The sequence below is a fragment of the Xanthomonas sp. NCPPB 3174 genome, from assembly GCF_056725205.1.
Genome location: NZ_CM161517.1, coordinates 3,223,103 through 3,280,773 on the forward strand (window position 1 = coordinate 3,223,103; position 57,671 = coordinate 3,280,773).

43 protein-coding genes (2 of these 43 running past the window's edge) are annotated in these 57,671 nt (G+C 68.4%); 23 read left to right on the top strand and 20 right to left on the bottom strand.

Annotation, left to right across the window (positions count from 1 at the left end; genetic code table 11):
• The 5 genes from AC1PK7_RS14075 to AC1PK7_RS14095 all read right to left on the bottom strand — a co-directional run.
• A protein-coding gene (locus tag AC1PK7_RS14075) for a non-ribosomal peptide synthetase (protein ID WP_481098537.1) crosses the window boundary here: on the bottom strand, positions 1-12,446 show its 5' portion. It extends 6,601 nt beyond the left edge of the window; 12,446 of the gene's 19,047 nt are visible here — the first part of the coding sequence; it begins with the start codon at positions 12,444-12,446; its stop codon lies beyond the left edge, outside the window.
• Between the two features lie 15 nt (positions 12,447-12,461).
• Complete coding sequence (locus AC1PK7_RS14080; protein ID WP_481098538.1) at positions 12,462-14,168, bottom strand: cyclic peptide export ABC transporter; 1,707 nt, start codon at positions 14,166-14,168, stop codon at positions 12,462-12,464.
• A complete protein-coding gene (locus AC1PK7_RS14085) occupies positions 14,165-16,618 on the bottom strand; it encodes a penicillin acylase family protein (RefSeq protein ID WP_481098539.1) in 2,454 nt (817 codons plus the stop codon). The genes AC1PK7_RS14080 and AC1PK7_RS14085 overlap by 4 nt, the downstream gene beginning before the upstream one ends.
• Positions 16,619-17,185: 567 nt before the next feature.
• Positions 17,186-18,934, bottom strand: coding sequence for a S9 family peptidase (locus AC1PK7_RS14090; protein ID WP_420007378.1), 1,749 nt, complete (start codon positions 18,932-18,934; stop codon positions 17,186-17,188).
• 317 nt (positions 18,935-19,251) lie between these two features.
• Positions 19,252-20,259 (bottom strand): LacI family DNA-binding transcriptional regulator, encoded by a 1,008-nt coding sequence (locus AC1PK7_RS14095; protein WP_481098540.1) that lies wholly within the window; start codon positions 20,257-20,259, stop codon positions 19,252-19,254.
• Positions 20,260-20,358: 99 nt separating this feature from the next.
• On the opposite strand from AC1PK7_RS14095, the gene AC1PK7_RS14100 reads away from it, so the two are divergent.
• From AC1PK7_RS14100 to AC1PK7_RS14120, 5 genes are read left to right on the top strand one after another with little or no spacing between them, the layout of a single operon-like run.
• The gene (locus AC1PK7_RS14100; protein ID WP_481098541.1) at positions 20,359-21,411 is read left to right on the top strand and encodes a sugar phosphate isomerase/epimerase family protein; all 1,053 of its coding nucleotides are present in this window, start codon (positions 20,359-20,361) and stop codon (positions 21,409-21,411) included.
• A 27-nt stretch (positions 21,412-21,438) separates the two neighbouring features.
• A complete protein-coding gene (locus AC1PK7_RS14105) occupies positions 21,439-22,656 on the top strand; it encodes a nucleoside permease (protein ID WP_481098542.1) in 1,218 nt (405 codons plus the stop codon).
• An 11-nt stretch (positions 22,657-22,667) separates the two neighbouring features.
• Positions 22,668-23,792 carry a Gfo/Idh/MocA family protein gene (locus tag AC1PK7_RS14110; RefSeq protein WP_481098543.1) on the top strand — a complete coding sequence of 375 codons (1,125 nt, stop codon included), beginning with the start codon at positions 22,668-22,670 and terminating at the stop codon, positions 23,790-23,792.
• Between the two features lie 19 nt (positions 23,793-23,811).
• Positions 23,812-24,666 carry a sugar phosphate isomerase/epimerase family protein gene (locus AC1PK7_RS14115; protein WP_481098544.1) on the top strand — a complete coding sequence of 285 codons (855 nt, stop codon included), beginning with the start codon at positions 23,812-23,814 and terminating at the stop codon, positions 24,664-24,666.
• An 18-nt stretch (positions 24,667-24,684) separates the two neighbouring features.
• Positions 24,685-24,981 (top strand): c-type cytochrome, encoded by a 297-nt coding sequence (locus AC1PK7_RS14120; RefSeq protein ID WP_481098545.1) that lies wholly within the window; start codon positions 24,685-24,687, stop codon positions 24,979-24,981.
• 27 nt (positions 24,982-25,008) lie between these two features.
• On the opposite strand, the gene AC1PK7_RS14125 is transcribed toward AC1PK7_RS14120, so the two are convergent.
• The 5 genes from AC1PK7_RS14125 to AC1PK7_RS14145 form a co-directional block, all read right to left on the bottom strand.
• Positions 25,009-25,752: a 3-keto-disaccharide hydrolase gene (locus tag AC1PK7_RS14125; RefSeq protein WP_371184647.1), complete on the bottom strand. Its 744-nt coding sequence runs from the start codon at positions 25,750-25,752 to the stop codon at positions 25,009-25,011.
• A 43-nt stretch (positions 25,753-25,795) separates the two neighbouring features.
• A complete protein-coding gene (locus tag AC1PK7_RS14130) occupies positions 25,796-26,368 on the bottom strand; it encodes a gluconate 2-dehydrogenase subunit 3 family protein (protein ID WP_481098546.1) in 573 nt (190 codons plus the stop codon).
• A complete protein-coding gene (locus tag AC1PK7_RS14135; protein WP_481098547.1) occupies positions 26,368-28,053 on the bottom strand; it encodes a GMC oxidoreductase in 1,686 nt (561 codons plus the stop codon). The genes AC1PK7_RS14130 and AC1PK7_RS14135 overlap by 1 nt, the downstream gene beginning before the upstream one ends.
• Positions 28,054-28,083: 30 nt before the next feature.
• Positions 28,084-28,980: a hydroxypyruvate isomerase family protein gene (locus tag AC1PK7_RS14140; RefSeq protein WP_481098548.1), complete on the bottom strand. Its 897-nt coding sequence runs from the start codon at positions 28,978-28,980 to the stop codon at positions 28,084-28,086.
• Positions 28,981-29,786: 806 nt separating this feature from the next.
• Positions 29,787-30,311: a single-stranded DNA-binding protein gene (locus tag AC1PK7_RS14145; protein WP_010341990.1), complete on the bottom strand. Its 525-nt coding sequence runs from the start codon at positions 30,309-30,311 to the stop codon at positions 29,787-29,789.
• Between the two features lie 281 nt (positions 30,312-30,592).
• Here AC1PK7_RS14145 and AC1PK7_RS14150 point away from each other — a divergent pair, with 281 nt between their 5' ends.
• Entirely contained in the window at positions 30,593-31,591 is a 999-nt protein-coding gene (locus AC1PK7_RS14150) for a polyprenyl synthetase family protein (protein ID WP_481098549.1), read from the top strand.
• 269 nt (positions 31,592-31,860) lie between these two features.
• On the opposite strand, the gene AC1PK7_RS14155 is transcribed toward AC1PK7_RS14150, so the two are convergent.
• From AC1PK7_RS14155 to AC1PK7_RS14175, 5 genes are all read right to left on the bottom strand, one after another.
• A complete protein-coding gene (locus tag AC1PK7_RS14155) occupies positions 31,861-32,664 on the bottom strand; it encodes a dienelactone hydrolase family protein (RefSeq protein ID WP_481098550.1) in 804 nt (267 codons plus the stop codon).
• A 79-nt stretch (positions 32,665-32,743) separates the two neighbouring features.
• Positions 32,744-34,159: a UDP-N-acetylmuramoyl-L-alanine--D-glutamate ligase gene (murD, locus tag AC1PK7_RS14160; RefSeq protein ID WP_481098551.1), complete on the bottom strand. Its 1,416-nt coding sequence runs from the start codon at positions 34,157-34,159 to the stop codon at positions 32,744-32,746.
• On the bottom strand, positions 34,140-35,495 hold the full coding sequence (gene murL, locus AC1PK7_RS14165) for a UDP-N-acetyl-alpha-D-muramoyl-L-alanyl-L-glutamate epimerase (protein WP_010341995.1): 1,356 nt from the start codon (positions 35,493-35,495) through the stop codon (positions 34,140-34,142). The genes murD and murL overlap by 20 nt, the downstream gene beginning before the upstream one ends.
• Complete coding sequence (locus AC1PK7_RS14170) at positions 35,492-35,944, bottom strand: hypothetical protein (RefSeq protein ID WP_420007389.1); 453 nt, start codon at positions 35,942-35,944, stop codon at positions 35,492-35,494. Before AC1PK7_RS14170 ends, murL begins: the two co-directional genes overlap by 4 nt.
• A complete protein-coding gene (locus tag AC1PK7_RS14175) occupies positions 35,928-38,537 on the bottom strand; it encodes a bifunctional aspartate kinase/diaminopimelate decarboxylase (protein WP_481098552.1) in 2,610 nt (869 codons plus the stop codon). Before AC1PK7_RS14175 ends, AC1PK7_RS14170 begins: the two co-directional genes overlap by 17 nt.
• A gap of 37 nt (positions 38,538-38,574) precedes the next feature.
• On the opposite strand from AC1PK7_RS14175, the gene AC1PK7_RS14180 reads away from it, so the two are divergent.
• Together AC1PK7_RS14180 and AC1PK7_RS14185 are read left to right on the top strand one after the other, a co-directional pair.
• A complete protein-coding gene (locus AC1PK7_RS14180; protein ID WP_481098553.1) occupies positions 38,575-38,910 on the top strand; it encodes a PhzF family phenazine biosynthesis protein in 336 nt (111 codons plus the stop codon).
• Between the two features lie 210 nt (positions 38,911-39,120).
• Positions 39,121-39,999, top strand: a complete 879-nt coding sequence (locus AC1PK7_RS14185) for a PhzF family phenazine biosynthesis protein (protein WP_481098554.1) — start codon at positions 39,121-39,123, stop codon at positions 39,997-39,999.
• A 97-nt stretch (positions 40,000-40,096) separates the two neighbouring features.
• Here the strand turns inward: AC1PK7_RS14185 and AC1PK7_RS14190 are convergent, their stop codons facing one another.
• Both AC1PK7_RS14190 and AC1PK7_RS14195 read right to left on the bottom strand, forming a co-directional pair.
• Entirely contained in the window at positions 40,097-40,702 is a 606-nt protein-coding gene (locus tag AC1PK7_RS14190) for a glycine zipper 2TM domain-containing protein (RefSeq protein WP_010342001.1), read from the bottom strand.
• A gap of 226 nt (positions 40,703-40,928) precedes the next feature.
• On the bottom strand, positions 40,929-41,360 hold the full coding sequence (locus AC1PK7_RS14195; protein ID WP_481098555.1) for an OsmC family protein: 432 nt from the start codon (positions 41,358-41,360) through the stop codon (positions 40,929-40,931).
• Between the two features lie 288 nt (positions 41,361-41,648).
• Here AC1PK7_RS14195 and AC1PK7_RS14200 point away from each other — a divergent pair, with 288 nt between their 5' ends.
• The 5 genes from AC1PK7_RS14200 (at position 41,649) to AC1PK7_RS14220 (ending at position 44,539) form a co-directional block, all read left to right on the top strand.
• Positions 41,649-42,047 carry an HU family DNA-binding protein gene (locus tag AC1PK7_RS14200; protein ID WP_026143706.1) on the top strand — a complete coding sequence of 133 codons (399 nt, stop codon included), beginning with the start codon at positions 41,649-41,651 and terminating at the stop codon, positions 42,045-42,047.
• A 144-nt stretch (positions 42,048-42,191) separates the two neighbouring features.
• The gene (locus AC1PK7_RS14205) at positions 42,192-42,887 is read left to right on the top strand and encodes a tellurite resistance TerB family protein (protein WP_481098556.1); all 696 of its coding nucleotides are present in this window, start codon (positions 42,192-42,194) and stop codon (positions 42,885-42,887) included.
• Between the two features lie 4 nt (positions 42,888-42,891).
• The gene (locus AC1PK7_RS14210; RefSeq protein ID WP_481098557.1) at positions 42,892-43,458 is read left to right on the top strand and encodes a M23 family metallopeptidase; all 567 of its coding nucleotides are present in this window, start codon (positions 42,892-42,894) and stop codon (positions 43,456-43,458) included.
• Between the two features lie 94 nt (positions 43,459-43,552).
• Positions 43,553-43,852 (top strand): DUF3861 family protein, encoded by a 300-nt coding sequence (locus tag AC1PK7_RS14215; protein ID WP_481098558.1) that lies wholly within the window; start codon positions 43,553-43,555, stop codon positions 43,850-43,852.
• Between the two features lie 90 nt (positions 43,853-43,942).
• Positions 43,943-44,539, top strand: a complete 597-nt coding sequence (locus AC1PK7_RS14220; protein WP_481098559.1) for a DUF1439 domain-containing protein — start codon at positions 43,943-43,945, stop codon at positions 44,537-44,539.
• A 126-nt stretch (positions 44,540-44,665) separates the two neighbouring features.
• On the opposite strand, the gene AC1PK7_RS14225 is transcribed toward AC1PK7_RS14220, so the two are convergent.
• Entirely contained in the window at positions 44,666-45,211 is a 546-nt protein-coding gene (locus AC1PK7_RS14225) for a type 1 glutamine amidotransferase domain-containing protein (protein ID WP_010342010.1), read from the bottom strand.
• Between the two features lie 97 nt (positions 45,212-45,308).
• Complete coding sequence (locus AC1PK7_RS14230; RefSeq protein WP_481098560.1) at positions 45,309-45,776, bottom strand: SET domain-containing protein; 468 nt, start codon at positions 45,774-45,776, stop codon at positions 45,309-45,311.
• Between the two features lie 195 nt (positions 45,777-45,971).
• Here AC1PK7_RS14230 and AC1PK7_RS14235 point away from each other — a divergent pair, with 195 nt between their 5' ends.
• From AC1PK7_RS14235 to upp, 9 genes are all read left to right on the top strand, one after another.
• On the top strand, positions 45,972-46,430 hold the full coding sequence (locus tag AC1PK7_RS14235) for an SUF system Fe-S cluster assembly regulator (RefSeq protein ID WP_017913833.1): 459 nt from the start codon (positions 45,972-45,974) through the stop codon (positions 46,428-46,430).
• Between the two features lie 15 nt (positions 46,431-46,445).
• Complete coding sequence (sufB, locus tag AC1PK7_RS14240; protein ID WP_420007399.1) at positions 46,446-47,888, top strand: Fe-S cluster assembly protein SufB; 1,443 nt, start codon at positions 46,446-46,448, stop codon at positions 47,886-47,888.
• Between the two features lie 166 nt (positions 47,889-48,054).
• Positions 48,055-48,822 (top strand): Fe-S cluster assembly ATPase SufC, encoded by a 768-nt coding sequence (gene sufC / locus AC1PK7_RS14245; protein WP_209031706.1) that lies wholly within the window; start codon positions 48,055-48,057, stop codon positions 48,820-48,822.
• On the top strand, positions 48,819-50,081 hold the full coding sequence (gene sufD, locus AC1PK7_RS14250) for a Fe-S cluster assembly protein SufD (RefSeq protein WP_481098561.1): 1,263 nt from the start codon (positions 48,819-48,821) through the stop codon (positions 50,079-50,081). The genes sufC and sufD overlap by 4 nt, the downstream gene beginning before the upstream one ends.
• Positions 50,078-51,328 carry a cysteine desulfurase gene (locus AC1PK7_RS14255; RefSeq protein ID WP_481098562.1) on the top strand — a complete coding sequence of 417 codons (1,251 nt, stop codon included), beginning with the start codon at positions 50,078-50,080 and terminating at the stop codon, positions 51,326-51,328. Before sufD ends, AC1PK7_RS14255 begins: the two co-directional genes overlap by 4 nt.
• Positions 51,329-51,429: 101 nt before the next feature.
• A complete protein-coding gene (locus tag AC1PK7_RS14260) occupies positions 51,430-51,966 on the top strand; it encodes a GNAT family N-acetyltransferase (protein ID WP_017915886.1) in 537 nt (178 codons plus the stop codon).
• Positions 51,963-52,295 carry a non-heme iron oxygenase ferredoxin subunit gene (locus AC1PK7_RS14265; protein ID WP_017915885.1) on the top strand — a complete coding sequence of 111 codons (333 nt, stop codon included), beginning with the start codon at positions 51,963-51,965 and terminating at the stop codon, positions 52,293-52,295. Before AC1PK7_RS14260 ends, AC1PK7_RS14265 begins: the two co-directional genes overlap by 4 nt.
• A 280-nt stretch (positions 52,296-52,575) precedes the next feature.
• The gene (locus AC1PK7_RS14270) at positions 52,576-54,738 is read left to right on the top strand and encodes a methyl-accepting chemotaxis protein (protein ID WP_481100900.1); all 2,163 of its coding nucleotides are present in this window, start codon (positions 52,576-52,578) and stop codon (positions 54,736-54,738) included.
• Between the two features lie 124 nt (positions 54,739-54,862).
• A complete protein-coding gene (gene upp, locus AC1PK7_RS14275; protein WP_010342021.1) occupies positions 54,863-55,495 on the top strand; it encodes a uracil phosphoribosyltransferase in 633 nt (210 codons plus the stop codon).
• Between the two features lie 27 nt (positions 55,496-55,522).
• Here the strand turns inward: upp and AC1PK7_RS14280 are convergent, their stop codons facing one another.
• On the bottom strand, positions 55,523-57,253 hold the full coding sequence (locus AC1PK7_RS14280) for a glycoside hydrolase family 9 protein (RefSeq protein ID WP_481098563.1): 1,731 nt from the start codon (positions 57,251-57,253) through the stop codon (positions 55,523-55,525).
• 188 nt (positions 57,254-57,441) lie between these two features.
• Between AC1PK7_RS14280 and AC1PK7_RS14285 the strand changes: the two genes are divergently transcribed.
• Positions 57,442-57,671 carry the 5' portion of an efflux transporter outer membrane subunit gene (locus AC1PK7_RS14285; protein ID WP_481098564.1) on the top strand. It continues 1,270 nt past the right edge of the window, so only the first 230 of its 1,500 coding nucleotides appear in the window; it begins with the start codon at positions 57,442-57,444; the stop codon falls past the right edge of the window.

Consider the following 57,671-nt stretch of genomic DNA (forward strand, 5'->3'; position numbering starts at 1 on the left):
TGCGCCAGCGCCTGTTCGGTCGGCGTGCGCGGGGCGCTGTAGGCCGCTTCGCGTACCTGCGCCTGCGGCAGCGCCGCACGGTCCAGCTTGCCGTTGGCCGTCAGCGGCAGCGCCGCCAGCACCACGTACGCCGTCGGCTGCATGTAGCCCGGCAGCACCTGGCTCAGCGCCTGCTGCAGGGACTGCGTCCAATCAGCCTCTGCCGCCTCTAACGCCTCTAACGCTTCCGCTGCGTCAACCTGGTCCGCGTGCAGCGGCATCGCCGGCACCACGTAGGCCACCAGCCGTGCCTGCGCCCCCTCCCCGCTCACCACCACCGCCGCCTCGCGCACCGTCGCCTGCGCCCGCAGCTGGCTCTCGATCTCCCCCAGCTCGATCCGGTACCCGCGCAGCTTCACCTGCGCATCCAGGCGCCCCAGGTACTCCAGCGTCCCGTCGTTGCGCCAGCGCACCCGGTCGCCGCTGCGGTACACCCGCTCGCCCTGCACCCACGGGCTGGGCAGGAACCGCTGCGCCGTCAGGTCCGGCTGGTTCACGTAGCCCTGGCCCACGCCGGCGCCGCCGATGTAGAGCTCGCCGGCCACGCCCTGCGGTACCAGTTGCCCCTGCGCGTCCACCACGTACAGCCCCGTGTTGGGCATCGGCACCCCGATCGGGATCGTGTGCGTCAACGTCTCCAGGTGCGCGCTCACGTCGTACCACGCACACCCCACCACCGTCTCCGTCGGGCCGTAGTGGTTGTAGAGCTGCGCCTGCGGGTACTTGGCCTGCAACGCCCGCGCCAGCTCCACCGCGAACGCCTCGCCACCGATCACGAACACGTGCCGCGACGAGCGCGGCGCCGCATCCACCAGCCCCAGCAGCCCCTGCACGTGCGAGGGCGTCAGCCGCAGCAGCCATGCCGGCGCCGCTGCATCCTCCAGCGCCTGGGCAAGCCCCTGCAACGGATCGGACGGCGGCAGCAGCGTCACGCAGCCGCCGCTGAGCAGCGGCACGTACAGGCTCGGCACGCTCAGGTCGAACGCCACCGAGGTCGCCACCAGCGATCCGCTCAGGTGACCGGCGTAGTACCCCTCGCGCGCGAACGCGCAGTAGTCCAGCAGGCTGCCGTGGGCGATCTCCACGCCCTTGGGCGTGCCGGTGGAGCCGGAGGTGTACAGCACGTAGGCGCTGCGCTGCGCATCCTCGGCCAGCGCCGGTGCCGTGGACGGGTACGCCGACAGCCAGTCCGCGCGGTGCGCCTCGTCCATGAACAGCGTGTCCGCTCCCGCCAGCGGGAACGCACTGGCGCTGTCCAGCAGCACCAGCTGCACCTGCGCATCGTCCAGGATCTGCCGCAGCCGCGCCGGGCCCTGCTGCAGGTCCAGCGGCACGTAGGCCGCGCCGGCCTTGAGCGTGCCCAGCAGCGCCACCAGCAACGCCACCGAGCGCTCCAGCGCCACTCCTACCCGTGCGCCCGGACCGATCCCCTGCTCCTGCAACGCCTGCGCCAGCCGGTTGGACGCACGCTCCAGACCCGCGTAGTGCAGCCACTGCGTCCCGCAGCGCACCGCCACCGCCTCCGGCGTCGCCGCTGCCTGCGCCTGCACCTGCGCCACCAGCGAGCGCTCGCGATATTGCGTCGACACCGGACCGCGACCCAGCGCCAGCAGCGCCTGCGTGGCGGCGCTGGCTTGCAGCGGGAGACGCTCGAACGGCAGCGCGGGGGATGCCAGTGCGGCCTGCAACAGGCAAACATAGGCCTGCGCCATGCGCTGCACGGTGACCGCGTCGAACAGTGCGGTCTGGAAGCTCCAGTACATGCGCAGCCGCTCCTCGACCTCGATCGCGGTGACATCGAAATCGAAGCGAATGCTGTCGACGCCGAGCTCGATCTGCTCCACGTCCAGCCCAGGCAAGGACAGATCGCCAGTCTCCTGGGTCTGCAGTACGAACTTGATCTGGCATACCGGGTTGTAGGCCAGCGTGCGTTCCGGTCTGAGATCGTCGACGACCAGGTCGAAGGGCAGGTCCTGGTGCGCGAACGCGGACAGGGCGCGTTCGCGCACCTGCGCGAGCAATTCAGCGAATCCAGTGCCGGCAGAAAGCTCTGTCCGCAGGGCGACCGTATTGACGAAAAACCCGATCAGCGGCTCGACTTCCCGCTGCGTGCGTCCAGAGACCGGCGTACCGACCACGATGTCGCGCTCGCCGCTCCACCGCGACAGCAGCGCCGCGAGCGCCGCCTGCAACACCATGAAGACGGTGGCGTCATGGGCAGCGGCGAATGCCTTGCATGCCTGCAACAACGGCGATGGCAGCCAGCACTCGACCGCCTCGGCCACGAAGTCCTGCTGCAGCGGTCGCGGCCGATCCAGCGGCAACGCATGCACCGGCGGCACACCCTGCAGACGTTCGCGCCAATGCGCTCGCAAGCCCGCAGCGGCATCGGTGCCCAACCAGTTCTGCTGCCAGACCGCGTAATCGGCATATTGCACGGGCAATGGCGGCAAGGGATCGGCAGCACCACTGCGGAACGCGCGATACAACGCACCGAACTCCCGCACCACTACGCCCATCGATTCGCCGTCGCTGGCGATGTGGTGCAGCGTCAACAGCAACAGATGTTCTTCCGCCGCAAGGTCGACCAGCGCGCCACGCAGCATGATGTCGGCGGAGAGGTCGAACGCGGCGGACGCCTCGTCTCGCAGGAGTTGGGCGACGTGCATGTCCAGTTCGGAACGCGCGATCGCGGCCAGATCGAGTCTGGCCAACGGCACGGGTGACGGCGGCAACACCCGCTGCACCGGTTCGCCGTGTTCGACGGCGTACACCGTGCGCAACACCGCATGCCTTGCCACCAACGCATCCAACGTCGCCTGCAGCGCAGCGAGGTCCAGGACCCCACGCAGGCGCAATGCGCAGGGCACGTTGTATTGGGTGCTGCCACCTTCCAACTGGTCGGCGAACCAGATACGCCGCTGCGCGAACGACAGCGGTGCGCAGACGCGGCCAGGCTCGGCAGCGATGGGCTGCATCGGCTCCACGACCGCAGTGTCCAGATGCTGCGCCAGGCGGCGCACGCTGGGGTGCTCGAACAGTGCCTTCACCGGCACCCGCCGCCCCAACGCCTGGCCGATCTGGCCAGCGAGACGCATCGCCAGCAGCGAATGCCCACCGAGCGCAAAGAAGTCCTGCTCCACATCGATGGACGATCGACGCAGCGCCTGTTGCCAGATGCCGGCCACCAGCCGCTCGGTCGCGGAGGCCGGTTCGGCCAGGCCAGCCGCGGCCTCCGGCTCCGGCAGCCGGCGCCGATCGATCTTGCCGTTGGCAGTGAGCGGCAACGCATCCAGTTGCACGAAGGCTGCTGGAATCATGTAGTCCGGCAGATGCTCGGCCATGTGGGTGCGCAGTTCGGCGGGGGACGCCGCCGCATCGTCGGCTGCCACCCAGTAGGCCAGCAGGCGCTTGTCCTCCGCGCCACCGGACGCGATGACGACCGATGCGCGTACCGACGGATGTGCCGCCAGACAGGATTGCACACCCGCCAGCTCGATGCGGAATCCGCGCAGCTTGACCTGGCCATCCCTGCGCCCGACGAATTCGAGCATCCCGTCTGCACGCCAGCGCGTCAGATCGCCGCTGCGGTACATACGTCCGCCGTCGGCGGCGAACGGATCGGGCAGAAAGCGTTCGGCGGTCAGGTCCGGCAGATTGACGTAGCCTGCGGCGACACCGTCGCCACCGATGTACAACTCGCCGACCGCCCCGACGGGGACGGGCTGCTGCGCCGCATCCAGCACATAAAGACGGGTATTGCGGATCGGGCGTCCGATCGGGATCGACTGCCCCGGCACGGCCGACGGTATCGCATAGGTCGCGGCAAAGGTGGTCGTCTCGGTCGGGCCGTAGCCATTCAACAACTGCGCGGGCCGGTGCCGCTGCAGGAAGCGCGCGACGATGGCCGCATCGAGCACGTCGCCGCCGATCAGCAGGCAGCGCAGCGCGCCCAAGACCTGTCCGATCGCATCGGCATACTGGTTGAACAAGCCGACGCTGAGCCACAGCACCGTGACCGTTTCGCGCTGCAGGAACGCGCCGAAACGCGCAGGCTCCAGCACCGTGTCCCGGTCCGCGATCGCCACGCGACCGCCGTTGAGCAAGGCTGCCCACACTTCCATGGTGCTGGCATCGAACGCCGGATTGGCGGCGAAGGCGATGCAGTCACCAGGGCCGAACTCGGTGTAGTCGCCGTCCACCACCAGGCGTCGAATGCCGCGATGGGTGATGGCCACGCCTTTCGGCTGCCCGCTGGACCCGGAGGTGTACATCACGTAGGCGACCGCATCGAGTCCCGCTGCGGACGAAGCCCAGGTCGGAACCGGTGCGGCCGCACCCGGCAGCACGTCGATGGCCACGCCCTGCACCGGCGTGTCCTGGTCCGCCGACCGCAGCAGCAGACAGGCCGCACTGTCCTTGAGCATGAACGCACGCCGCCGCGGCGGCGCATCCAGATCCAGCGGCACATAGGCGCCGCCGCATCGCAGCGTCGCCAGTTGCGCGGCCAACAGCCACGCCGATCGCGGCAGCGCGAGCGCGACCCGACCGCCCTCGCGCAATCCCTGGCCCTGCAGCCGCTGCGCCAATGTGGCAGCGTGTGCGTCGAGTTGGGCGTAGGTCCAACGAAGCTCGCCATCGACCACGGCGATCGCGTCGGGCGCGCGTGCGACCTGCTGCGCGAAACGCTGCTCCAGGCGCAGGGCATCGGCGTAGGCGCGCGGACGCCCCGCCCAGTCCTGGAGCAGACGCTGCCGCTGCGCCTGCGGCATCAGCGGCAGGGTCTGCACTGCGGCGTGATCGTCCCGCAGCATTGCATCCAGCAGGCACCGCCACGCGGTCAGCCAGCCCTCCACCGTCTGCCGCTCGTACAGGGCCTCGGCGTACTCGATCAGGCCGAAAAGGCCGTCGGCGGATTCGCCGACGACCAGGCTGACATCGAATTTCGCGTCGCCGGCAGCCGCAACAGGCAGCGCCGTGGCCCGGACGCCGGCTAGCTCCAGATCGGCCACGTCGCCGTCCTGCCAGGCCACGAACACCTGGAACAACGGACTGTGGGCGAGGCTGCGCACTGGCGCCGCCACCTCCACGACGCGTTCGAGCGGCAGCCGTTGCCGCTGCTGCGCGTCCAGCAGCTGTGCACGCACCTGGGCGAGCCATCCGGCGACGTCCAGGTCGCGACGCATGTCCAGGCGCAGCGGCAGCGAATTGACGAACAGCCCGATCAGGCCGGCAACCGCGTCGGCATCGCGATTGGCCGTGGCCGTGCCCAGCACGATCTCCTGCTGTCCGCTCATCCGCGCCAGAACTGCCGCCCAACTGGCGAGGACCGTGGTGAACAGGGTGACCCCGTGGCGACGGCTGAAGGCCTGCAGCGCCTGTGTTTGCGCGGCGTCGAATGCGACCGGCAACGTGCCTGCGGTCCCGCCGGCCTGGGCCGGCCGCGGACGATCCGCTGGAAACGTGGACAACAACGGCGCACCGTCCAGCCTCTCGGCCCATGCCCGTTCCTGGAACGTCGCCTCAGGACTGCTCAGCCAGTCCCGCTCCCAGACGGCATAGTCCACGTAGCGCAAGGCGAGCGCCGGCAGCGATGCGTCCCGGCCGTCCCGGTGCGCGGCATACAGCACACCCAGTTCGTCCATCAGCACACGCATCGACCAGCCATCGAACACGATGTGGTGCACGGCGATACGCAGCAGATGGGTGCCATGATCCTCCCGCAACAGCGCGATCCGCAGCAGCGGCCCGTGTTGCAGGTCGAAGCTCCGCTCCAGCACGCGCTCGGCCTCGGTGCGCTGGTGCGCGGTCGCGCCATCGTGGACATGCCATTCGAAGGCGCTGTCCGCCGCTGCATCCGTCACCTGACGCGGCCGACCATCCTTTTCCGGGAACCGGCTACGCAGCACCGAATGCCGCGCCACGACCGCAACGAAGGCGGACCGCAGGGCGGCGATATCGAGCGTCCCCTGCAGTTGCAGGGCGGCATACATGTGATAGGCACGGGACGCCGGTTCCAGCTGCGCCAGGAACCACAGCCGCTCCTGCGCCGGCGACAGCGGCGCATCGTCGTCGACGGCTGCCCGCGCAATGGCGGGCACCACGGCGGCAGCGGACGAGGAACGCTCGAGATGCGCAGCCAGGCGCCGCACGCTGGGATGTTCGAAAACCGCGCGCGCCGGGACGGGATGGCCCAGGGCCCGGCTCGCCTCCGCCGCCAGGCGCGCGGCCAGCAACGAATGACCGCCCAATGCGAAGAAATCGTCTTCGACGCCCACCCGGTCCAGCCCGAGCAGGCGCTGCCAGAGCGCCAGCAGGGTCCGCTCGATGGCCGTCTGCGGTGCTACCGGCGACGCCACTTCCGACACCAGCGCGGGCGGCAATGCACGCAGGTCGATCTTGCCGTTGGCGGTCAACGGAAACCGCGCCATCGGCACGATGATCGGGATCATGTAGTGCGGCAACTGCTGCGCCAGTGCATCGCGCACGCGCTCCACGACTGCTGCAGGCGCGAGGTTGACGTCTGCCGCGACCAGATAGGCCGCCAAGCGCGTCCCGGCAGGATGCTCCACCGCCAGTACCACCGACTCGCGCACCCAGGCGAGCGCGTCCAGCCGCGCCCGGACCTCGCCCAACTCGATGCGATAGCCGCGAATCTTGACCTGCTCGTCGGCACGGCCAAGGAACTGCAGTTGCCCGTCCTGTGCCCAGCGCACCCGATCGCCGGTGCGGTACCAGCGCCCCGGCTCGGCGGCGAGCGAGACGAAGCGCTGCGCCGTCAACGCCTCGTCGCCGGCGTAGCCAAGCGCCAGCGCGGCGCCGCCCAGGTACAGTTCGCCGGAAACGCCGCGCGGCACGCGCTGACCGTTGCCATCCAACACCAGGCAGCGCACATGCGGCAACGGCCGGCCGATGGGCGCCACCGGCGCGATCGCAGCAGACGCCGACAACTCGGCCACCGTCGCCGTGACCGTGGCCTCGGTCGGCCCATAGCCATTGAGCAGGCGCAAGGTCGCAGGCATCGCCTCGCACCAGCGCAGGATGCTGGCGGGGCGCACCGCTTCGCCACCCACCACGCACAGGCGGACATGGCGGCCGGCGATTGCCACCGCGTCCTCTGTCAACGTATCGGCCAACAGATGCCAGAACGCGGTCGGCAGATTGAGCACGCTCAGCGCATGCAGGTCCACGAAGCGCCAGAACGCATCGGCCGATTCGGCACTGGCGTCGTCGCGGATCACCAGGCAGGCGCCATGGCAAAGCGCCATCAGGCATTCTTCGACGAAGACATCGAAGTTGAACGCAGAGAACTGCAGTAGCCGGTCCTCGTGCGCGATCGCATAGACCTGCTGCAACCCGGCCAGATAGGCCGACAACGCGCCATGCCCGACCTCCACCCCTTTCGGGACACCGGTGGACCCGGAGGTGAAGATCAGATAGGCAGGATCGTCGGCCCGGACGTGCACCGCCGGAGCCTCGGCGTCCTGCGCCGCCAGAGCCGCCAGGCCCGCCGTATCGTCCACCACCAGCACGTGGGTGCCGGCCAGCGCAGGCTGGTCACGCAGATGATCCAGGGTCACCACCGCGTGCAGGGCGGAGGCCTGCACGATCTGCTGCAGGCGGGCCGCCGGCAGCCCCGGGTCCAACGGTACATACGCCGCCCCGGTCTTGAGCGTCGCCAGAACCGCCCACGGCAGCCGCCAGCTGCGTGGCAGGTACAGGCCGATCCGCTTCCCCTGCCCGGCACCCGCACTGCGCAGCCAATGCGCCAATCGGTTGGATTCGCGCTCCAGTTCCTGGTAGCACACGGTCCGCGCGTCGTCGACGATCGCCACGGCGGCGGGGTGCGCGCGTGCGACGTCCTCCACCCGCACGAAGACCGGGGCAGCATCGGCCACGTGGACGCCTTGCCCTTCCAGTTCGCGCAGGGCACCGCGTTCGCTGTCGGCCAGCACCTCCAGTCCGTGCACGGGCGCTTGCGGTTGCGCCAGGGCGGCGGCAAGCAACTGGTGGAACGACTCGGCGAAGCGTGCGACGGTAGCCGCGTCGAACAGTTCCGGCCGGTAGTGCCAGCGCACCCGCAGCGCGTCATCGCGCCGCTCCGCGGCGATATCGAGGTCGAAGTTGAGCGGCAATGGCTGCCGTTCGTCTTCGATCGCAGTCACGTCGAGGTCCGGCAGAACGAACGCCGGCAACGGTGCGTTATCCAGCGAGAACAGGATCTGGCACAGGGGCATCGCCCCGGGCGTGCGCTCCGGTGCCGCTGCCTGCACCACATCGTCGAAGGGCACATTGCGATGCGCCAGCGCCGCGAGCGTCGCGATCCTGCAGCGATTCAGCAGCTGTTCGAAGGTCGGCATGCCGGACAGGTCGGTACGCAGCGGCAGCGTGTTGACGAACAGGCCGATCATCGCCTCGGTGGCCGGATGCTCCCGGCAATCCACCGGCGTCGCCACCAGTACATCCTGCTCGTCGCTCCAGCGACCGATGGTCAATGCCAGGAGCGCATGCAACGCCATGAACAAGGTCGTCTCGCAGCGAGCGGCAAAGGCCTCCAACCGTTGCAGGGTCGTCGCGTCGATCAGCGTATGGAAGTGCGCGCCCAGGGCGGCGTAGCGCAGCGGCCGTGGCCGATCCAGCGGCAGGCGATGCAGCGATGGCGCCTGCTGCAACGCCTCACGCCAGAACGCCAGCGACTGCGCGCGTTCGGCAACCGCCACGTCCTGCCGCTCCCAGGCCGCGTAGTCCGCATACTGCAACGGCAACGCAGGCAATGCCGTCGGGCATCCGCGCACCGCATCGCGATAGGCAGCGTTCAGATCGGCAACCAGCGTGCGCATCGATCCGCCATCGGCGGCGATATGGTGCAGGGTCAGCAACAGCACATGGTCGTCGGGCGCGACTGCGAGCAGGCTGGCGCGCAGTTTCAGCGGCTCGGCGAGATCGAACGGGACCGCCGCCTCCGCACGCCAATACGCAAAGATCAGATCCGCCTGGCCGGGGCCACCGGCATCGATCACGGGCAGCGTTGGCAGCAGCGCCGGGACAGCGTGCTGGACCACGTGACCGTGCCGCTCGCGGATACCGGATCGCAGCACATCGTGGCGGTCGACCACCGCCTGCAACGCCGCCTGCAGCGCCGGCAGGTGCAAGGCGCCACGCAGACGCAGGCCGACCGGGATGTTGTACTGCGCATTCGCGCCTTCGACGCGGTCGTCCAGCCACAAGCGCTGTTGCAGGAGCGACAGCGGCAGCAGATCGCGGGCCTGTGCGCGGACCATGGCGCGCTGCGGTTCCGCCAGTGGCGCCACATGCTGCGCCTGGGCGCGAATCGAGCGGTGTTCGAACACGAACCGCAGGGTGACATCCCGGGCAAAGCAGGCCGACAGCTCGGCCGCCAGCCGCGATGCCAACAACGAATGCCCTCCCGCCGCGAAGAAGTCGGTGTCCATGCCGACCTGATCCGCCCCCAGCACTGCGCACCAGATGCGCAGCACCTGGCGTTCGGCATCGGTCTGCGGCTGCGCGTCCGCGTTGCCTTCCCGATCTGGCGACGGCAGTGCGCGCCGGTCGATCTTGCCGTTGGCGTTGAGCGGCATCCGCTGCATCAGCACCCATTGCGCCGGCACCATGTAGTCGGGCAACCGTCGCTGCAATCGCTGGCGCAGTTCGGCAAACAGGGCGTGCCGCGCATCTGCACCGGTAGGAGGAGCGACGACGCACACGTACGCGATCACCCGGCGCTGCATGCCCTCGCCCGCTGCGCCCACCGCGGCGGACAGCACTTCCGGCATGGCATTCAGGGCGGCCTCGATCTCGCCCGGCTCGATACGGAACCCGCGCACCTTGAGCTGGTCGTCCAGACGCCCGAGAAACTCCAGCTGACCGTCCGCCCGCCAGCGCGCGCGGTCGCCAGTGCGGTACCAACGCCGCCCGGCCAGGACGCCCTGCCCAACGACGAAGCGCTGTGCGGTGGCGTCGGGCTGACCGACATAGCCGCGCGCCAGGCCGACGCCGGAGATCCAAAGCTCACCGGCCGCACCGATCGGCGCGACGCCACCATGGCGGTCCACGATCCGCAGTTCGGTGTTGGGCAAGGGCGAGCCGATACTGACCTGATCGGACGGACCCAGGAGGGCCTGGCTGACCGCGACCGTGGCCTCGGTCGGGCCATAGGCGTTGAACAGGCGGCACTTCGCCGCCCACGTGCTTGCCAGCGTCGGATCGCAGGCTTCGCCGCCGACGATCAGCGAGCGCAACCGGTAGTGCCGCGACGCATCCACATGCGCCAGCGCCGCCGGCGGAATCAATGCATGGCTGATGGCATGCTGCTGCAGGTAGTCGGAAAGCTGCTCGCCGGAGCCGCGCACCGTTTCCGGGCAGAGATAGAGCGTCGCCCCGGCAACCAAGGTCCTGGCCCAGTCCCAGGTCGCCGCGTCGAACCCGATCGAAGAGAACTGCAGCACCCGATCGTTCGCGTCCAGCGCATATGTGTCCTGCAGGGTCAGCGCCAGATTGGCCAGTCCCGCATGCGTGAGCATCACGCCCTTGGGCGTTCCGCTGGAGCCCGAGGTATAGATGATGTAGGCCAGGTGCCCGGCCTCCAGCCCCAGGATGCGCGGATCGGTGTCGGCCGCGGCGTCCGATGCCGACGGCGTCTGCATCGCCTCTTCCAGGACCAGGACAGCTTCCATGCCCACCAGTCCGGCCAGGCGCCCCTCGGTCGATGCCGACACCAGGACCAGCAACGGCTCCGCATCGGAGAGCATCGCCGCGATCCGTGCATCGGGCTGCACCGGATCGATGGGCAGGTAGGCACTGCCCGCCTTCAGCACGGCCAGTATGCCGACCAGCAATTCCCGCCGCCGCTCCGCGCACACCGCGACGGGCCGATCCGGCGCCGCGCCGCGCGCGATCAACCGGTGCGCCAATCGGTTTGCCTGCCGATTCAGCTCGGCATAGGAGAGGCTTCCCTGCTCGTCAACGACGGCGATCGCATCCGGTTGGTTCCGCGCATGCGCTTCGAACACACGATGCACCAGGACCTCGGCGACCTCCTTGCGAGGGCCACAGGCAAGCCCGGCCGCCGCCTGCGCTTCCTGCGGCGGCAACGCCGACAGATCGCCCAGACGCAGCTCCGGCGCCTGCAGCAGGCGGCTCAGCGCATGCTGGAAGCGGGCTGCGAGCCGCTGCGACTCGGCCGGCTCCAGATAGGCCAGGTTGTAATCGAAATGAAACTCGACCGGCTGCGTCTGTCCGTACTCCCAGACGGTCAACGCCAGCGGCGTCTGACTGAAACCATGGCTCAGGTAGTGGATCGAGGCGGCGTGGCCGCCGATCTCGAAACGGCTATCGAGCTTGAGATAGTTGAAGCTGACATCGAAGACCGTGGCATCGCTTCCGGAAATGCCGAGATCCCGGCACAGATGTCCGACCGGATAGCGCTGATGCCGGTAGTCGGCGCGTTGCCGTTCCGACAGCGCGCGTACCAGCTCGCCGAATGCCATGTGCGGTGCCAGCTCGACGGCCAACGGCATCATGCCGGTATAGACGCCGATGGCCTGCTTCTGGACCTTGCCCCTTCGATTGTGGACCGGCAATCCGATCAGGAAACGGTCGCGATCGCCCTGTGCCCCGGCGCAAAGCGCAAACACGCCCAGCAACACCTGCGGCACACCCACGCGGTAACGCTCGGCCAGGGCCTGCACCGCGGCATACTCGGATGCCGGCATGGACACCGTTTCGCGTCCACTGGGAATCGCCGTCCCGGACCGATAGCGCGGGCGATGATAGGCCTGCAGCAGAGGCTCGGGCGCCGTTGCCACGCGTGACTTCCAGTGGCGAGCGTCGTCCTGGTAGCGCGGGCTTTCCACATAGCCGACGTCGTCGGCCGCCACCGAATGCAAGCCGGGCGGTCGCTCCGTGGCGTCTCCTCGGCAATGGCATCCCAGCTTTCTGGCCAGGTTGGCGAAGCCCCAGCCATCGATGATCAGGTGGTGCGCGATCACGCAGTACCAGGTTTCCTCGGCGGACAAGCGCAGGATCCAGGCCCTGTACAATTCCTGCTCGTGCAGCACGAACGCTTCGCGAAAGCGATCGTCGAGCCATGCCAACGCGGCTGCAGCAGGGTCCAGCGCGTCGGAGAAATCCTTTTCCTCCAGCCGAGTCGTCCGCACCGACGCGACGTACTGCACGATGCCCGCGCGGGTGGCACGGATGCGCAAGCCGAAGGCGTCGTCGCCTTCCACCAGACGCGCATGCGCCTGACGCAGCACCTGCGCGTCCATCGCGCCCATCCGGATATAGCCGCCGATGTTGTAGATCGGATCGTCCGGGTAGCGCTGCTGATCGAAGTAGATGTCCGACTGCGCCAGCGTCAGCGGAAATTCAAGGGTCGCTGCGTCCATTCCGCTCTCCGTACCCTATTGCGCCAGCGCTTCGGGAAGCGCCCGTTCGTCCAGCGGCGCGGCATGCGCCTCGGTCACGACCAGGCCATCGCGCATCACGATCAGCCGATCGGCCTGGCCGAAATAGCGATCGTCGTGGGAAATGGCCAGCACCGTCTTGCCCCGCGCCTTCAGCTCGGGAAGGATCCGTTTGTAGAAGACCTCCTTGAATTCCGGATCCTGGTCCGCCGCCCATTCGTCGAACACGTACATTTCCGCGTCCTCCAGCATCGCCACCACCAAGGCGAGTCGGCGCTTCTGTCCATCGGACAGGGCCAGGGTCGAAAAGCGCCCCTGCGCGAACGACACCTTGCGGTCCAGGGCGAACTCGCGCAGATAGTCCTCGACCATCGGCGCCACGACCTGCGGATCGACGCCAAGCGGACGATCGAACAGGTAATAGTCGGAATAGATCGCGGCGATCCCCCGGCGGTAACCGGAAATGTTGGCGGCATCGACGGGCTCGGCATCGAAGCTGATCTGCCCTTCTGCCGGCAGGTAATGCAGCGTCGCCAGCTTGCTGAGCGTGGATTTCCCGGATCCATTGCCGCCCACGATGAAGGTGATCTCCCCGCGCCTGAGCTCGAAGCTGAGTGGCCCGACATGGAAGCCGCGCTCGTCGGCCCGGTCGGGATAGCGGTACACCACCCGGTCGAAACGCAGCGTCGACCAGTCGCGCTTCACCGGCGCGGTGTGGTCGACCTGCTCTTCAGGAATGCGTTCGAACAGGTCGTTGAACTTCTTCAGTGCGATCTTCGCCGTGGTGAACTGCGGCACGAAGTTCAGGAGCGCACCGATCGGCCCGGCGACGTAGAGAAGGGCCATGATCACGCCACTCAGTTCCTGACTGGTGATCGCATGATGGTTGACGAAGACGAAACTGACCGAGCCGATCACGAAGAACACGATGAGGCCGCCGTAGTTGATGGCGACGCTCATGATCGAATGCCCGGTCTTTGCGGTCTCGCGCACGAGCGTTTCGTTGGCGGCCAGGACATGCGCGAAGTAATCCTCGCGCTTGTCGCGGTGCAGCTTGAGCTCCTTGGCGCCATGCACCAGGCCACGAATCGATTCGTGCAGGCCATCCAGGTGACGCCGGGCACGGACCAGGTAGCGCCGACCGATCACCATCGGCAGCTGATAGGTGAGCATGCCGAAAAAGATGCAACCCAGCACGAACCAGAACACGCTGGAATTGAGATAGAGCAGGAACCCCAGCATCCCGACCAAGGTCACGACATTGGTCAGGACTTCCGGCAACAGCCTGGCGCCGGCGATGATCACGGGAACATCGGAGGTGATCGAGGCGATGAGCCTCGGCATGCCGATGCGTTCGAGAGCGGCGATGGGCGCATTGGCGATGCGCCGGTACATCCGGGTGCGCAGATCCGTGGTCACATCCATCGAGATCCGGGTCAGGATCACCTGCGAGCCTGTCCGCGCCACCAGGATGACCGCGCACAGCGCGACGAAGGCCAGCGCGTGCCGGTAGTTGGAGATCTGCCAGGAAAACAGGACGCCGATGTCGGGATTGACCTTCGCCAGTTTCTCCTTGGCCGGATCGATCGCATCCAGCACCAGCGGAATGATCAGCGAATAGCAGATCCCGGCGATGGCGCCAAGCACGATCGACAGGAATACCCTGTTCGGTGCACGCCGTGCGAATGCGCCGAGCAGATTCATCGCGACACCACTCCCGCCGTAGCGTTTGCCGGAACCAGCTGCAACTGGGTGGTCATCTGTCCGGACTGCGGCCAGCGCGACAGCTGCCCGTCACGGAAGCGTTCGACCATGTCGTCGTAGTGCGTGCTGGCCACATTCCCCGACTGACCGGTGGAATTCATGTACAAGTGGACATCCGGCGCCTTGCCCATGCCGATCACCTGGCGGAAGCCAGGCCCGAAGTCCTGGATGAACCGTCCGGACTTGTCGTAGCTGTAGGACGCGACATTGACCGTGTCGGGCGAACCGCCGTTGCCGATCCTGCGCTCGAACACGCTGCGGACCACGTTGATGCCGCTGAACGGAGTATGCCGGTACACCGTGGCGTGCAGATCGCCCCACTTCCACCCATGCATGTCGGTATCGCCCGCCATCTTGCGTAGATCCCACAGTGCGTCGTTGAGCGATGCATCGATCACGTCGTCGCAACGCTGGGCCGGCATGTCGGTATCTCCGCACCAGCTGTGCGGACCGTCCACCAGCAGCCGACCGAGCGCGTCCAGGTCCAGGTTGTCGGCGATGCTCTTGACGTAGCGCCCCTCGGTCTCCTGGTTGAAGTCCGTCCGCAGTTCGTCTGCCATCAGTTCGCGGCGGAGCGTGCGCACCCAGGCATTGAAGATCGAGGCGGCCTGGCTCGATCGCGCCATGTCGCCGTTCCAGCCGCGCAGAAAGACGAAGGCGTCGCGTTGCTGCTGATTGCTGGGCTGGTGACGCAGCAGCCGCGCGAGCAGGCGCCGCGCGGGCTCGCTGACGGTGTCGTTCTGGATGCTGCCCATCGCCTCGGCGGTGACCGGCGTCCCGTGCGCGATCAATGCCTTGAGCCGCTGCTCGATCCGCCGAGCGCGATCCGGCTGCGCCCAGTCATCGCCGATGTAATAGGGATAATCGTCGCCGAAGAACCTCTCGTTGGCCGACACCAGATAGCCGTCGGTCGGGTTGTAGCGGCTTGGCAATTGCTCGGGCGACAGATAGCCGATCCACTCCCGGGTGGTGTTCCATCCAGGCGCCGGCAGATCGCCGCGACCACTGCGCCGCACCGGGACACGTCCCGCCGCGACGTGCCCGATGTTTCCATCGCGGTCGATGTAGAGCAGGTTCAGCGCCGGCGCGACGAGCGCGCCCGCCGCGTCGCGAAACGATGCCCAATCGTGCGCATAGTTGAGCTTGTAGAAGCTTTCGTAGGACGTGTCGTCCTTGTCCAAGGCAGTCCAGCGCAAGGCCACCGGCTGGTCGAATACCTTGAACAGGTCGCTCACGACCGGCCCATGCCGCGTGCGACGCACATGAATGCGCAGCGGACGCAACGGCGATCGCAGGAACGCCGGAAAATCCTGGCGCACCTGGATCGATTCCACCGAGGTGTCGAATCGCTCCCAGCCGTGCTCGGTGAGGTAGCGCCCCGTGTCGTCGGGATCCACCTGTTCCAGATACAGATCCTGCGCATCCGCCATGAAGTTGGTGCCACCCCAGGCGATGTGCTGGTTACGCCCGAAGATCACCAGCGGCAGCCCGACCAGGGTCGCGCCGCGCGCATCGATCCTGTCGCCCTTGATCTGCGCCATGTACCAAAGCGATGGCATCTGCAGGCCCAGATGCGGGTCATTGGCCAGCATTGGATTGCCGTCGGCGGTCAGACGCCCGGACACGACCCACGCATTGCTGCCGACATATCGCCCACCCAGGCCCAATCGGCGCTGCAGATCGTCCTGGAACCTGAGAAAGTGCAATAGGGGTGCCGGCGCCGCGACCTTGCCGAGATCTTCGCCTGCTGCCGTGCCGGCGGGATACAAGGCCGCATACTTGTGCGGCTCCAGGATCTGCCGCGCCAGCATCCGCTCGATTTCCTGGCGATAGTTGCCGCCGAGGTTGAGCGCAAAGACCTTGATCCAGGACAACGAGTCGTAGACCGTCCACGGTTGCGGCTTGATCTGCAACAAGGCAAATTCCGGCGGCAGCGACGGATCGCGCTGCAGCCATGCATTGATGCCATCGGCATACGCTTGCAGCGAATCCTGCGCCTCCGGACTCAGGGCATTCCAGGCGTCGTGTGCGGAACGTTCCAGGCCCAGGGTACGGAACCAGATGTCCTGTTCCACGCTTTGCTTGCCGAAGACCTCACTCAAACGGCCATACGCGATGCGGCGCTGCAGCTCCAGTTGCCACATGCGGTCTTGTGCGTGGGCATAGCCGAGCGCGAAGAATGCGTCGTGATCCGTGCGCGCCACGATGATCGGAACGCCATCCTTGTCGCGTCGCACGTCCGCCGGCGCTCGCAGATCCACGACATCGACGCGTCCCTGCAGCGTGGGCAGGCTGCTTCGGACCTGCCGCACTCCCCACCATCCCGCGACAGCCAGCGGCAGAAGCAGAAACACCAAGAACCGCGAAGACAACGGAAACCGTTTGAACATCGTTGCACGCTTCCCTGCACGAGCCATCTACATTCGCCGCAGGAGGACACGGGTGGCGACCTCGGGATGGACACTCTCGCCAGCGACGGATGGCGGCAACACGAAGCCGCGCGAATGCCGAGCCGCCAGCAGCTCTATCAGTCCCGAAATGCGTTATCCGGTTTTCCCCAGCTACATCCCCGGCGCCCGCCCCCCATGGCTGGCCGGTGTCGCTTCAAACATCGTCTTGCAGAATCTTTCCTGGCGCGGATGCCAAGCACTTAACCAAGCATGAACCTGCTCAACCGATGGTGGCAGATTCAATGAGGCAAGAAAAGCCGGGATCTGTAGACAAAACGACGCGACGTTCACGTGGCATCGTTGTGACAACACGCGATGTAGGCGGCACGACCGTCGACTTCTGCAACGACAAAGACGCACAGACTGCTGAGAACGCAACGGTGTCGCCGAACGGGTGCGGTGAATCGTCGTCCCGGGCAATGCAGGGACGACTGTGAAATGCACTCTTGGGAATGCACCGCAGCAACCGCCCGGCGTTCGGGCGGCGCCGCGGCAATGGTCACGGTGCTACGGCTTGGCCTGCGCACCGCCCAGCGACTTGCTCAGGAACGCCAGCAGCCGGGTGTAGAACTCGCGGCGGTGTTCTTCGGTATAGAAACCGTGCCCCTCGGTCGGGACATACAGCGTCTCCACCGGTACCCCGGCCTTCTTCAGGGCGGCTTCCATCTTCTTGGAGTGCTGGATGGGCGCAGTCTGATCCTCGCCACCGGCAGCCAGGAATACAGGCACCTTGATCTTGTCGGCGAGATTCACAGGTGAAATCGCCGCCAATTCGTTGCCCGTGCCCATCCAGTCACGCAGAAAGTTCTGGCTGGAATCGCGCAGCTGGGCATCACCCCTGACATATATCATCGGCAGGTCGTAGACACCGACATAGCCTGCCGCGCAGCGGTAAAGCGTCGGCTCCTTGGCCACGCCCATCAACGACGCATAGGCGCCATAGCTGGCACCGTACATGCAGATGCGCTGCGGGTCGGCGATGCCTTGATCGATCGCCCAGCGCGTGGCGTCGGTGAGGTCGTCCTGCATCTTGCCACCCCACTGATCGGCGCCCGCCAGCTGGAACGCCCGCCCGTAGTTGCTGGAGCCACGGTAGTTGACCTGCAACACCGCGTAACCTGCACTGGCTAAAATCTGCGCATCTTCGTCGAACATGCCCTTGTCGGACTCGCCGAACGGACCACCATGCGGCATCAGCACCATCGGCACCTTGCCGGACTTGGCCGCCGCTGGCAGCGTCACAAACCCATGCAGCGGCAGGCCATCTCGCGCCTGCAACGCAATCGGCCGCACCTCCGCCAGCTTCGACACCTGCAATGCGGCACGGCGCGCGAACACGAAGTCGGCCTTCTTGGCGACGGTATCGAACAGGTAGAACTCTCCCGGATTGCGACCGGACTGCACGTTGACCAGGTTGAGCCGGCCGTCGCGGGTGCTCGAGGTGACGTAGACCGCCTGTCCCGGGAAGGCCGCTTCCAGCGAACGCTGGGTCTTGGCTTCGGGCGAATTCGTATCGAAGAACACGCTGCGTGGCGTGTCGCCAAGTACCTCGATCCCGACGGGGACGCGGGTGCCATGGCGATACATGATCGCGAAAGGATCGGCTAGGGCATCGCGCGCCACTACCTTCCGCTCGCCAGTGTCCACATTCCAGGACTCGATCGCATCGCTACCTTTAGACTGCTCGACTTGAAGGAAGGCGACACGCCCATCCTCGGAAAATCCGATCGGCGTCTCTACGTGATGACTGACGCTTTCGTCATTGATCAGCTTCCAGTCGCTACCCTTCGCATCGCGGTAGAACAGTTTACTGGCGTTGTCCGCATCGGCGCCCCAGGCAAAACGCACTTTGCCTTGGCTATCGGAAAAGAATTTCGCCCTGCGGACGCTCGGCGAACCGACCAATGCGCGTCTGCGGCCGCTGTACACATCCATGACCTCGGTGCGGCTGTAAGGATCCTTGCTCACACTGAAGGGGCGCACACGAATGATGACATTACGATCATCGCCGGGCAGCGGCCCAACCATGTCGGCAATGACATCTTCCACCTTCTTGGTCTGGATCAGCGTGCCCGGCCCGTTGCCGGTCACGCGCTGGCCCACCAGCAACTCCGCCGCACCGCCGTCGGCGTTGATCGCGAACAGTTCTCCGGTCCCCCAGGGCTGGTCCCGCTGCCCGATCTTCTGGACCATGTTGAACAGCACACGCGTGTCGTTGACCCACACGAAATCGGAGACGTGCGTGTTCTTCTCCATCGAGAAGCTGCCGACGATCTTGTTGTCGGAGCGCCGCATGATCGCCAGCGCGGTCCGATCCTCCAGCGGCACCGTCGCCGCGTAATACTCGCCGGTCGGCGACAGCTTCAGTGTCTCGACCTGCTCCTTGACCAGATACGGCGCCAGATCCACCTGCGCCCATGCATTCCCCGCTCCCAGCAGACACAACAACGCGACTGCGCGCAGTCCCCTCTTCATTCCCTGTTCCCCTGTTCCTGTTGGCGTGACGTCCGCGTGAAGTCTAATCCAGACGCTTGTCCGATGGCGTACCGAAAGCTGGCATGGCCCCTGGCGACCTACCCCCTCGGCGCGCCGGTCGACCCGCGCACCATCAAGCTGAAATCCAGCGTCTGCTGCAGCGGCACGTCCCCCCGCTCGATGATGGCGAGCAGCAGGTTGACCGCGCGAACCCCGATCTCGCGCATCGGCTGCCTGATCGTCGTCAATGGGGGGGTGAGGTAACTGGATGACGCCAGGTCGTCGAAGCCGACGATGGACAGGTCGTCCGGCACGCGGATGCCCCGGTCCCGGCAGGCCGCCAGAGCCCCCAGCGCCATCTGGTCGCTGAAGCAGAAGATCGCGGTCGGTGCAGACGCACGGCCCAGCAGCGCCAGCGCAGCCGCATGGCCGGATTCGACGGAGAAATCGCCCGGCACGACGGTCAGGCTGCGCAGGCCGCGGCGCGCCTTGGCGCAGGCCCGGACCCCTTCCAGTCGCTGCTGATGCAGGGGATTGTCGGGCGGACCGCCCACGACGGCGATCCGAGCGTGCCCCAGCCCATACAGGTGGTCCATCACGGCGCCCGCGGCGGCCGCGTTGTCGATGTGCACGCTGGGAATGCCCAGCGCCGGGTCGAACTCGCAGCCGTTGACCACCGGCGCGGCGGCGCCCTGCTGCTTGACGATGGCACGCGCCGTGGGCGGCAGGCGGTGGCCGAGCACGATCAGGCCGTCGGCCTCGTTGCGCCGAAGCATCTGCGCGTAGCGCTCCTCGCGATCGGGCTGGTGCTGGGTATCGCCCAGCAGCACGGCGTAGCCGACCGCCTGCGCGGCGTCCTCCGCGCCCTGCAGGATCTGCGCAAAGAAGGGATTGGCGATATCCGGGACGGTGACCAGGAGCTTGCCGCTGCGCTGGGTCTTGAGGGTCCTGGCCACCGTGTTGGGCACATAGCCCAGCGCGGCGGCGGCCTGCTCGATGCGCGCGCGCGTGGCGGGCAGGACCTTTTCCGGCCGGGACAGCGCCCGCGACACCGTGCCCGCAGTGACGCCGACGTGCTTTGCGATGTCGTAGATGGTTGTGGCCATGAATCCGAGCTCTTCTTCTTTCTGCTGTGCAGTGCACAACGGGTCTTGCGGGGGGCCCATGCTAGGATCATTCAATCGATTGCACGAGGGCGAATCACGTTGAAGACGCTCAAGGGTCCGGCGCTGTTCCTGGCACAGTTCATCGCCGACACACCTCCCTTCAATCGCCTGGACACGCTGGCCGAATGGGCCGCGGGCCTGGGCTATTCTGGCCTACAAGTCCCGACCAGCGCGCCCCACCTGTTCGATCTGGCCCAGGCCGCGCACAGCCAGGCGTACTGCGACGACCTCGCCGGCATGCTGGCCGGGCACGGCCTGCAGATCACCGAGCTGTCCACCCACCTGCAGGGACAACTGGTCGCGGTGCACCCCGCCTACGACGGCCTGTTCGACGGATTCGCACCGCCGGACAAGCGCGGCAACCCCGCCGCCCGCCAGGCCTGGGCCGTGGAGCAACTGCAGCTGGCCGCCAAGGCCAGCCAGCGCCTGGGGCTGACGGCGCATGCCACGTTTTCCGGCGCGCTGGCCTGGCCTTATTTCTATCCCTGGCCGCAACGCCCGCCCGGGCTGGTGGAAGAAGCCTTCGTCGAACTCGGCCGGCGCTGGCGCCCCATCCTGGATGCCTTCGACGCCTGCGGCGTGGACCTATGCTTCGAGATCCACCCGGGCGAGGACCTGCACGACGGCGCCACCTTCGAGCGCTTCCTCGACGTGGTCGACCACCACCCACGCGCCAAGATCCTGTACGACCCCAGCCACCTGCTGCTGCAGCAGATGGACTACCTGGGTTTCATCGATCGCTACCACGCGCGCATCGGCATCTTCCACGTCAAGGACGCGGAGTACCGGGCCAGCGCGCGCAGCGGCGTCTACGGCGGTTACCAGGACTGGATCGATCGTCCGGGGCGGTTCCGCTCGCTCGGCGATGGCCAGGTCGATTTCAAGGCGATCTTCTCCAAGTTCGCGCAATACGATTTCCCGGGCTGGGCCGTGCTGGAGTGGGAGTGCTGCCTGAAGCATCCTGAAGACGGGGCGCGGGAGGGCGCCGCGTTCATTCGCGACCACATCATCCGCGTGACCGAACGCGCCTTCGACGACTTCGCCGGCAGCGGCGCCGATCCGGCAGCGCTGCGCCGCATGTTGGGGACCTGAGCCATTGCCGCCCTGGGAGGGGACGCCATGACGCACACCATGTCGCGCTTGGGCGCGATGATGTTTCTGCAGTTCTTCATCTGGGGCGCCTGGTTCGTGACCCTGGGGACGTACCTGGTGCAGGGGCCGCTGCACGCCAGCGCGAGCCAGGTGGCGACGGCGTTCCTCAGCCAGTCCATCGGCGCCATCGTCGCGCCGTTCCTGGTCGGCCTGATCGCCGATCGCTACTTCGCGGCGCAGCGCATCCTGGGGGTGCTGCATCTCGCCGGTGCGGTGCTCATGTGGCTGGCATCCACGGCGACCGACTTCAGCGTGTTCTTCGCCTGCGTCATGGGCTACATGCTGCTGTTCATGCCGACGCTGGCACTGGCCAACAGCGTGGCGATGCGGCACATGCAGTCGCCTGAGAAGCAGTTTCCGCCGGTGCGGGTCGCCGGCAGCGTCGGCTGGATCGTGGCCGGCGTGCTGATCGGCTGGCTGGGCTGGGAGCAGGCGCATCGGCTCGAGCTGACCTTCCGGATGGCGGCGATGGCCTCGCTGGCGCTGGGCCTGTATGCCTTCACCCTGCCGCACACGCCGCCGCTGGCGAGACAGCGCGACGCCGGGCTGGGGCAGATCCTGGGGCTGGATTCGCTGCGGCTGCTCAAGTCGCGCTCCTATCTGGTGTTCTTCCTGGCCTCCATCGCCATCTGCATCCCGCTGGCGTTCTACTACAACTTCACCAATCCCTACCTCAACGATCTGGGCGTGCGCGGCGCGGCCGGCCTGCAGTCGCTGGGCCAGGTCTCCGAAGTGCTGCTGATGCTGGCCATGCCGTTCCTGTTCGTGCGGCTGGGGGTCAAGACGATGCTGGCGGTGGGCATGGCGGCGTGGGTGCTGCGCTATGCGATGTTCGCTTTCGGCGATGCGGGCGGCGGCTTCTCGCTGCTGGTGATCGGCATCGTGCTGCACGGCATCTGCTACGACTTCTTTTTCGTCACCGGCCAGATCTACACCGATGCGCATGCCGGCCCCGCCGCGCGCAGCAGCGCACAGGGCTTCATCACCCTGGCCACGTACGGCGTGGGCATGCTGATCGGCACCTTCCTGTCCGGCGCCGTGGTGGAGCACTACACCACCGCGGCGGGCCCGGACTGGCGGCAGATCTGGCTGTTCCCGGCCGGCGTGGCGCTGGTGGTGCTGGTCGCCTTCCTGCTGCTGTTCCGCGACCGGCCTGCCGTCGCGGCCGCGCCCTCCGCGTCTTGAGGATCCCACCGATGCCCAAGCTTGGAATCGCCATCGTCGGCACCGGGATGATCGGCGCCGTGCACCGCCGCGCGGCACTGCTGGCCGGCGGCTCGGTCCGCGGCGTCGCCGCCTCGTCCCCGCAGCGCGCACGCGAGGTGGCGCAATCGTGGGATGTCCCGCATGCCTATCGCGATATCGAGGAGGTGGTCGCCGACCCGCAGGTGCAGGTCGTGCACGTCTGCACACCCAACCATCTGCATCGCGCCATGGCGCAGGCGGCGCTGGACGCCGGCAAGCACGTGATCTGCGAGAAGCCGCTGGCCACCACGCTGGAGGATGCCCGGGCGCTGGCAGCCTTGGCCCGCTCGACCGGGCTGGTCGCCACGGTACCCTTCGTCTACCGCTACCACCCGGTGGTCCGCGAGGCACGCGCCCGCATCGCCCAGGGCGAACTGGGGCCGCTGCGCCTGATCCACGGCAGCTACCTGCAGGACTGGCTGCTGGACCCGGCCAGCAACAACTGGCGCGTGGACCCCTCCCTGGGCGGCACCTCGCGCGTGTTCGCCGACATCGGCTCGCACTGGTGCGACCTGGTGGAATGGGTGAGCGGCGAGCGCTTCGCCGAGGTCAGTGCGGCATTCGCGACGGTGATCGCCGAGCGCGGCACCAACACCGGGCAGAGCTTCACCACGCCGGCCGCGGGCGGCGCGATGCAGGCGGTCGCGAGCGAAGACGTGGCCATGGCGATGCTCAGAACCGGCGCAGGCACGCTGGCCTCGTTGACGGTCAGCCAGGTCTCGGCGGGGCGCCGCAATCGCCTCTGGTTCGAGATCGATGGCGCCCAAGCCAGCGTGGCGTTCGACCAGGAGGACGCAGAGCGTCTTTGGATCGGCCGGCCGGACCAGCGCGAGGAGATCTTCGTGCGCGGGCCGGGTGCCGGCAGTACCGAACAACGCCGGCTGGCGACACTGCCGGCCGGGCACGCGCAGGGCTACGGCGATTGCTTCGAGGCGTTCGTCGCCGACACCTACCGCGCCATCGCGGGCGAGCGGCCGGACGGCCTGCCCACCTTCGAGGACGGGCTGCGCTCGGCGCTGATCGTCGATCGCGTCATCGCATCGGCCAGGACACGCGGCTGGACATCCATCGACTGACTCCCGGGAGGACTTCCTGATGAACACACCGACACGCAGAACCGCAACCCTCGCACTGCTGCTCCTCGTGGCCCTGCCCGCCTTCGCACACGACGTCGCCGGTCCGCAGGCCCCCATCGCGGTGCAGATGTACACGCTGCGCAACGCCGGCTCGCTCGACCAGCAGTTGAAGATCGTCCACGACGCGGGTGTGGGCGCGGTGGAAACGGTCGGCACGCAGAACGTGAGCGCGGTGGAACTCAAGCAGTTGCTGGACAAGTATGCGATCAAGGCGATCTCCTCGCACGTCCAGCTGGCCGACCTGCGCAAGGACCTGGACGGCGCGGTGGCCTTCAACCGCTCGATCGGCAACACGACGCTGGTGGTGCCTTACCTGGACCAGAAGGAGCGCCCCACCGATGCCGCAGGCTGGACCGCACTGGGCAAGGAACTGGGCCAGCTCGCGAAACAGGTGCGCGCCAAGGGCATGCGCCTGGCGTATCACAACCACGATTTCGAACTGGTCGACTTCAATGGCAAGACCGGCCTGGAACTGCTATTCGCCGCGGCCGGCCCCGACCTCCAGAGCGAGCTGGACCTGGCCTGGGTCGCGCGTGCGGGCTACGACCCAGCGGCGATGCTGGGCAAGTTCAAGGGCCGCATGTTCGCGGTCCACGCCAAGGACAACGCACCGAAAGGCCAGGCCGCAGACGAAGGCGGCTTCGCCGCGGTCGGCAAGGGCGTGCTGAACTGGAGCGCGATCCTGCCCGCCGCGGCGGGGAGCGGCGTGCAGTGGTACATCATCGAGCACGACCAGCCGCGCGACCCGGCCACCGTCGTCAAGACCGGGGCGGAGTACCTGCGCGAACACCTGCCCGCCGCCACGCCGCGTTAGTCAGCAGAGGAATCCCGCTTGAACACGATCCTGACGACGGCCGTGGTGCTGCTGGGGGCGACGCTGGCGAGCACGGCCTGGGCCAAGGGCGACCCGACGGCCGGCGCGCAGCTCTACGCGAACCACTGCACGGCCTGCCACGGCGCGAATCGCGCCGGCGTCCCGCCCACCTTCCCCGCGCTGACCGACGTGGGCAAGCGACTGCAGCCCGCGCAGATCAAGGAGAAGATCCGCAACGGCGGCGGATTGATGCCGCCGTTCTCGCAACTGTCGCAGCAGGAAGTGGACGACCTTGCCAGCTTCCTGGCGCATTAGGCGACCCGTGCCGACCGGGCGCGGCCCCTACAGTTCGCGCACCCAGATATTGCGGTAGCTGACCTTGGAGTCGTGCTCCTGCAGCAGGATCGGCGCGCAGGCATGCGGCGCATACGACGGCGCGCCGATGTACTCGGTCTTGCCCGACAGCACGGTGTCGTTCTGCACCAGCACGCCGTTGTGCAGGACGGTGATGCGGGCGGGCGACGTGAGTCCGCCGCCCTGCGAGAAGCGCGGCGCCTTCCAGATGATGTCGTACGCCTGCCACTGGCCCGGCGCACGCGAGGCGTTCACCAGCGGAATGGCCTGCTTGTAGATGGCACCGGCCTGGCCGTTGGCATAGGTGGGGTTGTCGTAGCTGTCGAGCACCTGCAACTCGTAGCGTTCCTGCAGGAAGATGCCGCTGTTCCCGCGCTGCTGGCCGTCGAATCCGCGCGTTGCGGTGGGCGTGCGCCATTCCACGTGCAACTGGATGTCGCAGAAGCGTTGCTTGGTGCGGATGCCCTTGCTGCCCGGCACCACGGTCATTGCGCCGTCGGCGACGCTCCAGGGCACGCGTCCGCCCTGCTCCGACTCCCAGGCCGACAGATCCTTGCCATCGAACAGCACGATCGCATCGGAAGGCGCGCGGCCCGCAGGCGTGGCCACCATCGCGGGCACCGGCTTCCACACTTCGGTCTTGGTCGGATCGCGCGCGGGGTCGGCGTCGGCCTGCGCCAACGCAGGCGCGGTGGCCAGCAGGCAGGCCGCCATCAGCAGGGATCTGGTCATCGTGTTTCCAGGCAAGGAAGGGATGGCGAAGCGTGACGGTGCATCAACTGGTTGCCCAGGCAGGCGTGCCGGGGACATAGGTGATGTCCTCGTAGCGGCCCGGCACGGCAACGTAGCGCAGCACCTCGGTCGCACCGATCTCGGAAGTGAAGAACCCGAAGATGGTCAGCTGCTTGATCATCGTGAAGGGATGCGGCATCGCGTCCGATGATTCAGCGGTACCGGTATCGGTCACGTCGACGGCATGTGTCCTGGCCTCCGCATCCAGGGTGCGCAGCAACTCGGTGCGCGCCTGCGGCGAGAGCGAGACGAAGCGACCGCCGGCACGTTTGTCGATGTCGGCCAGGCCGGCGCGGAAGACCGCCTGCTGCCGGGCGGTGTAGCAGTCGGTGACGAATTTCGCCATGAACGCGCCCGCAGCGGCGTCCTTCGCCCCCGGCGTCTTGGTCCGCGGCAGGATGGTCTCGGCGATCTCGTCCAGGATGCCGATATCGGCGGCGGAGAACAGCGCCTTCGCCCCCGCGGCCGGCGCCTGGCCATGCACGAGCGCGGGCAGGCCGACCATGGCCGCGCCCGTAGCGGCGAAGATCATCTTCAGCAGTTCGCGACGTTCCATCACAGGTTCCCCGCTTTCAGTTCGCGCACCGCATGATCGGCGGCCCGTGCGGTCAGCGCCATGTAGGTCAGCGAAGGATTCACGCAGGCGCTGGAGGTCATGCAGGCGCCGTCGGTCACGTAGACGTTCGGCGCGTCCCACACCTGGTTGTACTGGTTCAGCACGGAGTTCTTGCGATCCCGGCCCATGCGCGCGGTGCCCATCTCGTGGATGCCCTTGCCAGGCGCGTAGTCGGAATCGTGCATCTTCACGTCCTTGACGCCGGCCGCCTCCAGCATCTCGGCGGCGTCGGCAGCCATGTCCTTGCGCATGGCCTTTTCGTTCTCGCGCATGGCCACGTCCATCGCCAGCACCGGCAGCCCCCACTTGTCCTTGCGCTGCGGATCCAGGCGGATCGCGTTGTCGTGGTGAGGCAGCATTTCGCCGAAGCCGGTCATGCCGATGCGCCAGTCGCCCGGCAGGGTCAGCGCCTCCTTCAGGTCGGCGCCGATGTTCAACTCCGCGATCTCGCGCGACCAGCCGGTGCGGCTGGCGCCACCCTGGTAGCCGAAGCCGCGCAGGTAGCCGCGCTTGTCCGCGGCGATGTTGCGGAACCGCGGAATGTAGAAGCCGCAGGGACGACGGCCGAAGTAGTACTTGTCCTCGTAGCCCTCGACCCGGCCGGAGGCACCGGCGCCGAAATGATGGTCCATCACGTTGTGCCCGAGCTCGCCGGACGACGACCCCAGGCCGCCGTCCCACACGTCGGTGGCGGAATTCATCAGCAGCCAGGTCGAGTTGAACGAGGACGCGTTGAGGAAGACGACCTTGGCCGTGTACTGGTAGGTCTGCCCGCTCTCGGCGTCGATGATCTCCACGCCACGCGCGCGCTTGCGGTCCTTGTCGTAGAGCACCTCCTTGACGATCGAGAACGGCCGCAAGGTCAGGTTGCCCGTCTTCATGGCCGCCGGCAGCGTGGCCGCCTGGGTCGAGAAGTAAGCGCCGAAAGGACAGCCCAGAATGCACTTGTTGCGATACTGGCAGTTGACGCGGCCCTGCTCGACCTTGGGCTGGGTGATGTTCGCGGTGCGCGAGTGGATCAGGTGCCTGGTGCCCCCAAAGGCCTTCTTGATCCGCGCGGCGACGTCCTTCTCGACGATGTTCAACGGGATCGGCGGCAGGAACTCGCCGTCCGGCAACACGTCCAGTCCCTCGCGCGTGCCGGCGATGCCGGCGAACTTCTCCACGTGGTCGTACCACGGAGCGATGTCGGCGTACCGGATCGGCCAATCGGTGGCGATGCCGTCCTTGAGGTTCGCCTCGAAATCCAGATCCGACAGGCGATAGCTCTGCCGTCCCCACATCAACGAGCGGCCACCCACGTGATAGCCGCGGAACCAGTCGAACCGCTTGATCTCGGTGTAGGGCGATTCCTGTTCGTTGGCCCACATTCCCTGCAGGTTCTCGACCAGGCCGTAGTCGCGCATCAGCACCGGATAAGCGGCCTTCATCGCCTGGGTCGGGCGGTTGCGGTGCGGGAAATCCCACGCCTCCTTCATCGCGTTGACGTAGTCCTTGACGTGCTCGATGTTGCGTCCGCGTTCCAGCATCAGGACCTTGAGCCCTTTTTCGGTCAGCTCCTTCGCCGCCCAACCGCCACTGATTCCCGAGCCAACGACGATGGCGTCGTAATGATTGTCTGCCATGGGTTCTACTTCACCTGGGTGGATAGCGTTTCAGACGTCGCAGAGGCGGATCGCCTCGCGCAGCGAGCCGACGGGATCCGGCGCCGTGGGAACGAATTCCTGGGCCAGATAACCATCGAAACCGGTGTCGCGGATCGCGCGACAGATGGCGGGATAGTGGAGCTCCTGAGCGTCCCCGATCTCGTGCCGGCCCGGAACGCCGGCGGTGTGGTAATGCTTGAAGCACGCGTGATGCTTGCCGATGGTGGCGATGATGTCGCCCTCCATGATCTGCATGTGGTAGATGTCGTACAGCAGGCCGAAATGGTCCGAACCGATCCGCTGGCACAGCTCCACGCCCCAGGCCGAGTGATCGCACAGATAGTCGTGATGATCGACCTTGGAGTTCAGCAGCTCCATCACCAGCACGACATCGCGCTTCTCGGCATGGCCGAGGATGCGCTTGAGCCCGGCTTCGGCATTGGCCATGCCTTCCTGCGGATCCATGCCGTTCCGATTGCCGGAAAAACAGATGAGGTTGCGATGGCCGGCATCGGCCACCAAGTCGATGTGCCGCGTGTAGCGCTCGACCAGTGCATCGTGGAACTGGCGGCCGGCGAAGCCCTTGTCCAGGCCGAGTTCCGCGCCGTTGCACATCGCGCTGTACACGCCATGCGCCTTCAGCGTGGGCCAATCCGCCGGCCCTACCAGATCGATGGCGGCAAACCCGAGGCCCTTCACCACCTGGCAAAGCTGGGCGACCGACAGCTGCGGAAACGTCCAGCGGGCGACGGACTGCTTCAGGTTGCCCTTGAGCGGTGTGGCGGCAGCGAGTGCCGGCAACATGCCCACTGCCCCCAGGCCAAGGCTCCCGGCGACCGCCATGCGCAGCGCCTCGCGCCGCGTGAACCCCAAGGCCGGCGCCGGTCCGATCGAATGGATAGACATCCACCTTCCGGCCTCCCAACCGGTTCAAACGCTGACGAATCGCCGCGATTCAATCGATTGAACCATACGGGAGGAAATGAGTTTTTTGCAAGACGCGGTGCACGAAAACCCATGCTGCAGAGCACAACAACTGGCGCATCGATCGCCGCGTGACGAGGATGGAGCCCGGCGTTGCACGATGAGGTGGCCGAGCAGATATGCAGCGAAGAGCTGGCTGACACGCGCGTGACATCGTCACGCAGCGAAGCGTGGCGACAAGCCGGTGAAACCGCACTCCCATGGCATTCGACTGCCTGCAAGGTGGCTGGGATGGCGGATTCGCCTGGGCGTCTCAGGACATCCCTAGCACACTGCCACACGCATTCATTGAGCGCGGATCGTGGCGTAGCGGCAAGCGCCGCCAATGTGCTTTTCGTAGGAGCGGCTTTAGCCGCGACAGACTTCCAGGGAACGCCATCGCGGCTAAAAGCCGCTCCTACGACGCTTGCTCCATCCGGCCACGCCGGCCTGCACGAGCGACAGCATGAATTCGGCACGAGACACCGCGCCAAGGCGTTGCGCGAGGCGACGGCATGCGAAGCCACGATCGGCGATCAACCCGGTTCAGCGAAGGCGAGAACAGCGGGATACTCGACGCGTGCACGCACGCTTGGGCCACCCCGATGCCCATCGCCCCTCATTTACACCCTCTCCGCGCAGGACAGAGCGCCCAGGCCGGCAGAAAGGAAAACATCTCGTGCAAAAAGAAAACCCCGGCAGGCACACTGGCTTGCCGGGGCTTGTCTGCATCGCAGAACCACCAAGAATCAGAACGGAATATCGTCGTCCGCGAAGTCGTCCATCGGCGCGGACTGCTGCGGGGCCGGCTGCTGCCGACGCGGCGCGTAATCCTGCCCGCCGCCACCGCCACCACCGCCCATGCCGGAGCGCTCCTGGCGCGGCGGTGCCGAGCGCTGCGGACGGTCGCCGCCGCCCATGCCGCCGCCACCACCCTCGCCGCGGCCGCCGAGCATCTGCATCTCGTCGGCGACGATGTCGGTGGAATACTTCTCCACGCCGTCCTGGCCGGTGTACTTGTCGTAGCGGATCGAGCCCTCGACGTAGACCGAGCTGCCCTTGCGCAGGTACTCGCCGGCGATCTCACCGAGCTTTCCGAAGAAAACGACGCGGTGCCACTCGGTGCGTTCCTGCTGGTTGCCGTCGCGGTCCTTGCGCACGCTGGTGGTGGCCAGGCTGATCCGGGTGATGGCCATGCCGGCCTGGGTGTACTTGGTGTCGGGATCGTTGCCGAGGTTGCCGACGAGGATGACTTTGTTGATGCCGCGGGCCATGAGCTGCTTCCGTCTGGGGTCTCCGCGGGCCGGGGGCGCGCAGAGCGGTAAAGAAGATTTCGGGAAGCAATCCTAACATCGCCGGGCTTGGCCGGCCTGCGCCAGGCGCCCGCGGGCGCCCCGGAAAACGCCGCATCGGCCTGTCGGAATCCTGCCTGCGCGCGCCTCGCAGGGCGCTGCAAAGCCAACTGGGGCAAGCCTTCGGGCCCCGGCGCCGCCCCACCGCGGGACGGATGTGGCCGCGCAGCCTATACTTTGCGCACGTTTCCAGTCCTGTCCGCATGAGCATCGCCGAATCCCCCAGCTCCGCCCTGGGCCTGCCCCAGATCCAGATGCTCGCCGCGCCGGACATGGCCGAGGTGGACGCCCTGATCCGTCGCCGCCTGGCCTCGGACGTCGTGCTGATCAACCAGATCGCCGACCACATCGTCTCCGCCGGCGGCAAGCGCCTGCGGCCGATGCTGGTGGTGCTGGCCGGCCGCGCCTGCGGCGCCGGTGGGCCGATGCAGCACCAGTTGGCGGCGATCATCGAATTCATCCACACCTCGACCCTGCTGCACGACGACGTGGTGGACGAATCGGATCTGCGCCGCGGCCGCAGCACCGCCAACGCGCTGTGGGGCAATGCGCCCAGCGTGCTGGTCGGCGACTTCCTGTACTCGCGCAGCTTCCAGCTGATGGTGGAGCTGGACAGCATGGCGGTGATGCGCCTGCTCGCCGACACCACCAACCGCATCGCCGAGGGCGAGGTGCTGCAGCTGCTGCACGTGCACAACCCGGACACCGACGAAGCCGCCTACCTGCGCGTGATCGAGCGCAAGACCGCGGTGCTGTTCGCCGCCGGCACCCGGCTTGGCGCGCTGGCCTCCGGCGCCAGCGAGGACGTGCAGGAGCGGCTGTACGACTACGGCATGCAGTTGGGCTACGCGTTTCAGATCGCCGACGACGTGCTCGACTACACCGCCGACGCCGCCGACCTCGGTAAGAACCTGGGCGACGACCTGGCCGAGGGCAAGGCCACGCTGCCGCTGATCCATGCCATGGCCCATGCCGACGACGCCACCCGCGCGCGCCTGCGCCAGATCGTCGAACAGGGCGACGCCAGCGCGATGCCGGAGGTACTGGCCGCGATCGAGGCCAGCGGCGGCATCGACTACAGCCGCCGCCGCGCGGCCGACTACGCCGCCGCCGCCGAGCGCGCCCTGGACGGCCTGCCGGAGAACGAGGCCGTGGCCGCGCTGCGCGGGCTGGCGCGGTACGCGGTGTCGCGGAAGCATTGATCCGGCGCGCTGCGCGCGCCGGGGGGATTGGGGAGTCGGGATTCGGGATTCGTTGAAAAAAGAGGGATTAGGGAGTCGGGATTCGGGATTCGTTAAAAGCGGCTTGTCTGAGATCCGACGCACTGCTGGCTCACAGACCAAGTCAACGGCGCAAATGCCTTGGGTCTGGTTACAGTGGAATTGGCAAAGCGCGATGTACCGCTTTTGCCAATCCCCAATCCCGCCAAGCGCGCAGCGCGAGGCACCTCCCGAATCCCGGAGGCATCTCCCTACTCCCGTCCGAACCGCTCCTCGAAGAAGTCCTCGAGCATGCGATAGGCACGCTTGGCGGCGCGTGGGTTGTACTGGCAGCCCGGCGGGCTGTTGGCGTCGGCTTCGGCGAAGCAGTGCACGGCACCGCTGAAGTTGACGAACTGCCAATCGGCGCCAGCGCGGTTCATCTCCTGCTCGAAAGCAACGATGTCGTCGCGGCTCACGCTCTTGTCGTCGGCACCGTTGAGCACCAGCACCGGCGTCTTGGCGCTGCCCGCGGCGGCGGGCGCCGCGGTGGCCAAGCCGCCATGCAGGCTGACCACACCGGCCAGTGGCGCACCGGCACGGACCAGTTCCAGCACTGTGGTACCACCGAAGCAGAAACCGACCGCGCCGATCTTGGCCGGGTCCAGCGGCGCCTTGCCGGCCTGCGCCTTCAACGCCGCCACCGCCGCCAACGCGCGTGCGCGCAGCGTGGCCGGGTCCTTCTTCAGCGCACCGGCGAACTGCCCGGCCTCGGTATCGTTGGCCGGCCGCTTGCCCTTGCCGTAGACGTCGGCCACCAGCACCACGTAGTCGTCGCCGGCCAGGCGCTTGGCCTTCTCCACCGCGGAATCGTTGACGCCGCGCCAGTTCGGCACCATCACCAGGCCCGGACGCTTGTCGTGGTCGGCATCGTCGTAGACCAGCACGCCGCTGAAGCTGTCCTTGCCGACCTGCCACTCCACCGGTTTGGCCTGCATCGCCGCCCAGGCCGGCAGCGGCAGCGCCAAGGCCAGCCCGAGCAACCCGGTCCACCGCATCATCGAACGTGTGCGCATCGCCCTTCTCCCGTGGGAACCCGCGCGGGAGTGTACGCAAGGCGCCGCCAGCGCGATGTGTGCGCCGAGGCGGCGCGGCTCAGGCGATGCCCAGCCCCGGAATGGCGCTGATCGCGTCCGGGTCGAACCCGGCCAGTGCGGCGAAATGGCGGCCGCGCGCCACGTAGTCGCGGTAGGCGCCGAAGCTGGGCGCGCCGGGCGACAGCAGGACCACGCCGCCCTGCTCGCCCAGCGCCGTGCGCGCCAGCGCCACTGCCTCCGCCAGGTCGGCCGCGGCATGCAGGCCGAAGCCGGCGTCGGCAGCCAGCGGCGCCAGCAGCGCATGGATGCGCGGGCCGTTGGCGCCCAGGGTGACGATCTCCAGCGGTGCCCCGCCATCGCGCATGTGCGCGGCGAAGTCCTGCCAGTCCAGGCCGCGGTCGTGACCGCCCAGCAGCAGCACGATGCGCCGCCCGCGGAAGCACTCCAGCGCCGCGAGGCTGGCATGCGGGGTGGTGCTGATCGAGTCGTTCACATAGGTCACGCCGTCGCGCATGCCCAGGGCCTGCAGCCGGTTCGGCAGCGGCCGGAAACGATCGGCCGCCGGCGCCAGCGCCGCCGCATCCAGGCCCAGCGCCTCGATCGCGGCCAGCACCGCGCACAGGTTGCCGCGGTTGTGCCGGCCCGGCAGCGGCGCCTGCGCGCTGTCGTACACCGCGGCGTCGCCGCGATAGACCACCTCGCCGCGCATGTGCCAGCCGTCCTCGCGGTTGAACCAGCGCACCTCGCTGTCGGGCAGCTGCAGGGCGGCCAGTTGCGGATCGGCGGCGTTGAGCAGGGCGATGCGCGGCCGCGCATGGGTGACCAGCTCGAGCTTGTCGGCGATGTAGCGCGCCTGGCTGCCGTGCCAGTCCAGATGCTCGGGAAACAGATTCAGCACCAGCGCCAGCTGCGGCCGCGCGCCGCTGCGGGCCACGTCGCCGGTCTGGTAGCTGGACAGTTCGATCGCCCAATACTGCGGCGGCGGCATCGGCGCCAGCACCTCCAGCAGCGGCACGCCGATGTTGCCGACCAGGCCGGTGCGGTGGCCGCCGGCGCGCAGCAGGTGCGCCAGCAGCGCGGTGGTGGTGCTCTTGCCCTTGGTGCCGGTGACGCAGACGCTGCCGGGCACCACCCCGTCCGCGCCGGCGTGCTCGGCGAACCACAGCGCGGTGCCGCCGATGAAGCGCGTACCGCGCGCCGCGGCGGCCTGCGCCTCGGGCCGGTACGGACTGATCCCAGGCGACTTGATCACCACATCGAACGCGGCCAGGCGCTCGGCAGTGGCCTCGGTCTCGACATGCAACGCAGGATCGTGCAGCGCGGCGATCTCCGCGGCCTCCTCAGCCGAACAGAACACCGTCAGCGGCAGCACAACTCCCGATTCCCGCCCACGCACCGCCGCATACGCCGCGCGGCCCTCGCGACCCCAACCCCACAGCGCGACGCGCTGCGACTCAAGCTGCGAAATTCGCACGCACGCGTTCCCACAGGTCGGCCGGGATGCGGTGCTGCGCGTCCAGTTCCAGCAGCGGCTCCACGCGCAGGTCGGCGGGGTCGAGCTGCGGCTGGATCTCGCGGATGAAGCGCGCCACCAGCGCGTCCTCCTTCCATTCCGCGCGCGCCGCCAGCGCCGCCATCGCCGCGCGCGACTCGCGGCCTTCGCCGACGCACTCGAACGGCTTGTGGTCCTGGAACTCCAGCAGCGCATCGAAGCCGCCGGCCTGACCGGCGTCGTCGAGCAGGTTGCGGCCGAAGATCCGCACCAGCCGCGTCTTCGGCATGAACGGCGCCAGCGCCAGGAACACGAAATGGCACTTCGGGCAGACCCCGCACCAGCGGTGCGCCGGACGCTCGCCGAGGATGTGGAAATTGCGGTTGCAGCTGGAGAAATGCGCGTCGTAGTGATCGGTCTTGGCGAATTGCCGCGCCACCGCCAGTTCCGACAGCGGCCGCAGCAACGAGTAGTAGCGCAGGTCCGCGGCCACGTAGCGCTGCACCTGCTCACCGAACGCCTGCTCGAAGGCCCAGCCCTTGGACCACTGGTGGTTGACCTCGCCGGTGCCGGCGATCTGGCTGCCATAGCTGGCCGAGTGCTCGTTGGAGAACACGACCTGGCCGGCGTCGTGCAGCACCGCGGCGAACACCAGGATCGCCGAGTTCACCGCCGTCACCGGGATATGCCCATTCCACGCGCCCTGCCGGTTCAACTCGAACAGCTCCGGCGCAAGCGTGCGGCCGATGTTCAAGGTCGGCAGGCCGGTGCGCTCGGCGCAGGCGCGGATCAGCTGCGAGCCGCCGATCCAGGTCACCGTCTGCGCCACGCCGGCCGCGCGCAAGGCCTCGATGCTGACCAGCGAATCCTTGCCGCCGCCGATCGCCACCAACGCCTGGTCGCGCAGCCCCAGCGCCGCCGCGTCGGCCGCGTCGGCCTCCGCGGCCGGGAAGCGGATGCGCCCACGCAGGTCTAGGCCGTTGCGATAGGCGAACTCGCCCAGGCCATGCAGGTAGACGCTGTCCAGCAGCGCCGCGGTCTCGGCGTCGATGGCGTAGTCGTCGATGACGATGCGCGGCGGCACCGCCGCCTTGTAGTAGCTGACGCCGGCGATCAGGTGCAGCAGGCGCAGGGCGCGCTGCGCCGCCTGCGCACGCGCCGGGTCGAGCGCGAACGGCGCGCCGGGCACGGTGATGGTCTCCACCAGCTCCGGGCCGTCGTCGAACGCATAGACCAGGCGCGCCACGCCGCTGTCGGCGTCGAAGCCGCAGCGCACGAAGCGGAAGGTGGCGATCTGCTGTTTGTCGAAAGCGGTCATGGACGTCCTGCAAGCACACGGGTGTGCCGCAGATAGCGGCGGCACAGAAGAAATTCGAGCATCGAAAACGGCAAGGCGGCCCACAGCAGCGGCAGGCAGCCGAACACGAAGGCCATCAGCAGCAGTTGCCAGTGCTGCCCGGCCGGCACCGACGCGGCGGAGGCCAGGACGGCGACCAGCACATAGAGCGCCAGCGCCGGCAGGTAGGCCAACGCGGCCAGGAGCGAGGTGCGCAGGGCCAGCGCGCCGGTGCTCGCCGCGGGCCCGCGGCGCTGCCAGCGCACCGCCAGCCATGCGCCGATGGCAGCGGCGGCCAACGCCGGCAACGCCCACTTCAGGCTGTCGGTCCACGGCAGCGACGTACCCGACTGATCCACCGCGGTGGCAGCCACCATCGCAAGCGCGCCGGCCGCGCCACTGCCCGCAACGAACTCAGTCCGTGCGCGCATCGATCGCCTCCTCGCGGGGCAACTCGCGCTGGTTGTAGGTGCTGGCCATGCTGTAGCCATAGGCACCTGCATCGGCGATCAGCATCACGTCGTCAGGCGCGGTGCCCGCCGGCAGGCGCCGGCGCTTGCCGAACACGTCGCTGGATTCGCAGATCGGCCCGACCACGTCGAACACGGTCTCGGCCGGCTGCTCCAGGCGGCTCAGGTTCGCCACGTCGTGCCAGGCGTCGTACAGCGCCGGGCGGATCAAGGTGTTCATGCCGGCATCCAGGCCGACCCGGCGGATGCCGTCCTTCTCGATCACCTGGGTGGCGCGGGCCAGCAGCACGCCGCATTCGGCGACCAGATAGCGGCCCGGTTCGATCGCCAGGCGGAACGCCGGGTGCACCGCCTTGGCCTCGGCCAGGCCTTGGGCGAAGGTGTCCAGGTCGAACGGTTCGTCGTCGGCGCTGTACGGGATCGGCAGGCCGCCGCCGATGTCGATGATCTCGACGCTGCCGATGCGCCGCGCGAAGCCGGCCAGCTCGTCGCACATGCGCCGCCAGTGCTGCGCCGTCTCCACGCCACTGCCCAGGTGCGCGTGCAGGCCGACGATGCGGATGTCCAGCGCGCGCGCGGCCTCGACGAACTCGTCGACGCGGGTCGCCGACAGGCCGAACTTGGAGGCCTTGCCGCCGGTGTTGACCTTTTCGTGGTGGCCGTCGCCATGGCCCAGGTCGATGCGCAGCCACAGGCTGCGGCCGCGGAACAGCTCCGGCCAGCGCTGCAGCGCCTCGACGTTGTCCACGGTCACGGTCACGCCCAGCGCGAACGCAGCTTCGTACTCGGCGCGGGGCGCGAAGCTGGGGGTGAACAGCACCCGCCGCGGCGACAGCTCCGGCACGATCTCGAACACCCGGCGCAGTTCGCCGTGCGAGACGCACTCCAGGCCGAAGCCCTCCTCGACCAGGGTCTGCAGGATCGCCGGATGCGCGTTGGCCTTGATCGCGTAGTAGCGCTGGTCCACCGCGGCGATCGCCTTGAGCGCGCGCGCGCGTTCGCGCAGGGTCGGCAGGTGGTAGACGTAGCGCGGCGTGCCGGCCTCGGCCAGGCGCAGCAGATGCGCGCGCTCGCCCTGCCACCACGGCACCGGCCGCGGCCGCACCGTGCCGGCGATCTCGCGCCAGCGCGGGCCGAACACCTCGGTCTCCTCCACCGGCATCGCGCCGCTGTCGATCAGCTCGGCGTGCAGGATCGGCAGCAGTCCGTCGGCGTCGGTCTCGTCGATGACGAAGGTCAGGTTCAGGTCGTTGGACGACTGCGAGATCATGTGCACGCGCTCCTTGCCGAACGTGGCCCACACGTCCGAGAGCTTGTGCAGCAACGAGCGCATACCGCGCCCGACCAGGGTGATCGCCGCGCACGGCACGATGATCTTGACCCGGCAGATCTCCGCCAGGTCGGCCGACAGCGCGGCCAGCACGTCGGTGTTGACCAGGTTCTCGCTCGGGTCCAGCGACACGGTGACGTTGGTCTCGGCCGAACCGATCAGGTCCACCGACAGCCCGTGCTTCTTGAACAGCGCGAACACGTCGGCCAGGAAGCCGACCTGCTGCCACATGCCGATGCCTTCCATCGACACCAGCACGATGCCGTTGCGGCGGCTGATCGCCTTGACCCCGGGCACGGTGCGGGCGTTGCCGTCGATGCTGGTGCCGGGCAGCTCTGGGCGCTCGGTGTCCAGGATCGCCATCGGCACACCGCCGTCGCGGCACGGCTTGATCGAACGCGGGTGCAGCACCTTGGCGCCGGTGGTGGCGATTTCCTGCGCCTCGTAGTAGTCCAGGCGGGTCAGCAGGCGTGCATCCGGCACTTCGCGCGGATTGGCGCTGAACATGCCGGGCACGTCGGTCCAGATCTCGACCCGGCTAGCGCCGAGCAGCGCGCCGAAATACGCCGCCGAGGTGTCCGAGCCACCGCGGCCGAGGATGGCGGTGCCGCCGTCCTCGTGCCGGGCGATGAAGCCCTGGGTGATCAGCATGCGCGTGGGCTGGGCGACAAAGCGCGCCCGCCACTGCGGATCGGACTGCCACTGGCACGACACCGACAGGCGCCGCGACCAGGCGCTCTGGTTCGGCTGCGGCGGCAGCGCGTCCAGCCACTGCCGCGCATCCATCCAGCCCATGTCCAGGCCGTTGGCGCGCAGGTAGGCGGCGCCGAGGGTGGAGGACAGCAGTTCGCCCTGCCCCAGCACCTCGGCCTGCCAGTCCAGCGTGCGCTCGGCCGCGCGCGGATCGTCGAGCAGGCCGCGCAGTGCCGCCAGGCGTTCGCCCAGCACCGCCTCGGCGTCCAGATCCAGTTCGGCCAGGAAGTCGCGGTGGCGCTGCTCCAGCGCGGCCACACGTTGCGCGCTGTCGGCGCTGCCGTCGGCGATCGCGGTCAGCTCGTTGGTGACCCCGGACAAGGCCGACACCACCACCAGCACCCGCGCGCCGGTCTCCTCCGCGCGTTTTTTCGCCAGCCGTCCAATCGTGTCCCAGCGATGACGACGCGACACCGAAGTGCCGCCGAACTTGAGGACGATCCAGCGATCGACAGGAGAGGAAGCTGACATGGAGTGGGGGTGTCTGAAATGTGGGGAAAACGCCCGAATGCTCGAGCGGAACCCCCGATTCTACTGCCAACGGAGCGCGGATGAGCGCGCGCCGCCAGCCGCAACCGGGCGTCTTTTCCGCCAGCCTGGGGTGGGTGCTCCACTGTGCGCAGTCCTCGATGCCGCCGACCTGGGCGCCCCGCGCATGCAGCGCCTGGCGATCTGGCCGAACCTGTCGGAGACGGTGTCCTTCCTGCCGCCGGACGCGGGCGCGGACGACCGCATCCGCATCTTCAACCCCAGGGCGAACTGCCGTTCGCAGGCCACCCCAGCGTCGGTGCGGCCTGGGCGGCCGTCGAACTCGACCTGGCCACGCCCCGCGACGGCGTGCTGATCCAGCAGTGCGATGCCGGTCTGCTGCCGGTGCGGATCGGTACCCACGCAGACGGTCGCCACGCCTGGGGACGCAGTCCGCGCGCACCGCGCCGCGACACCGTGCCGCAGCCACTGAGGGATGAACCGGCAACCGGGTGCAAGCGGTGATCGCCGACAAGATCGCTTGGTAAGCTCCGGCCTCCCCCACCGCCGTCCGGAGTTTCCCGCCATGGCCGCACGCCGCTTCTTCCAGGTCGATGTCTTTTCCGCCCGCGCCGGCAACGGCAATCCCTTGGCCGTGGTGCTCGATGCCGATGGATTGGACGCCGCCACGATGCAGGCCATCGCACGCTGGACGCGCCTGCCGGAAACCACCTTCGTGTTCGCGCCGACGCGCCCGGACGCCAGCTACGGCCTGCGCATGTTCAGCCCGCAAAAAGAGGTGCCGTTCGCCGGCCACCCCAGCGTCGGCACTGCGCACGTCGCACTGCAAGCCGGCATCGCCACGCCGCGGGACGGCGTGCTGATGCAGGACGGCATCGCCGGCCTGCTGCCGCTGCGCGTCGATGTGGATGCTGGAGTACGCAGCATCGCCATCCGCACCCCGCGCGCGCAGGTGGCCGAGATCGCCGATGCCGCAGATGCGCGCCTGCAGGCGGCACTGCGCGGCTGGCCGCTGGGCGCGCTGCCGCCGGTGCGCATGGACGGCGGCCGCTGCTGGTGGCTGGTCGAGGTGGCCGACGAAGCCGCATTGCGCGCATTAGCACCGGACTGGGACGCGATCGCCGCCCTGGCCGAAAGCACCGCCAGCATGGGCGTGTTCGCCTACGCCCGCGCCAGCGGCCAGGCCTATGCAGTGGCCGTGCGCGCCTTCGTCGGCAACGGCCGGCGCTTCGAGGACGCCGCCTCCGGTGCGGCCAATGCGGTGCTGGCGGCGTGGCTGGATCACAGCAAGGCCCTGCCCGGCAACGGCGGCCGCTACGTCGCCAGCCAGGGCCGCGAAGTCGGCCACGACGCGCTGCTGACGCTGCACGTGGACGAGACTGGCGAGGTGTGGTCCGGCGGCCAGGTACAGACGGTGATCGAAGGCCACATCGACTGGCCCTGATCGAAGGTCGCCGGCACCTCGCATCGCAGGTGCCGACGGACGCGCAAAACAAAGGGCGCCTCGCAAGGAGGCGCCCTGTGGTTTAGTCGAGCAATAGTCAGTCGGGCAGCACGTCGACGCGGACGCGGATGCGGTCGCCCGGAGGCGAGGCGGTGCGGGTGTGGTAGTAGCGGCCGCCGTATTCGTAGGTCACGTCGTAGCCGTCGACGCGGTCGTAGCGTTCGGTCCGATAGGACACCGGCTCGCATTCGCGGACCACGCCGCCACCGTAGCCGCCGCCATAGGCGCGGGCATTGGTGTCGTAGATCGAGCGGCCGGCCAGGCTGCCGAGCATGGTGCCGACGGCAGTGCCGACGAAGCGGCCATTGCCGCCGCCGACGCGGCTGCCGAGCACCGCACCGGCGATGCCGCCGACCACCGACGAGGCGGTCCGGCCGCCATCGGTGCCGCGGTAGCCGTAGTCGCTGGCGTAGCTGCCGGACGCCGGGCGGTCGTAGCAGCGCTCGGTGGTCTCGCGCGGGCCGTTGACCTGCACCATGATCGGATCGGCGCGCACCACGCGCGCATATTCGTAGGTGCCGGACGCATACCCACGGTCGCGATAGTCGTCGTAGCGGGTGTAACCGTAATCCTGCGCGGCGGCGGAGCCGATGACGCCGACAGCGAGCGCAGCGGTCAACAGACGGGTCGAGAGCTTGTTCATGGCGATGGTTCCAAGCGCGTGGATCGCGCGACTGCATGCTCGATCCGAGGCGGTGAAACCAGACTGAATAGGGACGGTTGCGCCGCTTACATTTAGTGGCGCGACAGCATCGGGCGGCCCATGCGTGCAGTCGGTACGGCAGCGATGTGCATGGCCGCCCCGCGGCGACACCGTGTCGGTGCGCCGCAACACGCGCGGCCCGGCATGCCGCCGGACCGCGCCGGGTTCAGGCCAGCTCTGCTTCCAGGCTGATCGGCACCGCGCTCAGCGCCTTGGACACCGGGCAGTTCTGCTTGGCGTCGTCGGCCAGTTCGCGGAAGCGCGCGGCCTCGATGTTCGGCACCACCGCCTTGACCTTCAGGCGGATCTGCGAGAGCTGCGGCCCGCCTTCCATCGACAGGTCGACGTCGGCGCGGGTGTCCAGCGCGGTCGGCGGAAAGCCGGCCTCCGTCAGCTTGGCCGACAGTGCCATGGTGAAGCACCCGGCGTGCGCGGCGGCGATCAGCTCCTCGGGATTGGTGCCCTTCTCTTCGCCGAAACGGCTGTTGAACGCATAGCGCGTGTTCTCCAGCAGGCCGCTCTGCGGCGTGTTCAACCGGCCCTGGCCGGTCTTGAGATCGCCTTCCCAGTGCGCGGTGGCGTGACGCGAAATGCCCATGCGAGGCTCCTGTCGGTGAGTGGAGCGCGGACCATAGGGGAGGCGGCGTTACGGGCTTGTGCTTCTGCGCGGCCGCGGCAATGGGCACGCGCACAGCGGAAAGGCCCGGCCATCTCGCCACGGAAGTGCCCGCGCCGGTGCCGTCGTCGGCGAAAAAGACGCCAGTCGCGGCGAATATTCGCGTTTTTTTGCTTCCGGCCTATTGGCGCGGCGTAGCACATGCCCTACATTTCGCCATGCCGACGGGGTCGGCGCGACCCAAACCACCAAATACGGAATCAGGACATCATGGCAAAGACCGCAAAAAAGGCTGCCCCGAAGAAGGCAGTGAAGAAGGTAGCGACCAAGGCCGCCGCCAAGCCGGCCGCTCCCAAGCCGATCAAGGACGTGCTGAGCAAGTCCGCGCTCGTGGCCCACATCGCCGAGACCAGCGGCGTGATCGCCAAGGACGTGCGCGCCGTGATGGCCTCGCTGGAGCACGCCGTGGCCGGTTCGGTCAGCAAGAAGGGCGCTGGCTCGTTCACCCTGCCGGGCCTGCTGAAGATCACCGCCGTCAGCGTGCCGGCCAAGCCGAAGCGCAAGGGCATCAACCCGTTCACCAAGGAAGAGCAGTGGTTCGCTGCCAAGCCGGCCACCACCAAGCTCAAGGTGCGCCCGCTGAAGAAGCTCAAGGACGCCGCGCTCTGAGCAGCGTCGCCTGATCCAGGCAAGCACACCGACGAGACGGCCCCGGCCGTCTCGTTTTTTTTTGCGCGGCCTGCGCGCCCGGGTTGACGGCCTGCTAAGGCTGCGGCCGCTATACCGGTGCTTCCCTTCGACAGGATCGCGTGCATGAAACTACAGGGCTTTCTCGACCAACTGCTGCAATCGGCGCAGGGCGCCGCCGGCCAGGCGATGGGCAAGACCGGCGCCGCGGCGCCGGCACAAACCGGCGCCGGCGGCCTGGGCGGCCTGCTCAACGCCGACTTCGGCAAGGGAGCCCTCAGCGGTGGCGCGCTCGGCCTGCTGCTCGGCAAGCATCGCACCACGCGCAAGCTGGCGACGTATGGCGGACTGGCCGCGCTGGGGCTGATGGCCTATCGCGCCTATGGCGACTACCGGCGCCAGCAACTCGGCGCCGCCGCGCCCGAACCGCAGACGCTGGACCGGCTGCCGCCGCTGGAAGTGGAACAGCACAGCCAGGCGGTGCTGCGCGCACTGGTCGGCGCGGCCAAGGCCGACGGCCACCTGGACGAGCGCGAGCGGACGCTGATCGAAGGCGAATTCGCCCGCCTCCACGGCAACGATGCCGACGTGCAGCAGTGGCTGCATGCGGAACTGGAAAAGCCGCTGGATCCGGCCGAGGTGGCGCGCGCATCGACCACACCGGAGATGGCCGCGGAAATGTATCTGGCCAGCCTGCTCGCCGCCGACGAACAGAGCTTCATGGAGCGCAGCTACCTGGACGAACTGGCACGACAGCTCGGCATCGAGGACGCATTGAAGCAGCGCCTGCAGGAACAGGCGGCCGCCCTGCACGCGGGCTGAGCGCATGGCCGCGGCGCCCACGCTTTCGCCAGCGCAGCGCCTGCGCCGCGAACTACTGCGCGCGGCCTTGCTGGCCGCACTGGCGGTGGCCGCGGCCTGGGCCTGGCGGCATCCATGGGCGCAGCGCCTGCGCGTCGGCTGGGAGTTGGCGCGCGCGCCGGCGCCGACGGTCCTGCACATGCCGGTCGAAGGCGTGGATCCGCGGCGCGTGGCCGCCACCTTCGGCGCGCCGCGCGGGCGCGACCGCCAACACGCCGGCGTGGACATCTTCGCCAGACGCGGCACGCCGGTGGTGTCGGCGACACGCGGCATCGTCGTGGCCATCTCCGACCGCGGCCTCGGCGGCCGCCAGGTCTGGGTGCTCGGCCCGGCCCGACAGCGGCACTATTACGCGCACCTGGAGACGTGGGCGCCCGGGCTGCAGGTCGGCGACCTGGTGGAACCGGGCGACCCGCTCGGCGCGGTGGGCGACAGCGGCAACGCGCGCGGCACGCCGCCGCACCTGCACTATGGCGTCTACGCCGAAGGCGGCGCCTACGATCCGCTGCCGCTGCTGCGCGCGGCACGCTGAACGGACGCACTGGAACAGAGCGTCGCGAGCGACAGGCTCGTGGTGCCGCTCGCGCGCGCCTATCTTGGAAGCACACCCCGCGTGCGCCACTGCCATGACCGCCTCCCAACGCTACCGCGTCACCGTCACCCCGATCCAGGACGACGGCCTGCCCTGCCAGGGCCGCTGCACCATCGAACTGGAGGCGCGCTGTCGGCAGGACTGGATGCGCCTGCTCGAGGCGGCACAGCGCCAGCCCGGACTGCGCGGCGACGAGCGCGCCGCGCTGATCGTCGGCACGCAGTTGCTGCGCGGCCTCGGCGAGCGCAGCGACGGCGAGGCGCGTGAACTGCTGGCGCCGCTGCAGCCTGCGCTGGACGCGCTGCTGGCGCGGCTGGCGCCGCCGGCGGCCTGAGCGAGGACACGGCGCGCCGCCGGTTCCGCTAATCGCGCATTCACCGGCCACCGTTATGGTGAATTCCTCTCGTTCGCCCAGGGCTTCCCGATGATCTTCCGCAAGTTCACCCTGCGCGCGGCCGCGCTGCTGGCGCTCGCCGTCGCCACTCAGGCTCAGGCCGAACCGACCATCCAGGGCCGCCAGGTCAGTGTCGGCGCCGCCGACGTGCAGCACTACCTGGACGGCAGCTTCCCGCAGACGCACAAGGCGCTGGGCGGGCTGATCAAGATGACCGTCCGCGATCCGAAGCTGAGTCTGCCGCCGGGCGACCGCCTGAAGATGCAGTTCGACCTGAGCATGGCCACCGGCGGCGGCACGGCGACGCCGCTGGGCCAGGTGCTGCTGACCAGCGCGCTGCGCTACGACCAGCAGAGCCAGAGCTTCCACCTGCAGTCCCCGACCATCGACGATTTCCGCCCGGCCGCCAACGGCGGCAAGCTCGACGCCAATACGCGCGAGTTGCTCAATGCCTGGCTGGAGGACTACGCGCGCAAGGAGCCGATCTACAAGCTCGACCCGCGCCTGACCGCGATGCTGGGCGATGTGCAGATCCAGTCGGCTGGCGTGGAAAATGGTGCGCTGGTGGTGCGCTTCAACCAGGACATCGGCAAGCTGGTGCCGGCGGGCATGCTTCCGGGGCAGTAGACGCACGCTGCGGCACGACCTCGGTCTGCCCGAACGCGAATGCAGAAACGGCGGCCGAGGCCGCCGTTCTGTTATCCACCGTTCGCGCTCGCTGCAACGCGGTGCTGTCGTGTCGCCGCCGATGACTCAGCCCAGCGCCTTGGCCACCGCCTGCGCGAACGCCGGGATGTCGTCCGGCTTGCGGCTGGTGATCAGGTTGCCGTCCACCACCACCTCCTGATCCTCCCAGCGTCCACCGGCATTGGACAGGTCGGTCTTCAGCGACGGCCACGAGGTCACTTGGCGGTCGCGCACCAGCCCGCTCTCGGCCAGCAGCCACGGGCCATGGCAGATCGCCGCCACCGGCTTGCCGGCGCTGGCGAACGACTGGATGAAGGCGATCGCCGTCGGCTCGGTGCGCAGGTTGTCCGGGTTGATGACGCCGCCCGGCAGCACCAGCGCGTCGTAGTCGCCGGCCTGGGCCTGCTGCAGGCGCTTGTCCACCGGCACGCTGTCGCCCCAGTCCTTCTTGTTCCAGCCGCGGATGCTGCTCGCGTCGCCCGGCGCGATCACGTCGACCTGGGCGCCCCAGGATTCCAGCAGGCGCTTGGGTTCCTGCAGTTCCGACTGTTCGAAACCGTCGGTGGCCAGGACAGCCACCTGCTTGCCGGCAAGGGAAGGCATCGCGCTCATGGGACACTCCTCGAGTAGGGGAGTCCCACCGTAGAAACGCGCCGGTGGCAGTGCCGTGAACCGCGCGTCGGCGCGGCGTGCACGGCTGGACGCGACCTCAGCGCTTGGGCTGCAGCATGGTGCCGGTGCAGTTCCTGGCGCCGCAGCGGCATTCCCAGATCTTCTTCAGCCGCGGCGTGTGCCGTTCGGCCAAAGTGATGCCGTAGTTGTAGGTGAGTTCCTCGCCGGGCTTGATGTCGCGCAGCGCCTCGATCACCACCTTGTCCTTGCGGCGGTCATCGCCTTCGGCCTCGACGATCACCGCCTCGCAGTTCGGTGCGCAGCTGTGGTTGATCCAGCGCGCGTCGTTGCCCTCGTAGTTGGCGTCGATCACGTAGTCGTCGCTGAGGGTGAACAGGAAGGTGTGCCCGGTCTCGACGTCGCCGGCCTCGTCGCGGTCGACCTCGGCGTGGCGGCGGCGGCGGCCCTTGTACTCGATGACCCGCTCGCCTTTCTTGAGCGGCAGCACGGCGAACACGCCGTTGCCATGGATACGGGACTTGCGGGCGGCGATCTTGCGGGGCATGCGGCGATCCGGACAGGAAAGCCTAGATTCTGGCGCACATCGCCCGCGATCCCAAGCCCGCGCATGCCGGCCCGCCGACCGAGTCACCACTCCGGACCGATCGTACCGATCGAAATAAGAGATGAATGGCCCAGTTGGACGCTGCGGCGCAAAAGCGTACAATTTCGGTCCGCATTGAATTCCCACCGCGTCGCCATGCTCCGCGTCACCAAGCTCACCGATTACGCCACCGTCGTGCTGACCGTGCTCGCCGCGCGTCCGAACGAAGTGTTGAGCGCGACCGAACTGGCCGAACAGGCCGGGCTGGAGCCGCCCACGGTCAGCAAGCTGCTCAAGCCGCTGGCCCAGGCCGGCTTGGTCGAGGGCCTGCGCGGCGTGCGCGGCGGCTATCGGCTGGCGCGTCCGGCCGACGCCATCACCCTGATCCAGATCGTCGAGGCGATGGAAGGCCCGCTGGCGATCACCGAATGCAGCCACCACGGCAGCCAGTGCAGCATCGCCCAGACCTGCGGCGTGCGTTCCAACTGGCGGCTGATCAACGACGTGGTCGCCGACGCGCTGCGCGGCGTGACCCTGGCGCAGATGCTCCATCCCCTCCCCCCCTCCGGCGATCCGAAACGGCGTCCCATCGCCGTGCGGTTCGCGACCACCTGACCTGTAGGCAGCCCCATGGCCACCGAAAACGCTGAAATCCTGGAACGGCTGGGACGTCGCTACGACGCCGGCTTCGTCACCGACATCGAATCCGATTCGTTCCTGCCCGGACTGAACGAGGACGTCGTGCGCGCCCTGTCCGTGAAGAAGGACGAGCCGGAATGGATGACCGAATGGCGCCTGGCCGCCTACCGGCACTGGCTGAAGATGCCGATGCCGCACTGGGCCAAGCTGGACATCGCGCCGATCGACTTCCAGGCGCTGAGCTACTACTCCGCCCCCAAGGGCCCGAAGTACGCCTCGCTGGACGAGGTGCCGAAGGAGCTGCTGGACACCTACGACAAGCTCGGCGTGCCGCTGCACGAGCGCGCCAAGCTCGCCGGCGTGGCGGTGGACGCGGTGTTCGACTCGGTTTCGGTCGGCACCACCTTCCGCAAGGAACTGGCCGAGAAGGGCGTGATCTTCTGCTCGATGTCCGAGGCGATCAAGGAACACCCGGAACTGGTCAAGCAGTACCTGGGCAGCGTGGTGCCGGTCGGCGACAACTTCTTCGCCGCACTCAACTCGGCGGTGTTCTCCGACGGCAGCTTCGTGTTCATCCCCAAGGGCGTGCGCTGCCCGATGGAACTGAGCACCTATTTCCGCATCAACGCCGGCCACACCGGCCAGTTCGAGCGCACCCTGATCGTGTGCGAGGACAAGGCCTACGTGTCCTACCTGGAAGGCTGCACCGCGCCGATGCGCGACGAGAACCAGCTGCACGCGGCGGTGGTCGAGCTGGTGGCGCTGGAAGACGCGGAGATCAAGTACTCCACCGTGCAGAACTGGTACCCGGGCGACGAGGAAGGCCGCGGCGGCATCTACAACTTCGTGACCAAGCGCGGCGAATGCCGCGGCGCGCGCAGCAAGATCACCTGGACCCAGGTCGAGACCGGCTCGGCGATCACCTGGAAGTACCCCTCGTGCGTGCTGCTGGGCGACGACTCGGTGGGCGAATTCCACTCGGTGGCGCTGACCCATCATCGCCAGCAGGCCGACACCGGCACCAAGATGATCCACGTCGGCAAGCGCACCAAGAGCAAGATCGTCAGCAAGGGCATCAGCGCCGGCCGCGGGCAGAACACCTACCGCGGCCTGGTCAAGGTGGAGCGCAGCGCCGAGGGCGCGCGCAACTACACCCAGTGCGACTCGCTGCTGATCGGCAAGCAGTGCGGCGCGCACACCTTCCCGTACATCGAGGTGCGCCACCCCACCGCCACGGTCGAGCACGAGGCCACCACCTCCAAGATCAGCGACGACCAGTTGTTCTACTGTCGTGCCCGCGGGATCGACCAGGAAAACGCGGTGTCGATGATCGTCGACGGCTTCTGCAAGCAGGTGTTCCGCGAACTGCCGATGGAGTTCGCGGTGGAAGCCAAGAAGCTGCTGGAAGTGTCGCTGGAAGGCTCGGTGGGCTAGCGCCCTTCCCTTCTCCCGTCGGGAGAAGGTGGCGCGAAGCGCCGGATGAGGGTACGTGCGAAGCCTCGCGCACCCAAACCCCGCGAGATGCTTCGCACCGCACCCTCACCCCAACCCCTCTCCCGGTGGGAGAGGGGCTAAATCAAGAATTCTGACGGACCATCTCATGCTCACCATAGAAAACCTCCACGCCTCCGTCGCCGGCAAAGACATCCTCAAGGGCCTGTCGCTGCAGGTGAAGCCCGGCGAAGTGCACGCCATCATGGGTCCCAACGGCGCCGGCAAGTCCACCTTGGGCAACGTGCTGGCCGGCCGCGACGGCTACACCGTGACCGACGGCAGCGTGCGCTTCGACGATGCCGACCTGCTCGAACTGGAACCGGAGGAGCGCGCCGCTGCCGGCCTGTTCCTGGCCTTCCAGTACCCGGTGGAAATCCCCGGCGTGAACAACACCTATTTCCTGCGCGCCGCGCTCAATGCGCAGCGCAAGGCGCGCGGCGAAGCCGAGCTGGATTCGATGCAGTTCCTCAAGCTGGTCCGGCAGAAGCTGGCGGTGCTGCACCTGAAGGACGAACTGCTGCATCGCGGTGTCAACGAAGGCTTCTCCGGCGGCGAGAAGAAGCGCAACGAGATCTTCCAGCTGGCGGTGCTGGAACCCAAGCTGGCGATCCTCGACGAGACCGACAGCGGCCTGGACATCGACGCGCTCAAGACCGTGGCCGAAGGCGTCAACGCGCTGCGCTCGCCGGAGCGCGCGTTCGTGGTGATCACCCACTACCAGCGCCTGCTCGACTACATCAAGCCGGACGTGGTGCATGTGCTGGCCGACGGCCGCATCGTGCAGACCGGCGGCCCCGAACTGGCGCTGGAACTGGAAGCGCACGGTTATGCCTGGCTGAAGGAGCGCGTGGCGCCCGAGGCGGCAGTGCAATGAGTGCCCTGCTCGACTCGCTGGCCGCCGCGTTCCACGGCGATGGCGCGCGCCGCGCACCGCTGGAGCAGGCGCTGCGCGACGGCCTGCCGGGCACGCGCAGCGAAGCCTGGAAGTACACGTCGCTGCGCGCGTTGGAACGGCGCAGCTTCGCCCCGGCGCCGCAGACCGCACCGGCGGTGAACGCCGCGCTGCTCGACGGCATCCCGGCGCCGCGCCTGGTGTTCGTCAACGGCCGCGCCAGCGATGCGCTGTCGGACCTGACCGGCCTGCCGGCCGGGGTGGAACTGCAGCGCCTGTCGACCATCCTGCGCAGCGGCGACGACGCGATGCGCTTCCTCGGCCGCCGCTTCGAGCGCAGCGACGAGGTGTTCGCACAACTCAACGCCGCGCTCGCCGACGAAGGCTGCGTGCTGCGCGTGGATACCGGCGTGCGGGTGGAGCAACCGCTGCACCTGGTGTTCGTCTCCACCGCCGCCGAGGCCGACCTGGCCTGGCACCATCGCCACCTGATCGAACTGCGCCAGGACGCGACGCTGGCGCTGGTCGAGCATCACCTGCATGCCGGCGACGCCGCGCACCTGAGCAACAGCCTGGCGCACGTGCACCTGGCCGCCGGCGCGCAACTGACCCACGCCCGCGTGCAGGACGAGGCGGCCGGTGTCACCGCGCTGCTGCGCACCGATGCGGTGCTGGCGCGCGACGCGCAGTACCGGCGCGTGGACCTGGAACTGGGCGGCGCGCTGGCCCGGCACGAACTCAACGTGCGCCTGGAAGGCGACAATGCCCGGCTGGTCGCCAATGGCGTGCTGCTCGGCAACGGCCGGCGCCAGCTCGACACCCGCCTGGGCATCGAGCACATCGCCCGCGACACCGCCTGCGAACTGCTGTGGCGCGGCGTCGCCACCGGGCGCAGCCGCGTGGCCTTCCATGGCGGCATCCAGATCCGCCACGGTGCCGACGGCACCGACGCGGCGCTGTCGAACAAGAACCTGCTGCTGTCCGCCGACGCCGAGATCGACACCCAGCCGGTGCTGGTGATCGATGCCGACGAGGTCAAGGCCGCGCACGGCGCCACCGTCGGCCAGCTCGATGCCAATGCGCTGTTCTACCTGCGCTCGCGCGGCCTGCCGCAGGAACGCGCGCAGCAACTGCTGACCGCCGCGTTCTGCCGCGAGCCGCTGCGTGCGCTGGAGCCGGCACTGAGCGAAGGCCTGTTGGCGCGGCTGGAGCGGGCGCTCAGCGCCGCAGGCGTAGCATGAACGGGCCCGCCGCGCACACCGCCACGCCGCAGGCGCCGGACTGGGACGCGGTCCGCCGCGACTTCCCGCTGTTGATGCGGGAAGTGCACGGCAAGCCGCTGGTGTACTTCGACAACGCCAACACCGGGCAGAAGCCGCTGCAGGTGATCGCGGCGACCGACGCCTTCTACCGCCGCCACAATGCCAACGTCAGCCGCGCGGTGCACGCACTCGGCACCGAGGCCACCGAGGCCTACGAGGGTGCGCGGACCCGGCTCGCCCGCTTCCTCAACGTGCGCGCCGACGAACTGGTGCTGTGCAGCGGAGCCACCTTCGCGCTGAACCTGGTGGCGTATTCGTGGGCGCTGCCGCGACTGCGCGCCGGCGACACCATCCTGGTGTCGCGCATGGAGCACCACGCCAACATCGTGCCCTGGCAACTGGTCGCGCAGCGCACCGGCGCGACGGTCAAGGTCGCCGAGATCACCGCCGACGGCGCGCTCGACCTGGACGCGCTGCGCGCGGCGATGACCACCGACGTCAAGCTGCTGGCCCTGGCGCACGTCTCCAACGTGCTGGGCACGGTCAACCCGGTCCGCGAGATCTGCCGCGAGGCGCGCAAGCGCGGCATCGTCAGCGTCATCGACGGCTCGCAGGCCGCGCCGCACCGTCCGCTGGACGTGGCCGCGATCGGCTGCGACTTCTACGCCATCACCGGCCACAAGATGTGCGGCCCGACCGGCACCGGCGCGCTGTGGGCGCGGCGCGAACACCTGCAGGCGATGCCGCCGTTCCTGGGCGGAGGCGAGATGATCAAGGAAGTCAGCTTCGACGGCACCGTGTTCAACGACCCGCCGCACAAGTTCGAGGCCGGCACCCCGAACATCGCCGGCTTCGTCGGCCTCGGCGCGGCGGTGGACTATCTGCAGGGGATCGGGCTGCAGCACGTGGAAGCGCGCGAGGCCGAACTGCTCGCGCACCTCACCGAGGAGCTGCAGCGGATCGACGGCCTGCGCCTGTTCGGCACCGCACCGGGCAAGGCCGCGGTGGTCTCGTTCCTGATCGAGGGCGCGCATGCCCACGACCTGGCCACCCTGCTCGACCTGGAAGGCGTGGCGGTGCGTTCCGGCCAGCACTGCGCGCATCCGCTGCTGCAGTTCTACGGCGTCGCCGCCACCTGCCGCGCCTCGCTGGCGTTCTACAACACGCATGCCGAGATCGAGCGTTTCGTGGCGGCGTTGCGGAAGGTGCGGGCGCTGTTGGTTTGAGCGGGGATTGGGCATTCGGGATTGGGGATTCGTAAAGTGCCGCCTTCGCTAATCCCCAATCCCCACTCCCGAATCCCGGCCGCCAGGCTTAAAATCGGCCCATGCACACGCTCACCTTCCGCACCGCCACCGTCGACGATCTCGACGCCATCGCCGCGCTGGTCACCTCGGCCTATCGCGGCGACAGCAGCCGCGTCGGCTGGACCACCGAAGCCGACCTGCTCGACGGCAACCGCATCGACCGCGAGGTGCTGCGCGCCGACATCCTGCGTCCGCGCAGTCTGGTGTTGCTGGCCGAGCGCGATGGCGAGCTGATCGCCTGCGCGCATGTCGCCGACGAGGACGGCGCCGGCTATTTCGGCATGTTCTCGGTGCAGCCGCAGGCGCAGGGCGGCGGCCTGGGCAAGACCGTGCTGGCCGAGGCCGAGCGCATCGCCTGGCAGGAATGGCGGTTGCCGCTGATGCGGATGACGGTGATCGACCTGCGCGAGGAACTCATCGCCTTCTACGAGCGCCGCGGCTATCGTCGCACCGGCATCAAGAAGCCGTTTCCGTACGGCGACGCGCGCTTCGGCCTGCCCAAGCGCGAAGACCTGCGCTTCGAGGTGCTGGAGAAGCCGCTGGGCGGTGCCGCATGAGCGAGACCTGGACCTTCGTCTGCGCCGACGGCGAACTGCTGCCGGGCGAAATGAAGACGGTGTGGGACGAGGTGACCGATACGCCGATCGTGGTGTTCAACTTCGACGGCCAGTTCTATGCGCTGGAAGACCGCTGCAGCCACGAGGACTACGAGCTGTCCCCCGGCACCTTCGACCCTGCTGCCGGCAGCATCGAGTGCGTGCTGCACGGCGCCCGCTTCGACGTGCGAGACGGCCGCGCCCTGTGCGCGCCGGCCTACGGCCCGGTGCCGAAGTTTCCGGTGAAGTCCGAACACGGCGGGCTGTGGACCCGCGACGACCGCGGCTGAGCGCGCGGCGCGCGCCCCTATCCCAATACGGTTGTGCCGCGGCGTGCTTCGCCGCCGGACAGCATGCGCCTGTCGCCTCATTGCTCCTGCGCGCCCACCAAACTCAAGCCCCTTCAAGCACTTGGAGTCGCTAAAGATCTAGCGGCAGCGTGCCGCTATGTCTGTAGACAAATTACGTTCTGCGTCTCAATTGTCATTGAAGTTTATTGCAAAAGAAAATTTATTTAATCGAAGGGCCGCCACACACCGCTTCTGGACCGCATTCTCACGAGGAATTCCCATGACCGCCTTCCTGCAGCGTTTCAACGTCAGCCAGCGCCTTTCCGCCGCCTTCGGCATCCTGATCCTCATCTCCGGTCTCCTGGTGGTTGCCGGGCTGATCACCATGACCGGCGCGCGCAAGCAGCTGGATATCATCGTGCACGGCAACGTCAAGAAGATCGAACTGTCCAGCGGCATGCTGGATGCGAACTCAGCCATCCTGATCGCACTGGGCGCGTACGCCAATCATTCGAGCGCGGACGACACCGCAAGTTCGCTGGCGCTGATCCAGCGCGAGCGCGCGCATTACGACGAGGAGCGAAAGAGGCTCTACGCAATGCCGACCACCCAGGCTGGCCAGGCCCTGCGCACGGAGATCGATCGTCTGCAGAAGATCGCGCGGCCGTTGAACAACGCCGTGATGGAAGCGGCCGCCGCGGGGGATTACCAGCGCGCGCAGACCCTGCTGCGCGAACAGTCGCGCCCTGCCACGCTGGCATGGCAGGCCAAGATCCGCGAGAACGTAGCCCTGCAGCACCGGCTTAGCGCCGAGGCTTATGACGCCGCGGTGAGCCACCTCTCACGCGGCCGGGCGATGCTGATCGGCGGAGGCATCGCGGCCGTCCTGGCCAGCAGCCTGCTGGCCTGGCTGATCACCCGTAGTCTCACCGTGCCGCTGAGCCGCGCCACCCGTGCCGCCGAGGCCATCGCCGACGGCCGCCTGGACAACGACGTGAGCACCGACGCGCGCGACGAACCCGGCCGTTTGCTGAGCGCGATGGATCGCATGCAGACCCAGCTGCAGCGTTTCTCCGGCGAGACCGCGTTGATGATCGAGCTGCATGCCGACAAGGACATCAGCCACCGCATGCCGCAGGATTTCCCCGGCGTGTACGGCGAGTTGAGCAAGGGCATCAACACCATGATGTTCGAGCATCTGGACGCCATCGTCGACGCCATCGGCGTGCTCAACGAATACGCCAATGGCGACCTGCGCCGCGATGCGCGCCGCCTGCCCGGCAGCCGCGCGGTGCTGCACGAATCGATGGATGCGGCCAAGGCCAGCCTGCTGGCGATCAACACCGAGATAAAGCGCCTGGCCGCGGCCGCCGCCGCGGGCGATTTCAGTGCCCGCGGCGATGCCGCGCACTTCCAGCACGACTTCCGGCTGATGGTGCAGGACCTCAACGCGATGATGGAGGTCAGCGACCGCAACCTGGGCAAGCTGTCGGCGCTGCTGCAAGCCATCGCCGCCGGTGACCTGACCGCACGCATGGACGGCGAGTTCCACGGCGTGTTCGCGCGGATGCGCGACGACGCCAACGCCACCGCCGACCAGCTGACCGGCATCGTCGGCCGCATCCAGACCGCGGCGGTCAGCATCAATGCCGCGGCGACCGAGATCGCCGCTGGCAACGACGACCTGTCGCGCCGTACCGAGCAGCAGGCCGCCAGCCTGGAGGAAACCGCCGCCTCGATGGAGGAACTGACCTCCACCGTCAAGCAGAACGCCGAGCACGCCCGCCAGGCCAATCAGTTGGCGGTGGGCGCGGCGTCGGTCGCCTCGCAGGGCGGCGCGGTGGTCGGCCAGGTGGTCGAGACCATGAGCGGCATCGAGGCGTCCTCCAAGAAGATTGCCGACATCATCTCGGTCATCGACGGCATCGCCTTCCAGACCAACATCCTGGCGCTCAACGCCGCGGTGGAAGCGGCGCGCGCCGGCGATCAGGGCCGCGGCTTCGCGGTCGTCGCCAGCGAAGTGCGCACGCTCGCCCAGCGCTCGGCCGGTGCCGCCAAGGAGATCAAGGCGCTGATCGACGACTCGGTCGGCCGCGTCGCCGAGGGGTCGGCCCTGGTCGACCAGGCCGGCAAGACCATGCAGGAGATCGTGGGTTCGGTGCAGCGCGTCACCGACATCATGGGTGAGATTTCCGCCGCTTCCCAGGAACAGTCGGCGGGTATCGAACAGGTCAACCAGACCGTCACCCAGATGGACGAGGCCACCCAGCAGAACGCGGCACTGGTGGAGGAAGCCACGGCCGCCGCGCGCTCCATGGAAGAGCAGGCCGGCCAGCTGACCCAGGCGGTGGCGCTGTTCAAGATCGACACCCGCACGACCGCGACGCGCAGCGTGGCAGCGCCACGCACGCACGCAGCCGAGGTGCTCGAGCCCGCGGCCTGAGTCACCCCGGCACGGCCGGCGATGCGGCTTCCCGGCGCATCACCGGCCGTGCGCCGGCGCCGACACCTGGCGGCGCCGGAGCCGGCTGCGGCACACTGTGCGTCTCCCCCTTGCGAGCGCGCCCATGAAGATCGTCGAAGTACGCCACCCGCTGGTACAGCACAAGATCGGCCTGTTGCGCGACGCGGCGCTGAGCACCAAGGGCTTCCGCGAACTGGTCACCGAGCTGGGTACCCTGCTCGGCTACGAGGCCACCGCCGACCTGGAGACCGAGACCCACACCATGGACGGCTGGGCCGGCCCGACCCAGGTGCAGCGCATCGCCGGCGCCAAGATCACCCTGGTGCCGATCCTGCGTGCCGGGCTGGGCATGCTGCCGGGCGTGCTGGCGCTGATTCCGGCGGCGCGGGTCAGCGTGGTCGGCCTACAGCGCGACGAGGAAACGCTGCAACCGGTGCCCTATTTCGAGCGCCTCACCGGCCGCCTGGAGGAACGCGACGCGCTGATCCTGGATCCGATGCTGGCCACCGGCGGCACCCTCATCGCCACGGTGGACATGCTCAAGCGCGCCGGTGCGCGGCGGATCAAGGGCATCTTCCTGGTCGCCGCGCCGGAGGGCCTGCAGGCGCTGGAAGCGGCGCACCCGGACGTGGAGGTGTACACCGCCGCCATCGACGAACGGCTCAACGACAAGGGCTACATCCTGCCGGGCCTGGGCGACGCCGGCGACCGCATCTTCGGCACCCGCCTGGGCTAGGGCGCGTCATCGCGCCGCGGCCGCGGATCAGCGCTGCAGCACCTGCAGCGCGGCGCTCACGTACACCAGCGGCGCATTCCAGTTGATCGCCACTTCATTGGTGGCGTAGCTGCATTCCTTGTCCAGGTACGACAGCGCCGGCAGCGACGACGTGTAGGCGTGCTTGCACGCGTCGGCGTCCTGCTGCCCCGGCTGCGGACCGCCCACCAGCCATCCCGGCACCGGCGTGGCCACGCCGTCGGCAATGGAGATGCGATGGTGGATGTGCATCGGCGAGCGCGCGCCGATGCCGGTGACGAAGGACAGGCCCAGCGGATTGCGGCCGAGCACGTAGTCCAGCTGCGACTGCGCGGCCTGCAGGTATTCGGGCTTGTGCTGCAACTGGTAGGCCTGCAGCAGCATCATCGCCTGGTTCAGCGCGGTGGCGTTGCTGCCCCAGTGGAAGTCGGCGTCGCGCATGGTCACGCGCCAGGCCGAGCCCTGCCACACCTGCACCAGGTGATCGCCCAGGCCCTCGATCTCGCCGGCGATACGCGCCTGATCGGCGCGCGGGGTCAGCCGCGCACGGTGCTGCGCCAGCGACATCCACGCCAGCCCGCCGACCTGGCGCCAGTCGGGCACGCTGGCCGGCACCTTGCGTGCCATCGCCGCCTCGTAGAAGGCGTCGTCGGCGGTGGCCAGGTACAGCTCGGTGGCGGCCCAGGCGAACTCGTCGTCGAACTCGGTGTCGCCGTAGGCGCCGGTGTGCACGTCGTCCGGCTGCCGGTAGGCCACGTCCGGATGCGCCTGCGCCCAGGCCCACGCGCGCCGCGACGCCTCCAGCATGCGCCTGGAGATGCCGCCGAACTGCGCGTCGTACGGCGCGTAGATGCGGCTGGCCTGGGCCATCACCGCGGCGAAGTCGAGCGTGGCCGCGGTGCTCTTCTGCACCACGTAGCGCGGCGCGCGCGCCTGGTCCGGCATCTGCATGCCGGCGAAGTCCAGGTTGGTGAGCTTGTGGTACACGCCACCGTCGTGCGGATCCTGCATCGCCAGCAGCCACTGCAGGTTCCAGTCGACCTCGCGCAGGATGTCCGGCACGTCGCCGCCGCTGTTGGGAATGCCTTCGGGGTGCGTGCTGAAGTAGGTGGGGAACTGTTCGTAGGCGGCCAGCAGCGTGTACACGGTGATGCCGGAGCTGACCACGTACTTGTTGTAGTCGCCGGCGTCGTACCAGCCCTTGGGCGCGGCGATCACGGTGCCGGCCGGGCGCTCCGGCGAGGCCGCCGAGGCATGCACCAGCACGTGGTCGTCCGGGTGGCCGGCAGCGCGCGCGTGGCGGCCTGCGTAGGTGCCGTCCAGCGCGGTGCTGGCGCGGTTGTAGTAGTAGGCCTTGAGCGCGGCGCGCGACAGCGCGTTGTAGGCGTCTTCGCCGATGGCGAAGCTGTCCGACGGCGGCAGGCCGTCGACCTGCAGGCGGTAGCGGCCCGGCGTGCGCAGCGCGGAGAAATCGGCGATGCGCACGGTCTGCTGCGCCGGCGGCCACGCCGCGGCGGTGCCGAGGGTGCCGCGCAGCACCACCTCGTCGCTGTCGGCGCGCGCGATCGAGAACGCGTCGCCATGGCCGTCCGGCACCACCGCCAGCTTGCTTGCGGCAGGCAGGAAGCCGACCTGGTTCAGGCGGATCGGCGACGGCACGGTGGGGTCGGCATGCGAGGTGCAGCCGCCCAGCAACAGGCAGGCGAGGAACAGGCAGGACAGGGCGTGGGGCAGTTTCATGCGCCGATACTGGCCGGCCAGGATGACGGCTGCAAGCGCCAAATCGCGGACGTGCCGGGCGCGGCCCACGACGCGGCCGGGAGCGGCGGCAGGTGGCTTCGCTGACAGCGCCGTCAGCGAGACGTCAGCGTGGGGTCCCCCTGCGACGCCTACGGTGAAGGCCTGTTCCCGCTGCCGGCGCCGACCCCGTGACCGCCCTGCCCCCACCGACCGTTTCCCGCCGCCCGGCGCCGCGCGCGCCGCTGCTGAGCGTGGCGTTGCTGAGCGCTCTGCTCGGCGGCTGCATGGCCGGCCCGGACTATGTGCGCCCGGCGCCGCCGGTCGGCACGCAGCAGCCGTTCGAAGAGGCCGATGGCCGCTGGACGCCCGCCGCGCCGCCCGCCGCCGACCCGGCGGTGGCGTGGTGGACCCGCTATGG

Coding starts and splice junctions, on each gene's coding strand:
- AC1PK7_RS14080 (WP_481098538.1), bottom strand. CDS start 14,168: ATGAATCTGCTCGGCGCATTCGCACGGCGTGCACCGAACAGGGTATTC.
- AC1PK7_RS14085 (WP_481098539.1), bottom strand. CDS start 16,618: ATGTTCAAACGGTTTCCGTTGTCTTCGCGGTTCTTGGTGTTTCTGCTT.
- AC1PK7_RS14090 (WP_420007378.1), bottom strand. CDS start 18,934: ATGGAGAAGAACACGCACGTCTCCGATTTCGTGTGGGTCAACGACACG.
- AC1PK7_RS14095 (WP_481098540.1), bottom strand. CDS start 20,259: ATGGCCACAACCATCTACGACATCGCAAAGCACGTCGGCGTCACTGCG.
- AC1PK7_RS14105 (WP_481098542.1), top strand. CDS start 21,439: ATGACGCACACCATGTCGCGCTTGGGCGCGATGATGTTTCTGCAGTTC.
- AC1PK7_RS14110 (WP_481098543.1), top strand. CDS start 22,668: ATGCCCAAGCTTGGAATCGCCATCGTCGGCACCGGGATGATCGGCGCC.
- AC1PK7_RS14115 (WP_481098544.1), top strand. CDS start 23,812: ATGAACACACCGACACGCAGAACCGCAACCCTCGCACTGCTGCTCCTC.
- AC1PK7_RS14125 (WP_371184647.1), bottom strand. CDS start 25,752: ATGACCAGATCCCTGCTGATGGCGGCCTGCCTGCTGGCCACCGCGCCT.
- AC1PK7_RS14130 (WP_481098546.1), bottom strand. CDS start 26,368: ATGGAACGTCGCGAACTGCTGAAGATGATCTTCGCCGCTACGGGCGCG.
- AC1PK7_RS14135 (WP_481098547.1), bottom strand. CDS start 28,053: ATGGCAGACAATCATTACGACGCCATCGTCGTTGGCTCGGGAATCAGT.
- AC1PK7_RS14140 (WP_481098548.1), bottom strand. CDS start 28,980: ATGTCTATCCATTCGATCGGACCGGCGCCGGCCTTGGGGTTCACGCGG.
- AC1PK7_RS14145 (WP_010341990.1), bottom strand. CDS start 30,311: ATGGCCCGCGGCATCAACAAAGTCATCCTCGTCGGCAACCTCGGCAAC.
- AC1PK7_RS14150 (WP_481098549.1), top strand. CDS start 30,593: ATGAGCATCGCCGAATCCCCCAGCTCCGCCCTGGGCCTGCCCCAGATC.
- AC1PK7_RS14155 (WP_481098550.1), bottom strand. CDS start 32,664: ATGCGCACACGTTCGATGATGCGGTGGACCGGGTTGCTCGGGCTGGCC.
- murL (WP_010341995.1), bottom strand. CDS start 35,495: ATGACCGCTTTCGACAAACAGCAGATCGCCACCTTCCGCTTCGTGCGC.
- AC1PK7_RS14170 (WP_420007389.1), bottom strand. CDS start 35,944: ATGCGCGCACGGACTGAGTTCGTTGCGGGCAGTGGCGCGGCCGGCGCG.
- AC1PK7_RS14175 (WP_481098552.1), bottom strand. CDS start 38,537: ATGTCAGCTTCCTCTCCTGTCGATCGCTGGATCGTCCTCAAGTTCGGC.
- AC1PK7_RS14180 (WP_481098553.1), top strand. CDS start 38,575: ATGCTCGAGCGGAACCCCCGATTCTACTGCCAACGGAGCGCGGATGAG.
- AC1PK7_RS14185 (WP_481098554.1), top strand. CDS start 39,121: ATGGCCGCACGCCGCTTCTTCCAGGTCGATGTCTTTTCCGCCCGCGCC.
- AC1PK7_RS14190 (WP_010342001.1), bottom strand. CDS start 40,702: ATGAACAAGCTCTCGACCCGTCTGTTGACCGCTGCGCTCGCTGTCGGC.
- AC1PK7_RS14195 (WP_481098555.1), bottom strand. CDS start 41,360: ATGGGCATTTCGCGTCACGCCACCGCGCACTGGGAAGGCGATCTCAAG.
- AC1PK7_RS14200 (WP_026143706.1), top strand. CDS start 41,649: ATGGCAAAGACCGCAAAAAAGGCTGCCCCGAAGAAGGCAGTGAAGAAG.
- AC1PK7_RS14205 (WP_481098556.1), top strand. CDS start 42,192: ATGAAACTACAGGGCTTTCTCGACCAACTGCTGCAATCGGCGCAGGGC.
- AC1PK7_RS14210 (WP_481098557.1), top strand. CDS start 42,892: ATGGCCGCGGCGCCCACGCTTTCGCCAGCGCAGCGCCTGCGCCGCGAA.
- AC1PK7_RS14215 (WP_481098558.1), top strand. CDS start 43,553: ATGACCGCCTCCCAACGCTACCGCGTCACCGTCACCCCGATCCAGGAC.
- AC1PK7_RS14220 (WP_481098559.1), top strand. CDS start 43,943: ATGATCTTCCGCAAGTTCACCCTGCGCGCGGCCGCGCTGCTGGCGCTC.
- AC1PK7_RS14225 (WP_010342010.1), bottom strand. CDS start 45,211: ATGAGCGCGATGCCTTCCCTTGCCGGCAAGCAGGTGGCTGTCCTGGCC.
- AC1PK7_RS14230 (WP_481098560.1), bottom strand. CDS start 45,776: ATGCCCCGCAAGATCGCCGCCCGCAAGTCCCGTATCCATGGCAACGGC.
- AC1PK7_RS14235 (WP_017913833.1), top strand. CDS start 45,972: ATGCTCCGCGTCACCAAGCTCACCGATTACGCCACCGTCGTGCTGACC.
- sufB (WP_420007399.1), top strand. CDS start 46,446: ATGGCCACCGAAAACGCTGAAATCCTGGAACGGCTGGGACGTCGCTAC.
- sufC (WP_209031706.1), top strand. CDS start 48,055: ATGCTCACCATAGAAAACCTCCACGCCTCCGTCGCCGGCAAAGACATC.
- sufD (WP_481098561.1), top strand. CDS start 48,819: ATGAGTGCCCTGCTCGACTCGCTGGCCGCCGCGTTCCACGGCGATGGC.
- AC1PK7_RS14255 (WP_481098562.1), top strand. CDS start 50,078: ATGAACGGGCCCGCCGCGCACACCGCCACGCCGCAGGCGCCGGACTGG.
- AC1PK7_RS14260 (WP_017915886.1), top strand. CDS start 51,430: ATGCACACGCTCACCTTCCGCACCGCCACCGTCGACGATCTCGACGCC.
- AC1PK7_RS14265 (WP_017915885.1), top strand. CDS start 51,963: ATGAGCGAGACCTGGACCTTCGTCTGCGCCGACGGCGAACTGCTGCCG.
- AC1PK7_RS14270 (WP_481100900.1), top strand. CDS start 52,576: ATGACCGCCTTCCTGCAGCGTTTCAACGTCAGCCAGCGCCTTTCCGCC.
- upp (WP_010342021.1), top strand. CDS start 54,863: ATGAAGATCGTCGAAGTACGCCACCCGCTGGTACAGCACAAGATCGGC.
- AC1PK7_RS14280 (WP_481098563.1), bottom strand. CDS start 57,253: ATGAAACTGCCCCACGCCCTGTCCTGCCTGTTCCTCGCCTGCCTGTTG.